This window comes from Galbibacter kalidii (assembly GCF_026241135.1).
Lineage (GTDB): Bacteria > Bacteroidota > Bacteroidia > Flavobacteriales > Flavobacteriaceae > Galbibacter.
This window is the reverse complement of record NZ_JAPFGA010000024.1, coordinates 1-52,148: the sequence shown is the minus strand read 5'-3', so window position 1 is coordinate 52,148 and position 52,148 is coordinate 1. Positions and strand designations below refer to the sequence as shown.

46 protein-coding genes and 3 pseudogenes are annotated in these 52,148 nt (G+C 39.8%); 33 read left to right on the top strand and 16 right to left on the bottom strand.

Translation table 11 applies throughout. The annotated features are described in order from the left end of the window. Both OOZ15_RS18320 and OOZ15_RS18315 read left to right on the top strand, forming a co-directional pair. Positions 1-94: pseudogene (locus OOZ15_RS18320) on the top strand (IS1595 family transposase); the annotation flags it as partial. A 77-nt stretch (positions 95-171) separates the two neighbouring features. After that, on the top strand, positions 172-993 hold the full coding sequence (locus OOZ15_RS18315; RefSeq protein ID WP_265957900.1) for an IS982 family transposase: 822 nt from the start codon (positions 172-174) through the stop codon (positions 991-993). A 228-nt stretch (positions 994-1,221) separates the two neighbouring features. Here the strand turns inward: OOZ15_RS18315 and OOZ15_RS18310 are convergent, their stop codons facing one another. Further along, positions 1,222-2,205, bottom strand: coding sequence for a PDDEXK nuclease domain-containing protein (locus OOZ15_RS18310; protein ID WP_265957899.1), 984 nt, complete (start codon positions 2,203-2,205; stop codon positions 1,222-1,224). A gap of 922 nt (positions 2,206-3,127) precedes the next feature. On the opposite strand from OOZ15_RS18310, the gene OOZ15_RS20530 reads away from it, so the two are divergent. From OOZ15_RS20530 to OOZ15_RS18295, 3 genes are all read left to right on the top strand, one after another. Further along, positions 3,128-3,496 carry a hypothetical protein gene (locus tag OOZ15_RS20530; protein WP_489666415.1) on the top strand — a complete coding sequence of 123 codons (369 nt, stop codon included), beginning with the start codon at positions 3,128-3,130 and terminating at the stop codon, positions 3,494-3,496. Between the two features lie 451 nt (positions 3,497-3,947). Beyond that, the gene (locus OOZ15_RS18300) at positions 3,948-5,552 is read left to right on the top strand and encodes a hypothetical protein (RefSeq protein ID WP_265957897.1); all 1,605 of its coding nucleotides are present in this window, start codon (positions 3,948-3,950) and stop codon (positions 5,550-5,552) included. A 19-nt stretch (positions 5,553-5,571) separates the two neighbouring features. Continuing rightward, positions 5,572-6,153 carry a hypothetical protein gene (locus OOZ15_RS18295; RefSeq protein WP_265957896.1) on the top strand — a complete coding sequence of 194 codons (582 nt, stop codon included), beginning with the start codon at positions 5,572-5,574 and terminating at the stop codon, positions 6,151-6,153. A 164-nt stretch (positions 6,154-6,317) separates the two neighbouring features. Here OOZ15_RS18295 and OOZ15_RS18290 read toward each other — a convergent pair whose 3' ends face one another. The 7 genes from OOZ15_RS18290 to OOZ15_RS18260 form a co-directional block, all read right to left on the bottom strand. Next, a complete protein-coding gene (locus OOZ15_RS18290; protein ID WP_265957895.1) occupies positions 6,318-6,542 on the bottom strand; it encodes a hypothetical protein in 225 nt (74 codons plus the stop codon). Positions 6,543-6,658: 116 nt separating this feature from the next. Further along, positions 6,659-6,931 carry a type II toxin-antitoxin system RelE/ParE family toxin gene (locus OOZ15_RS18285; RefSeq protein WP_265957894.1) on the bottom strand — a complete coding sequence of 91 codons (273 nt, stop codon included), beginning with the start codon at positions 6,929-6,931 and terminating at the stop codon, positions 6,659-6,661. After that, entirely contained in the window at positions 6,932-7,174 is a 243-nt protein-coding gene (locus tag OOZ15_RS18280) for a ribbon-helix-helix domain-containing protein (RefSeq protein WP_265957893.1), read from the bottom strand. Between the two features lie 477 nt (positions 7,175-7,651). After that, positions 7,652-8,653 carry an AlbA family DNA-binding domain-containing protein gene (locus OOZ15_RS18275; protein ID WP_265957892.1) on the bottom strand — a complete coding sequence of 334 codons (1,002 nt, stop codon included), beginning with the start codon at positions 8,651-8,653 and terminating at the stop codon, positions 7,652-7,654. Between the two features lie 2 nt (positions 8,654-8,655). Further along, positions 8,656-9,168, bottom strand: coding sequence for an ORF6N domain-containing protein (locus OOZ15_RS18270; RefSeq protein ID WP_265957891.1), 513 nt, complete (start codon positions 9,166-9,168; stop codon positions 8,656-8,658). 173 nt (positions 9,169-9,341) lie between these two features. After that, on the bottom strand, positions 9,342-9,740 hold the full coding sequence (locus OOZ15_RS18265) for a helix-turn-helix domain-containing protein (protein WP_265957890.1): 399 nt from the start codon (positions 9,738-9,740) through the stop codon (positions 9,342-9,344). 22 nt (positions 9,741-9,762) lie between these two features. Continuing rightward, a complete protein-coding gene (locus OOZ15_RS18260) occupies positions 9,763-10,158 on the bottom strand; it encodes a helix-turn-helix domain-containing protein (protein ID WP_265957889.1) in 396 nt (131 codons plus the stop codon). Positions 10,159-11,136: 978 nt separating this feature from the next. On the opposite strand from OOZ15_RS18260, the gene OOZ15_RS18255 reads away from it, so the two are divergent. Genes OOZ15_RS18255 through OOZ15_RS18245 form a run of 3 tightly spaced genes read left to right on the top strand, consistent with a single transcriptional unit; the run spans position 11,137 to position 16,992 of the window. After that, the gene (locus OOZ15_RS18255) at positions 11,137-14,175 is read left to right on the top strand and encodes a SusC/RagA family TonB-linked outer membrane protein (RefSeq protein WP_265957888.1); all 3,039 of its coding nucleotides are present in this window, start codon (positions 11,137-11,139) and stop codon (positions 14,173-14,175) included. Positions 14,176-14,193: 18 nt separating this feature from the next. Further along, a complete protein-coding gene (locus tag OOZ15_RS18250) occupies positions 14,194-15,627 on the top strand; it encodes a RagB/SusD family nutrient uptake outer membrane protein (protein ID WP_265957887.1) in 1,434 nt (477 codons plus the stop codon). 33 nt (positions 15,628-15,660) lie between these two features. Next, positions 15,661-16,992 (top strand): TlpA family protein disulfide reductase, encoded by a 1,332-nt coding sequence (locus tag OOZ15_RS18245; protein ID WP_265957886.1) that lies wholly within the window; start codon positions 15,661-15,663, stop codon positions 16,990-16,992. A gap of 69 nt (positions 16,993-17,061) precedes the next feature. Here OOZ15_RS18245 and OOZ15_RS18240 read toward each other — a convergent pair whose 3' ends face one another. From OOZ15_RS18240 to OOZ15_RS18220, 5 genes are all read right to left on the bottom strand, one after another. Next, positions 17,062-17,301: a DUF6520 family protein gene (locus OOZ15_RS18240; RefSeq protein ID WP_265957885.1), complete on the bottom strand. Its 240-nt coding sequence runs from the start codon at positions 17,299-17,301 to the stop codon at positions 17,062-17,064. Positions 17,302-17,363: 62 nt separating this feature from the next. Next, positions 17,364-17,816 (bottom strand): MauE/DoxX family redox-associated membrane protein, encoded by a 453-nt coding sequence (locus tag OOZ15_RS20355; RefSeq protein WP_265957884.1) that lies wholly within the window; start codon positions 17,814-17,816, stop codon positions 17,364-17,366. A gap of 193 nt (positions 17,817-18,009) precedes the next feature. Further along, the gene (locus tag OOZ15_RS18230; protein ID WP_265957883.1) at positions 18,010-18,678 is read right to left on the bottom strand and encodes a response regulator; all 669 of its coding nucleotides are present in this window, start codon (positions 18,676-18,678) and stop codon (positions 18,010-18,012) included. 9 nt (positions 18,679-18,687) lie between these two features. After that, positions 18,688-20,730, bottom strand: coding sequence for a tetratricopeptide repeat-containing sensor histidine kinase (locus OOZ15_RS18225; protein WP_265957882.1), 2,043 nt, complete (start codon positions 20,728-20,730; stop codon positions 18,688-18,690). A 526-nt stretch (positions 20,731-21,256) separates the two neighbouring features. Continuing rightward, complete coding sequence (locus tag OOZ15_RS18220) at positions 21,257-21,934, bottom strand: LytR/AlgR family response regulator transcription factor (RefSeq protein ID WP_265957881.1); 678 nt, start codon at positions 21,932-21,934, stop codon at positions 21,257-21,259. A gap of 401 nt (positions 21,935-22,335) precedes the next feature. On the opposite strand from OOZ15_RS18220, the gene OOZ15_RS18215 reads away from it, so the two are divergent. The 6 genes from OOZ15_RS18215 (at position 22,336) to OOZ15_RS18190 (ending at position 29,527) form a co-directional block, all read left to right on the top strand. After that, entirely contained in the window at positions 22,336-23,181 is an 846-nt protein-coding gene (locus OOZ15_RS18215) for an RteC domain-containing protein (protein ID WP_265957880.1), read from the top strand. A gap of 528 nt (positions 23,182-23,709) precedes the next feature. After that, positions 23,710-23,988 carry a helix-turn-helix domain-containing protein gene (locus tag OOZ15_RS18210; protein ID WP_265957879.1) on the top strand — a complete coding sequence of 93 codons (279 nt, stop codon included), beginning with the start codon at positions 23,710-23,712 and terminating at the stop codon, positions 23,986-23,988. Positions 23,989-23,991: 3 nt separating this feature from the next. Further along, a complete protein-coding gene (locus tag OOZ15_RS18205) occupies positions 23,992-24,522 on the top strand; it encodes a hypothetical protein (RefSeq protein ID WP_265957878.1) in 531 nt (176 codons plus the stop codon). Further along, positions 24,519-25,181 carry a P-loop NTPase family protein gene (locus tag OOZ15_RS18200; protein WP_265957877.1) on the top strand — a complete coding sequence of 221 codons (663 nt, stop codon included), beginning with the start codon at positions 24,519-24,521 and terminating at the stop codon, positions 25,179-25,181. Before OOZ15_RS18205 ends, OOZ15_RS18200 begins: the two co-directional genes overlap by 4 nt. Before the next feature lie 369 nt (positions 25,182-25,550). After that, complete coding sequence (locus OOZ15_RS18195; RefSeq protein WP_265957876.1) at positions 25,551-26,351, top strand: hypothetical protein; 801 nt, start codon at positions 25,551-25,553, stop codon at positions 26,349-26,351. Further along, positions 26,348-29,527: a DEAD/DEAH box helicase gene (locus OOZ15_RS18190; RefSeq protein WP_265957875.1), complete on the top strand. Its 3,180-nt coding sequence runs from the start codon at positions 26,348-26,350 to the stop codon at positions 29,525-29,527. The genes OOZ15_RS18195 and OOZ15_RS18190 overlap by 4 nt, the downstream gene beginning before the upstream one ends. Before the next feature lie 289 nt (positions 29,528-29,816). On the opposite strand, the gene OOZ15_RS18185 is transcribed toward OOZ15_RS18190, so the two are convergent. The 3 genes from OOZ15_RS18185 to OOZ15_RS18175 are packed head-to-tail and all read right to left on the bottom strand — an operon-like array spanning position 29,817 to position 34,789. Continuing rightward, positions 29,817-30,041 carry an N-acetylmuramoyl-L-alanine amidase family protein gene (locus OOZ15_RS18185; RefSeq protein WP_265957874.1) on the bottom strand — a complete coding sequence of 75 codons (225 nt, stop codon included), beginning with the start codon at positions 30,039-30,041 and terminating at the stop codon, positions 29,817-29,819. Continuing rightward, positions 30,014-30,475: an N-acetylmuramoyl-L-alanine amidase family protein gene (locus OOZ15_RS18180; RefSeq protein ID WP_265957873.1), complete on the bottom strand. Its 462-nt coding sequence runs from the start codon at positions 30,473-30,475 to the stop codon at positions 30,014-30,016. The genes OOZ15_RS18185 and OOZ15_RS18180 overlap by 28 nt, the downstream gene beginning before the upstream one ends. A gap of 54 nt (positions 30,476-30,529) precedes the next feature. Then, positions 30,530-34,789, bottom strand: coding sequence for a hypothetical protein (locus tag OOZ15_RS18175; RefSeq protein WP_265957872.1), 4,260 nt, complete (start codon positions 34,787-34,789; stop codon positions 30,530-30,532). Positions 34,790-35,266: 477 nt separating this feature from the next. On the opposite strand from OOZ15_RS18175, the gene OOZ15_RS18170 reads away from it, so the two are divergent. The 19 genes and pseudogenes from OOZ15_RS18170 to OOZ15_RS18085 all read left to right on the top strand — a co-directional run. Further along, on the top strand, positions 35,267-35,554 hold the full coding sequence (locus OOZ15_RS18170) for a hypothetical protein (RefSeq protein ID WP_265957871.1): 288 nt from the start codon (positions 35,267-35,269) through the stop codon (positions 35,552-35,554). Then, on the top strand, positions 35,554-35,838 hold the full coding sequence (locus OOZ15_RS18165; protein WP_265957870.1) for a VirB3 family type IV secretion system protein: 285 nt from the start codon (positions 35,554-35,556) through the stop codon (positions 35,836-35,838). Before OOZ15_RS18170 ends, OOZ15_RS18165 begins: the two co-directional genes overlap by 1 nt. Beyond that, positions 35,825-38,230 (top strand): TraG family conjugative transposon ATPase, encoded by a 2,406-nt coding sequence (locus tag OOZ15_RS18160; protein WP_265957869.1) that lies wholly within the window; start codon positions 35,825-35,827, stop codon positions 38,228-38,230. Before OOZ15_RS18165 ends, OOZ15_RS18160 begins: the two co-directional genes overlap by 14 nt. A gap of 166 nt (positions 38,231-38,396) precedes the next feature. Continuing rightward, entirely contained in the window at positions 38,397-38,900 is a 504-nt protein-coding gene (locus tag OOZ15_RS18155; RefSeq protein ID WP_265957901.1) for a conjugal transfer protein, read from the top strand. A gap of 6 nt (positions 38,901-38,906) precedes the next feature. Beyond that, positions 38,907-39,740 carry a hypothetical protein gene (locus tag OOZ15_RS18150; protein ID WP_265957868.1) on the top strand — a complete coding sequence of 278 codons (834 nt, stop codon included), beginning with the start codon at positions 38,907-38,909 and terminating at the stop codon, positions 39,738-39,740. 25 nt (positions 39,741-39,765) lie between these two features. Then, a complete protein-coding gene (locus tag OOZ15_RS18145) occupies positions 39,766-40,389 on the top strand; it encodes a conjugal transfer protein TraK (RefSeq protein WP_265957867.1) in 624 nt (207 codons plus the stop codon). After that, positions 40,376-41,344, top strand: coding sequence for a conjugative transposon protein TraM (gene traM, locus OOZ15_RS18140; RefSeq protein ID WP_323053944.1), 969 nt, complete (start codon positions 40,376-40,378; stop codon positions 41,342-41,344). Before OOZ15_RS18145 ends, traM begins: the two co-directional genes overlap by 14 nt. Beyond that, a complete protein-coding gene (locus tag OOZ15_RS18135; RefSeq protein ID WP_265957865.1) occupies positions 41,341-42,135 on the top strand; it encodes a DUF4138 domain-containing protein in 795 nt (264 codons plus the stop codon). The genes traM and OOZ15_RS18135 overlap by 4 nt, the downstream gene beginning before the upstream one ends. A gap of 112 nt (positions 42,136-42,247) precedes the next feature. Further along, the gene (locus OOZ15_RS18130) at positions 42,248-42,601 is read left to right on the top strand and encodes an MBOAT family O-acyltransferase (RefSeq protein WP_265957864.1); all 354 of its coding nucleotides are present in this window, start codon (positions 42,248-42,250) and stop codon (positions 42,599-42,601) included. A 179-nt stretch (positions 42,602-42,780) separates the two neighbouring features. Further along, positions 42,781-43,545 (top strand): type IV toxin-antitoxin system AbiEi family antitoxin, encoded by a 765-nt coding sequence (locus OOZ15_RS18125; protein WP_265957863.1) that lies wholly within the window; start codon positions 42,781-42,783, stop codon positions 43,543-43,545. After that, entirely contained in the window at positions 43,545-43,694 is a 150-nt protein-coding gene (locus OOZ15_RS20465) for a nucleotidyl transferase AbiEii/AbiGii toxin family protein (RefSeq protein ID WP_416337326.1), read from the top strand. Before OOZ15_RS18125 ends, OOZ15_RS20465 begins: the two co-directional genes overlap by 1 nt. 51 nt (positions 43,695-43,745) lie before the next feature. After that, positions 43,746-44,393: a nucleotidyl transferase AbiEii/AbiGii toxin family protein gene (locus tag OOZ15_RS18120; protein WP_265957862.1), complete on the top strand. Its 648-nt coding sequence runs from the start codon at positions 43,746-43,748 to the stop codon at positions 44,391-44,393. Between the two features lie 265 nt (positions 44,394-44,658). Further along, positions 44,659-45,503: pseudogene (gene mobB, locus OOZ15_RS18115) on the top strand (MobB family relaxase); the annotation flags it as partial. Further along, positions 45,500-46,963 (top strand): type IV secretory system conjugative DNA transfer family protein, encoded by a 1,464-nt coding sequence (locus OOZ15_RS18110; protein ID WP_265957861.1) that lies wholly within the window; start codon positions 45,500-45,502, stop codon positions 46,961-46,963. The pseudogene mobB and the gene OOZ15_RS18110, both read left to right, overlap by 4 nt. 650 nt (positions 46,964-47,613) lie before the next feature. Then, a complete protein-coding gene (locus OOZ15_RS18105) occupies positions 47,614-47,838 on the top strand; it encodes a hypothetical protein (RefSeq protein ID WP_265957860.1) in 225 nt (74 codons plus the stop codon). 599 nt (positions 47,839-48,437) lie between these two features. Continuing rightward, a complete protein-coding gene (locus tag OOZ15_RS18100) occupies positions 48,438-49,256 on the top strand; it encodes a hypothetical protein (protein ID WP_265957859.1) in 819 nt (272 codons plus the stop codon). A gap of 151 nt (positions 49,257-49,407) precedes the next feature. Next, positions 49,408-50,661, top strand: a complete 1,254-nt coding sequence (locus OOZ15_RS18095) for a T9SS type A sorting domain-containing protein (RefSeq protein ID WP_265957858.1) — start codon at positions 49,408-49,410, stop codon at positions 50,659-50,661. A gap of 647 nt (positions 50,662-51,308) precedes the next feature. After that, on the top strand, positions 51,309-51,551 hold the full coding sequence (locus tag OOZ15_RS18090) for a hypothetical protein (protein WP_265957857.1): 243 nt from the start codon (positions 51,309-51,311) through the stop codon (positions 51,549-51,551). 97 nt (positions 51,552-51,648) lie between these two features. Further along, positions 51,649-52,148 (top strand): annotated as a pseudogene (locus OOZ15_RS18085) (transposase family protein); the annotation flags it as partial.

The window sequence follows — 52,148 nt, the reverse complement described above, 5'->3', positions numbered from 1 at the left end:
TAGGTCACAAAGCAAGGAAACAATATTTAATAACCTTATTACCAAAATGGTCAATAGTGATGTTGTATATCAATCGAAATTGATAAGTAACTAACTAACCCGAGTTTCCTAAAAAGAGGAGCAAAATGAGTTTAGTATTTTTGAGATGTTCAACTTCAAAAACGACTCAAAATGCTCCAGGACAAAGTTATAGCAATTTATTGTTTAATGGATGACCTTTTAAAAGAAATGGACCATAAAGAACATAACAACCGTAGGTTTACCGACAGCCAAGTGCTTACCACCGCCTTGGTATCAGCCCTTTACTTTAGGGGTAACCAGAGCCTGGCCTTGGACTATATGCGCAGCCATGTCTTTGAAGATGTCCTCCAAAAAAGTGGTTTCACCAAACGGTTGCACCGCCTTGGGGAGACCTTGATGTTTATCCTCTTGCAGATAGGGAGGGCATTCAAATACATCTGCTGTGAGATGGAATATATCATCGATTCCTTTCCGGTGAAGGTCTGCCACAATATAAGGATCAGCCGGTGCAAACTTTTCAGGGGAGAAGAATATAGGGGTTACAATGCCTCCAAGCGGGAGTATTTCTATGGGCTGAAGGTCCAACTGGTGACCACCGCCCAAGGCGTTCCCGTAGAGATGTACCTTGTGGCAGGGAGGGAACATGATTCCCAGGTTTTACAAAAAATGTACCATGACCTGCCCCCCGAGAGTTCCCTCTTTGGGGATAGCGGGTATACCGACTATGAGATTGAGGACCTGTTCAAGCAAACCGAACAGGTAGGGCTACAGGTTAGCAGGAAGTCAAACGCTAAACGAAAAGACCATCCCTCGGTAGCCTTTATCAAAGAGCATATGAGGAAAAGGATAGAGACCAGTATCAGCCAAATCAGTGCATTGATGCCAAGACATATTAATGCGGTAACCCCTCAAGGGTTTATCATTAAATTGATATTGTTTGTTATGGCATTTCAGGTTGATAACTGTATTTAAATAATAGGAAACTCGAGTTAACTACTGACCTCTAATACATTTTATCCCTTAAAGTTTTCGGGACGATAAACTTTTATTGTTATTTTAGGACGGGTCATTCATTTTTTAACCCCATAGATACTCTAGGGATAAGCCTAGGATAAGCCATGGATAGTCCATGAAATGTTAAAAACCAAATCACAAAAACCCACAACCCCATAAAACAAAAAAGCAATCACATTGGATTGGCTATCCTTTATTGGATTCATTGTCAAAAAGCTCGTGTAATTTTTGTTGTAATAGCTTCTTGTCCGGAAGTTGTGTTTTATACTCTGAAACCATTGTCGGGGAAAGGCTCCTGCTTAATGCGTATTCAACAACCTCACTGTCTTTGTCTTTACATAACAATACCCCAATACTTGGGTTTTCATTTGGTCTCTTTACATCACGGTCTAACGATTCTAAATAAAAATTCAATTGCCCTAAATGGCCTGGTTTAAATTTATCTGTCTTGAGTTCAAAAGCTTCCAAACATTGCAGTCCACGATGATAGAATAACAAATCGATATAAAAATCGCTGTTGCCTACTTGAAGTTTGTATTCTTCTCCTATGAACAAAAAATCTTTGCCGAGCTCAAGTATGAAGTTTTTCATTTGTCTTACAAGTCCACGTTGTAATTCACTTTCACTGTGTGAATCTGGTAAATTCAAAAACTCAAACACATAACTATCTTTAAATGTATTGGCGAGGTCTTGATTAGTTTCTCTCAACGCTGTTGAGAGTTTTGTGTTTCCAATCATTGTCCGCTCAAAAAGGCTTGTGGAAATTTGTCGGTCGAGTTCTCTGAAGCTATATTTCTCTTGCCGAACGAGCTTCAAACAGAATTCTCTTTCTTCTGTGGTTTTGCACCTTGAAAATATTGCCATATTGTGCGACCAGCTAATTTCTCTCAACAGTGTTGAGAGTTTTGGAAAATCCTTATAAATCTCGTAAAACTGCTTCATTCTCCAGATGTTCTTATCCGAGAATCCTTTTATCTCAGGTTCGTTCTGTTGAATATATTTAGCTAATTCAACCACCACAGCATCTCCCCACTCCGATTCTTCAAGTTTCTTGCTAACATGCTCCCCAATTTTCCAATAAAGATCAATTAATTCAGCATTTACGGCTCTAATTGCATTTGTCCGGGATTGTTTAATAAGTTGAATGATGTCTGTAAACCGATTGTCCATATTTTTTCGATAAGTGATTCGGATATATTTTATTATGCTTTTGAGTATTAAGTTGCCCAAATATAACTTTTACGCCTTAACCGACCAATTTCTATATAAAGAACTTATGCCGAAGTTAGATGGATAGTATTGCAAGGTAAGTTTTAAAACGGGTGATAAACTGGATAGGTATAGTAATCTGGATTCGCTTATCTAATTCTTTATTAAATAAAAAACGGATCAGTAAAGGCTGACTTAAACATGCCTGTAAATATAATTTTAAGTTTCTTCTTCACATCTGCACATTCTTAGGCGTACTGTTGCCAACTCGTTTATACCCCCATATTTTTAGTGCTTATCCCGAAAATTCGGGGGGCTATGCACAGGTTTTTATTCTTTATATCCCCGCCAATAATTTTAAAAAAATGCTAGGCTCGTGCAAATATACTTTTTTTTCATTTTTATACAACCTATAGCTTATCAATCATTACCATGTAAGCTTCCTTCATTATTTTACCCCATAGATACTACAGGGATAAGCCATGGATAGTCCATGAAATGTTAAAAGCCAAATTACACCAACCCACAACCCCATAAAACAAAAATGCCAATTATTTCCTTGCACTTTCTTTAAAGTACAAACTAACGATGGGTTTCACACTTACCTTATAAAGAAGCCCCTCCTGAAGCTTTCATTTCTATAGATTCTTAATGTACAGATTGCCGATTAGGGTAGGAGATTGTTGTTTTAACGGAGCGTTAAGTAAGATGCTGGGGTAAACATAAAAGTGTGGATAGAAATGCATTGGATAGAAGTTTAACGATGTATAAACACCCTGTGTAGTATCATACTAATACCTTTTGTATGGATAATAGGTTCTACTTTTGTACACGTATATATAAATAGCTTTTCCCTAATGGGATTTAGGATAAATAGGTTTTTATGAAAAATAAATTACTCTTTTTAGTAGTTTTTGCATTTTGCAGTTATGCTGCATATTCACAGGTAGGAATAGGGGCTTCTTCCCCTGATCCTTCGGCGCAACTTGAAGTTGTTGCGTCAAACAGAGGGGTGTTAATCCCTAGGGTTGTACTAACGAGTAGTACAGATGGTACCACCTTGCCGGTTACCGTAGCAACAGCGATGCGTCCCTCAACTATCAGGGTAGCAGCGGTGACTACTGGATCAGTACACCAAACGGTACGGTCGCCGGTCGCCGGTACTTCAGTAGCACGAGCACGAATTCGAAATACAGCCTCTACCGTGCGTACGGCACCTCCGTACGGTGTCTCCAAGACTAGGATCCCTTGATCCCTTTTACTCTGCTGCCTTGGGCAGCAGGGTTTTTAACCTTTTTTGATCCTGGCCGCGCAGCGGCCTCAAAATTAAAGAACCACATTTAAACCAACCAACCCTATACATATGACCATAGCCTAAAAACTACAGCTTATCGAAAGCCACCCCGATCAGGTCTTCTTTTTTAAGGAAGGCTGCTTTTATAAATGTTATAACCAGCACCTGTATTGGTTTTGCAAGGAACTAAAGCCCCTCAGGGTGCAGTCCCGATATGTCAAAAAAGAAAAGCGGGCTATTGTTTACGGGGGTTTTCCCGTAACGGCCATGGCGCCTTTACGGCAAAAACATCCGGTGTTGGAAAAAATTCAAGAGACCTCCTATGGTTCCAGGAAGGCCAGCAAGCAAAAGGAAAGGTTCTGAAGCTGTGAAAATCCAAACCAATTTTTATAATTTTATAAGCGATTAAGTGAAAACATATAAATATCCAGTCATATTGATATTATTAATTTTGGCTTCCTGCCAAGATGAAATGGAGTTTAATAATATAGAAAACAACGAACCTCCAGTAATAGTAGAGAAAACTGTTGAAAACGGACGATTTATCTTTTCATCAAAGGAATCTTTAAAAGTAACAATTGAAGATTTTCAGAATGATAATGTAGAAAAAACAGAAAAAGAATTTGAAAGACTTTATGAAAAAGGTTTTCGTTCCCATAAACCAATAGTAAATCCTGAAAACGAACACTTACAAGCCAAGTTTTCAGAAGAGATTTTGCAAAAAAGACAATTGAGTAAATCTTTAGTAAATGACAAAACTACAGCTGAAGAAGATGAGTTCATAGCTGACCCTTTGCTTGCATCACTAGTGAATGATGATAACGAAATAGTTGTAAATGACACACTTTATAAATTCACAAAGGAAGAAGGACTTTTCTTCACTCATGTTAAGGACTCGACTTATTTATTTAACTTTTTTAAAGAAAAGAACGATCAAGCAAAAAATACCAGTAGAAAATCAAAAACCTTAGCATATAAAATTGAACCTTGTGAAATGAGGGCACAATATGGCGGTGTTACAAAAGTTGATGACAAGATATCAAGGTACATACGTCCTATTGAAGGTGAATGCTATGGTGGGGGCGGAGGTTCTGTTGGTGGGGGAAATCCTCCATCTGCACCTCAGACGACAGAAGAGGAAAGATTGCAACAAATAATTAACAGTTTACCAATCTGTGAAGGTAGAGATAATTGGTTTCAAAATATTTTCGGGAAGAGTTATTACTGCATTAATTACTTTGATGGTAAACATAGAATAAAGACTGAATTTTGGGATCAATCATGGCTGATATACAAATCTGTAGGTATTTTAGCCAAAACGCAAAGAAAGCGGTTTTGGGTTTGGTGGGCTTCCAAGTCTGATGAAATTTATTTAGGAATTAACCGTATTCTCCTAAAATACAATTACAAACAACCAGATATTTCTTCGATAACGCATCCTCGACTGTTTAACAATGCATATAAGGCACCATTATATCTTTACAATGGCTCATTTAAAGTACGTCAAAATAATGGGGATTATTATGTAGATACACAGTTGAATGTTACTCGAAATAAGTTACCTTTCTTTGATTTTGGAAATGAGCAAATCTTAAATATCTATATTCCAAACTTGCCCATTGCTGGAGATTACAACTTGAACTTGACCACACAGGATATAACCAGCCAATCCAATGTTAAAGCGTTGTATAAAATGGGGATTGATTTTTTGAATGACAAATTTAATAGTGGAGCAAAAAAAGAATTTGCTGTTACCTATCAAAAAAACAAGAACGAAATAGAGGTCCTGTATTTTGGTGAAAAACGCAAGGGTACAAATGACAACAAAATTAAGAAAAAGTTTTACAGTGATGTCAGTTTTATAATTGGTGCTGCTTGGGGTGAAAGCAGTGGATGGTCTTTTAGTGTTAAACCTGCTGAGTCTGCATATAGAAATTACACCCATTATGAGCTGGATTTTTATGGAATGGCAAGACGTGGAAGCACTTGGAAAGGCAATAGGATGATAAGATAACTTAAAAAATAATTTTTATATGAAACAATTTATAGTAATGGCTCTTGTTTTGGTCTGCGGGCTGGGATATTCACAAAGTAGATGGGACACGTCCATAGAATTGGACTTTGTTTTTCCTAATAAGAAAGATTACTTCTATATCGATGGTAAAAATAAAATCATCGATACGGAATTACAGGATGAGGGCTTTTTACTGTCTTCATTAGGAATCCAAGGAAGTTACAATTATTACTTGTTTAAAAAATTAAGTATAGGGGTTTTAGGAGGCTTCCAGGTACAATCCAGGCCTGATTTTTCGATGTTGAAGCTTGGAGGGGTTTTACGTTACCATTTTGTTGACAGGGATAACGTTTATATCTATTTACAAGATGCCAATAACTTTACTTTGAATAAAAGTAAGTTTAAGAGTGGAAATAACCTAAGATTTGGCTTAGGGTTTCCTTTTATAAAAAAGGATTATTTTAATATTACAGGCAATCTATTTTTTGAACAAAATTATTTCAAATTGGATAATGCAGAACCTTTATTAGGTATGAGAGAAGAAAAACCTCGTTCACTAACTGTAAAGTCATTTGGAATTAGTCTTGGCGTGAAATTTTAAAAATAAAGGAAACTGTGGCACAAACCGATACAAAAAACCACCAAACCAAATTACGGAAAACCAAACCCATAAAACAAAAAAGCCGGTCGAAAGACCGATCTATTGTATTGAAAGTAAAACTATAGCACTATACAAGTATATGCAATATTACTTTTTTCCCTTCACTAATTACCCCCCACCACCACTGGTCGCTTTCCGTCACCGTAGAAGTAATGAAACAGCTGACTTGGTTCAAGGCTGATGGATTTGGCAAGGCCGTAGACTTCATTGGGGTACAGATGTATAAATTCACTGCTTAATAACCTGCTCAATCTCGTATTCTCAATATTCGCAGCAGAGGCAACGTATTTTGTACACCTTATAGTAGGTCGCCGTCCAAGAGGCTTCATCTGCTTTTCAGCAGTTTCTCCTTCATTTGGCAGAACCCCGTAACCAATTTGATTTCGACAAGAAGAATTTTAATTAGCAGAATTACATTCCCTTATTTTACCTTATATAAAAAAGGTTAGGGAAATTTTTGTTTCCCAATAATCCTAACGATCCCGACATGGTCGTCTACGGTAAAAAAAATGGTGTGTGAAACATGCACGCAATATTGATATCCCTTCCGGATATGGAAAGCCTGTGGAAACATTTCCGGTTCTTTGGCTATCCTCCTAAACTCTTCTTCAAAAGAGTTATGGTATTTTTCAGCCTGTGAGGCCCCGAAACGGCTTAAAGCATAAAGATATATTTGGATCAAGTCTTCTTCTGCCTGGCACGTTAAGAGATACTTCATTTAACCTTTTTTAGCATGCTCTTTGGCGGTTTGCAATATTTCGGCCATAGTTTTGTTTGAAATGCCACTTTCTTCGCCCTTGATCAGTTCATTCCTTAGCCATATGCGTTCCTCTTCCCGTTCCCTTTGTTTACGGATCAAATCATTGATCAACTCGCTTTTGCTTGAGTATTCATTTATTTCAAGCTGGTGTTTCATCCAAAGGTCGTTGGGTTCGTTAATTGTTATTGTTTGCCTTGCCATGATGCTAAATTGTGTATATTTAAAACAAAAATACACCAAAATCGAACCAAAACAAAAACTTAGTCAAATTTCCGCTAAGCGTTGAATTTGCAATGCTTTTTTTAAGGTGCATTACAAACACTTTTTACTTTTATAATATTTAGCTGTTTATGGCGAATCGATTTTTTTAGGGTTTTTATGCTTTCTTTATTATCTTTGTCCTATCTTATTCCAGTCCCTGAAGCAATTCAAACTAGCGGGTTTCGTTTTTTATAGAACCACTTGTTTTTAGGCTTATAAAGTTCGAGAGGATGGACTATTTGTCCGTAGCATAAAGATGGCAAAAATGAAGGGATCTTTCGGTATGCATAATCTGGGTAGTGTATAAGTAGCCGATTTTTAAAACAAATAAAATATGATTAAAATTCTATTGCCGATAACCATCCTGTTGAAAGAAGGAGGTAGAAATCGTTCTTACCCCTTTAAATGCATCGCCAGTTAGATATTATTGCTTTGTATGTCTTCTTTTATGTAGATTACAGGAATATCTTTAATCTGTATTTTACCTTCTACTGGCCTTGCGTTATCTGCATAAACTTTCCAGGAGATATGACTGCTGTGAAAACCATTTATATTTTCTCTAAGTTTTAAAATTTCCGGTCGCGAATGCATTCCCGGTAGAATGGGGTCGAATCGTGAAGGACCGTATTCAGGTGTGGCTCCCATTCCAAACAATTTAGTTCCTACTACATCCCTAATAGTGTTTTCTCCATAATATTCTACCATATCCACCCCTTCTTCCTTAAAGTTCCTAAGGTTTTGAGTTTCTGTACTTTCTAAAAAGTGTTTGTTAAAGTACACGTAGTAGTTTACATAGTTGGCATATACACTCCCTGTGTTCCGGGCATATATTTTTAGAGTATTTGATGTTCTGGTTCGAGAATCTGGTTGGTCGGGTGGAAATTCGTCTGCTGGATATCTTGATTCTATTTTAAACTCCAATTCAATTTTAGGGTACGACATCCGGTTCATGACATCACGGATTTCGTAATCCTGCATAGCTTCCGATTGAAAATTATAACGTTTGTAATATTTATTATCGGAAGCTTGATGAGCCGTAGTACTTTTAGGGATTTGAACAACATACACTACTGTGTTGGCTATTTCATCAATTGTAACAGGTATGATTTCAAGTCCCTCTATCTTGGGTTGAATTCTGGTGGCAATCACCTGTTCCAACCACTCTTTAGAGATTTGGTTTCTTTGGACAGGATCAATTTTTTCAGGAAGATGGTTTTTGTCCGGGTTATCGAATTCTCTTATTCCATAAATAATCATCCCGCCATTGGAATTGGCAAAGGCTGATACATCTTTTGATATCTCTTTTTTCTTCCCATCACTTTTGGCTAATGCCCCGGCTCCTTTATAATCAAGCGAATTACTTTCTTCTATTTGATCCTCTATGAGCTGTTGTAATTTATATAACGTCCATTCTTCCATTTCTAATCTTTTCTGCCTTTTTTAATGGATGACACTTGAGTACTGTTGGTCATCAATTGCCTGATGGCCTCAAAAACTTGTTTAAACTGGTCGTCATATTTGTTTTCGAGTTCATCAATCTTTTTAGCCAGTCCAGCTTGCGAAGTCAGTATTTCCCTGAATTTCACAAATGCTTTGACAATTTGAATACTCACTTCAACCGCTGTTTGGCTCCTGAGAATACTGGCCAGCATTACTGTTCCGTGTTCGGTAAAAGCGTATGGTGGGGTTCTTCTGCCTCCCCAATTTGAGGTCACAATCTGTGACCTCAAGATTTTAAACTCTTCGTCTGAGAGTTGAAACATAAAATCCTCAGGGAAACGAGAACTATTGCGTTTAACAGCTTGGTTTAAAACCTTTGTTTCAACATCATACAATTCTGCCAAGTCACTGTCAATCATTACCCTTTGTCCTCTGAAAATATGAATTTTATTTTCAATAGGCATTGCAGATAATATCTCAGTTTTCTTTACCATCCCTCTTTATTTGCGGTCACTATTTGTGACCTCAAGTTTTATTTATATCATTAACCCTCAATTTTGGCCAGTGGTGATCCAGACATGTTTGATTATTCTTTCCCTTTTAAAGAAGCTTGTAATACGGCTAATTGCTTTTCATTTTCTCTCGAAATTTTAGCAAAAGTATGTCCTTATTTACTTTTTAAAACATCTATAAGTTCTTTACGAACAATTTCCAATTGTCGCTCAAACATCTCGATAGTTTCTTTCAAGGGGTTATTTACAGTTTCAATATTTGCTGCAATGTTAGTAGCTGAAACCCCACTGTTTTCGTAGAAATTATTTGTATTATAAAGAACCTTTTCTTCACTAAAGTCCCTTAATCCTTCAAACGTTACTCCCAAAGCTTTAGCAACTTCCTTAAGCTTGTCATCGCTGATATTTTCAGATTGTTCTAATTTAGAAACGGCTTGTTTTGTGGTACCAAGTCTATCCCCTAGGTTGGACTGCGTCCAACCGCGCAATTTTCTTACTCTCTCTACTTTTCTTCCTCTATGCAAACTTAGAGTATTTGTTGTAGTCTCAGGCATAGGTTATAGTTTTAAAGGTTATTTACTGCTTAGAATTTTTTAGAATTTCGACTTTCTCTTTTTCGCTGGCTAATAAGCGTTCATACAATTCTACAACTTTTTCAATTGGACTAAAAACCTGATGAATACCGTACCCATCTTTATATATTTTAACATTTTCTAATTTGTTATCAATACTATAAAACGCATACGTTTCATCAAAAGTCTTAATTACTTCGGGGGTTAAATTCAAAACCTCAGCTATTTTATATAATAGCTCATCCTCAATGTTTTCTGAATTCTCTATTTCGGAGATTTCAGATTGAGAAATACCTGTTTCTGCAGCTAATGCTTCCTGTTTTATCCCTTTAAGATTCCGAAGTGTTCTAATATTTCGACCTATATGAGGTCTTTCGGGTTTTAGATAAGTTTTTGTCATAGTAAAAATGATTTACTCAAAGATATAAAAGTCAACCTGGAAAACATAAAAATCAACCCTAAATTTTTATTTTATTCTCATTTATTCTTTTCCTTTGTTTTTATTAAGATTATAAAAAGTGAATGCCAAAGCTAATATACAAAACCAATTAGATGATTCTATAAATAGCTTTGCTTACCTATGTTTTTTCAGTAAATATGATAGACTATTTGCTAAGAAGCCAAAAAAACCTGTTTAGGATTTATTTGTTAAGGAGTAACGATAGACTGCATTCCTGCAGGACCAAGCGTTTAGAAACAGTCCGGTGGACTGTTTTAGCGTCGGAGCCAGATGGCGCGATGACTAGCAGGAACCCAAATACCGAATTTTAAAATTCGGTATTCCGGTACACGATAGATTTTTTCTCCTATAACTAGCGACTACACATTTTTCATGGTATCCGGCCATGTGACGAAAAACAGGCTTTTAAATCATTTTGGAGACCTCATTTTTTGATGCCTGCCTAGCCAAAGATTTGTATTAAACCCTTGGCTTAAAAGACAGACTTTATGAAAGTATGAGGATGAGGGAATAAAGCCTAAGCTAATTAACGAAAATAATATTTAAAAACCGGACCGAGCGTAAAAAAAATGTCCGGTGGACATTTTTAGTGAAGGGGCCAGGTGGCGCAAGGGGCATATTTAGCTAGCTGCGTTAGCAAACGGAACGCAGAGTTTGCAAGCCCATTGTAAAAAGACAAAAGAAGCACGATTAACCCCCTCTCCTTTGGAGAGGGCTGGGGTGAGGACAATAAAGATAAATCAAAACCAAATGCCTATGACCAAATAAAAAACCATTTATGAGATTCCTGCCTACCGACGATAAATGTCGGCACAGGTACGCAGGAATAACAAAAAAACCCTCCAATTACCTTGGCCAGTTCTTGGAGGGCAGATTTAATTAAAACGAATGTTTAATCAAACTAACTAATTCAAAAGTATGAAAAACACACAAACAATAAGGTATAGGAGCCTGATATTTTTGCTCCTGTTGCTCTATGGCTTTACAGCTATAGCACAAACTAAAGCAAATACAAAAATACCCAATGATGAAGACCAGCATCGGATAGAGGGTGTGGTCACTGACAGTCAAGGCGTTCCCATTGAGGGCGTACATGTTCTCATTAAAAATTCCCGATCGGGTACATTCACAAACCGAGATGGGACCTACATGATCAGTGCACACCCTACCGATGTTTTAACTTTCTCCTATATAGGCTTTCAGGTTGAGGAAAGAAGGGTAGGAGATTTAAGCTCCATTGATGTCCAACTAAAAGAAGCAGTTACAGATTTGGGAGCTGTCACCGTTAATGCCGGGTATTATACGGTTTCCGAAAAGGAACGGACCGGGAACATTAGTCGTATAACTGCAAAAGATATCGAGTTACAGCCTGTTAATAATCCTTTAGGTGCTATACAAGGCTATATGCCCGGTGTGAATATTGTTCAGTCAACAGGTTTACCGGGTGGAGGGTACAATATACAAATTAGGGGAAAGAATTTTATAAATGGGAGCACAGAGCCATTATATATTATTGATGGGGTTCCTTTTAGTTCTCAATCGTTGGGTTCCTATGATGTATCAGGTCAAATACTTGCCGGAAATATAAGCCCTTTGAATGCCATTAATCCTGGTGATATTAAAAGTATTGAAGTGTTAAAGGATGCTGACGCCACGGCAATTTATGGCTCAAGGGGAGCAAATGGCGTAGTACTAATTACTACTAAAAAAGGAAAAATTGGAAGAACGCGTATCAATGTCAATATAAGTAATACAATTGGGCGGGTCTCCAACTTTTTGGAACTTATGAATACTGAACAATATTTAGAGGTAAGAAGAGAAGGAGTAATTAATGATGGTTTTGGCCCTTTTTTAGATGACTCCGCATACGATTTTTTCTGGCCTGACATAAAGAGTTGGGACAACAACCGTTACACCGACTGGCAAAAAGAATTAATTGGAGGTACGGCATATCGTAACAATGCTCAGCTAGCTGTATCCGGAGGTAGCTCACAGACGCAGTTTTTAATTAGTGGTGCATACCAAAAAGAAACGACGGTATTCCCTGGGGATGCAAATTATAAAAAGGCAACAGTCCATAATAAGTTAAATCACCAATCCGCTGATAATCGCTTTAAAATAAATCTGTCTACAATTTATACTGATGAAAAAAATCAATTACCTAGAACAGATTTTACATTTTCAGCCTATACCTTAGAACCCAATGCGCCGAAGTTATATGATGATGAGGGTAATATTAATTGGGAAAACAATACATGGGATAATCCTATAGCATCTTTAGAGGAGGATTATCAAGTAGAAATAAACTCCCTAATTGTTAACGCAGGAATATCCTATATGTTATTCCCCAATCTGGAATTTAAGACCAGTTTAGGTTATAATACTTATAGTCTGGAATCTTATAAAACATTACCTAGTTCTGCTAGAAATCCCCAGCTTGGGTTTACTCCGAAAAATAATTCTTCTATTACAACCAATAATTCCAAACGTCAATCTTGGATAGCAGAACCTCAATTAAATTGGAATAAAGAGTGGAACAAAACCAAAATTAATATCCTGATGGGAGCGACATTTCAAAGAGAAACAACCCAACAATTTGTTCAAAAAGGAACAGGCTTTCCCAACAACAACCTAATATTTAATTTATCGGCAGCAGAAATTTTAGAAGTTCTACAAGATGCAGACAGCGAGTATAGTTACCAGGCTTTTTTTGGGCGTTTTAACTTCAGTTGGGACAGCAAATATATTCTTAATCTAACAGGACGTAGAGATGGGTCTTCCCGCTTTGGCCCGGGAAAACAGTTTGGGAACTTTGGTGCAGTTGGACTTGCATGGCTTTTTTCAAAAGAAGCCATCTTCAGCGGTAGTTCCATTTTAAGTTTTGGTAAGCTACGTGCTAGCTATGGAACAACAGGCAGTGACAATATTGGTGATTATAAATTCTTAGACACCTATAATATTACCGGTTTTGATTATGATGGGATAACCATATTGGAGCCTACAGGGATTTTTAACCCCTTATTTGGTTGGGAAGAAAATCAAAAATTTGAAGTCGCATTAGAGCTAGGGTTTTTCAATGATAGATTATTTTTAAATACATCTTGGTATAGGAATCGGTCTTCAAACCAGTTAATAGGAATTCCTTTAACGGCTACAACAGGGTTTTCAGAACTAACTGGAAATTTTGATGCGACTGTAGAGAATACTGGGTTTGAGGTCGATTTACAAGTGATAAATTTACAGACTAAGAATTTTAATTGGACAACAACATTTAATATCACGGTTCCAAGGAATAAACTAATAAAGTTTGATGATTTAGAAACGTCCACTTATGCAAACAGATTGATTATAGGAGAACCTATAACTATCGTAAAGTTATATAATGCATTAGGCATCGATCCAGATACTGGAATCTATCAGTTTGAAGATTATAATGCTGATGGTAATATACGTAGTCCAGAAGATAAACAATGGGTAGAGGATTTTACCCCTAAATTTTATGGAGGTCTAAGAAATACACTTAGCTATAAAAATCTCACCCTTGATTTTTTCTTTCAGTTTAAAAAGCAGAAAGCATTCAATAATTTAAGATGGAGAACAACTCCAGGGTTAAGAGGAAATAGGCCTGTGAGTTTGCTTGATCGATGGCAACAACAAGGTGACACAAACCCATATCAACGAGCATCTGGCGGACTTTCTCCCAGTGTGGGCCCCAGTGATTTTAATCAGAGTGAAAGTAATGCAGCTGTGTCCGATGCTTCCTTTATTCGTCTACGTAACATTTCATTAAATTATCAGGTTCCATCCATAAATAATAATTTAGAAGTAAACGTATACCTCCAAGGACAAAACCTTTTGACTTTTACTGATTACGAAGGTCCCGATCCAGAACAACCTTCAAGTATAGTTTTACCGCCTTTAAAGAATATTACGCTTGGGCTTCAAGTGGTATTTTAATTAATAAAAACTTATATCATGAAACAGATACAAAAAAAAATATTTTTAAAAAAATATAGAATCAATGATTTAATATGTAGATGTCAAATACTGAAATTATTAACCTTATTCTCTTTAATCATTGGGTTGACTTCATGTAGCGATTTTGTGGAAGTGGAGCCCCCAAAGAATTTGTTGATATCAGAAACAGTATTTAGCGACCCAGCAACAGTAGAGTCTGCACTAGCCAATATTTTTTATAAAATACGTGAACAAGGTAGTATGGTGTCGGGTAGGTCTGGTATGACAACATTGATGGGTATTTATAGTGATGAACTGGATTACTATGGTTTTGATACCAATAGTAATGAATTGTTTCATCATAATGTGACAGCTTCAAACGCTGTTCTTTTGAGTTGGTGGAACAATGCTTATAATTTGATATATGCTACCAATGATATTATTGGGGGCGTGGAAAATTCAAATGCGTTAAATGCTGAAAACAAAGCACGATATAAAGGTCAAGCCCTATTTGTTAGGGCTTACATACATAGCCTGTTGACTAATCTTTACGGCGATATCCCTTATATAACTTCAACCAATTATTCAGAAAATAATTCAGTAGCTCGTTTACCTGTAGCCGAAGTGTATGAGCATGTTATTTCAGATCTTACAAGTGCCGTTGATTTACTTGAAAATATAAATGTAACTGGTGAAAGAGTGCTACCCAGTCAAGATACTGCTTTAGCTCTGCTTTCGAGAATATATCTATACGTTCAAAATTGGGAAATGGCAGAATCAACGGCAACCCAGCTAATCGGCAAACATAGTCTGGAACCCAATATTAGTAAGGTGTTTTTAAAGGAATCATCAGAAACGCTTTGGCAATTAAAGCCTGGCGATAGCCCTAAAAATACGCATGAAGCCAATCAATTTATTATACAGGCCATTCCCGGGCAGCAATTTGCTTTAACAGACTCCTTATTGGATGCTTTTGAACCAGGTGATTTGCGGCTAAATAATTGGATTGGTACAGCATCAAATATAGACGGTACAGTAACTTTATATTTTCCCTATAAGTACAAAGCCTATATAACGGAATCTCAATCTTTGGAATACTCTATTGTTTTTCGTTTAGCTGAACAGTATTTGATAAGAGCTGAAGCAAGAGCACATCTTGAAAATATCTCTGGAGCACAGAATGATTTAAATAGGATTCGAAATCGAGCAGGTCTATCCAATACTATGGCCAATTCAATGAATGATTTGTTGGAGGCCATTATTCAGGAGCGCCGGGTGGAACTGTTTGCAGAGCATGGACAACGCTGGTTTGATTTAAAGCGAACTGGAAATGCAGGATCGATTTTAAGTTTAGTGAAACCAAATTGGCAGGAAACCGATGTATTGTTCCCAATCCCAGAATCAGAATTAGAAATCAATCCCAATTTATTACCTCAAAATTTAGGGTATTAGACTGTTCGTTTAATAAATATAAATATTATGAAAATGAATTTAAAATTAAATTTAGGAGCTCTGTTAGCTCCAATATTCTTGTTAATTGTTTCATGTACTGAAGAATTAAAATCGAATAGTACTGAGCAAGCGGAAGTTCCTGTTCGGAATATACAAGCTGAAAAGGCTTTTAAAAATATAGATACGTTAAAAGCATATTTTTGTGATTACCCTGAAGAGTGTGAACGTTATAAGAAACTGACATTCATAAAAAAACGAAAATTTGAGGAAAGGGTTACTAAAAATAGGGTACGATTAGCCCAGAATTTTTTGGATTCTTTCCCAAATGATGCTCGCTATTTTGAAGTATTAAGATTCTTTTTTAACCAAAACTTTGAGCCTCGTTTTCTAGTTGAAGAAATACCGGATAGTTTATCAATGTTTTTTTCCAAAGAAATTAAATATGGTACTCCAGAGTATTTTAAAAGACTTAGGTCATTACCTATAGATGTGAAAGCACAGGATGAATGGTTAAATCAAGGTTATGAATTAGCTGAAAAATTTTTGCAAACAAATGCTCCCTTAGAAAAAAAACTAATAATAGAAATGGCTATATTGGGACGAGATTTTCGTCAAGCATTAAGAATATATAAAGGTCTTAACATACAGAAAAAGGGTTTGGAAGCTCGATACTGGAAGGAGTTTGATAAGTTTTATTGGGAGTTCCTACGATTAAGAATAATTAGTATAGCAGAAAAATATTCAGAATTAGAAGTAATAGCTAATAATATAGAACAATTTATGTCTGTTACCTCTCAGTTAACACCACACTTGAAAGAAGAGTACTGGGAAGGGTTTCTGTCTTTAACTGAAGGACATCCTTTATCAAAGAATGCTGGTTTTAAGGCTATTCATGAAATGGCAAAGAAAAACTTAGAAGCATTGGAACATGTGGATTATAACAAACCTTTGGATATCTCATTTACAGCAGTTGATGGAACTAAGATTAATTTAGCTGATTTGCGTGGTAAGGTTGTGCTAATTGATTTTTGGACAATTAGGTGTCCACCTTGTATAAAGGAAATGCCCCATATTCAAGCTATGTATGAAAAATACCGCGATCAGGGTTTCGAAGTGATTGGTTTAGCAGGTAATGGTGACGAGTCAAAAGATCGTGTTCTTGAAATTATAAAAAAGCAGGGAGCAACCTGGCCACAGCGTTTGGATAAAGGAAAAGATGTGATTGTTAGTTACCATTCGTTATTTAATATTAATTCATATCCAACTGTATGGTTGCTTAATAAAGAAGGTATCATTGTTGATAAAAATGCGAGAGGAATTCGCTTAGAGCCTTTAATTAGGCTACATTTAGGTTTAGAAAATTAATTTTTTTCCTGAATTAGTTAAGAAAAGGTGCCCTTTTAAAGGCACCTTTTAAAATAATATAATTACCTACTATGGCTGTGATTTAGTCATAGGTGTAGTATATTCTGGATCTTCAAAAACTTGTTGATCAAGATAGAGACAAGCATCTGGAATTTCTGATTCACAGTCTACTTGAACCTCTATTGGACCTGAGGGACCTTGAATGTAACCAGTGTTAAGGAATGCATCAGCCTCAGTTGCAAAGGCAAAACCAACAACTAATAAAATAGCGAATACTGGTAAAATTGATTTTAAAACTTTTGTTTTCATGATATTTATTTTTTAAAGATTATTGCCTACTCTGTTTACAGGTTTTCGGCATTTCCCTGATTCTACGTAGTATTTTTAATTGTTCTATAATTCTTATTTCTATTTATTAATATAATTCCCCAAAGGGCTAATCCAATAAATGCACAATTGAAAACAATATGTTCTTTCCACCCCAAAGAGGAAATTACGCCACCACAAGAACAAGGAATCGAATTACTTACCCTAAGAACTAATATTATGTATGCAGTGAAAATCGACATCAATGTAAAGCTCGCATATAACGCTGACAATCTATATTTTGGAAGAAAAAAGAGAACGGTAATTATAATTTCCAGAACAGGAACACCCCAAGCAACCCAAAAGGCATATGATGAAATAAACGGGAAATTTGCTAATCGCATGTAGAAAGTCTTAATATTCAAAAGTTTGTTTATGGAAGTATATATAAATAATAGAATAAACAGTATACTGATGATTTCAACAATAGTGTTTTTATGTTTTTGTAGCCATTTCATATCAATTGCATTTATTTGATATTGAATGGTATAAAGTTAAAAAACCAGGACCAGGCACTGGTTGACGCCATGGATAAAAAAATGGTCAGGGGTGTATAAAAAAAGTAGACAAAGTGTCTACCTAAGGCAGTGTTTTTCTGTGGTATTTCTTACAAATAAATCGATTGAAACCCAAAAAATGCCCCAACAAGCCTTAGATAAAGCCCTTTTCCCGTGCTTTGATGGCTAGGTCCCTATCGTTGCCGTCTTCGACCCCGAAGATGAGCTTCAGGTTTCGCTTTCTTTTGGCCACGGCAGCCCTGGAGAGGGAAAGCACCTTTGCGATCTTGTCCATGGTAAGGCCTTTGTCGAGCTCATATAGCAATTGACGGTCGCGTTTGTCAAGGATAAAATCGTTACTGATATAATTCCGCAGGGACTTCAGTACGGTCGGGCTGTAATAAGGCGGATCAAAAAGCAATGCTTTGATGGCCGGACCGAGGTTGCGGTCGTCCATATCCCCTTTGATAAAAAAACCGTCGGGATCGATGCTTTTCAAAATACTTTGGATACGGATATGTTCATTATAGGCCGTGGAGACCACAATGGCAGTGGCCGGGAACCGGTTCCGTATCTCCATGCCGAGATCCTCGCCGGAGAGCATCCCGATATCGGGCTGTGGTGGTAATTGTATGTCCAGGAATACTAGGTCGAACGCAGGGCCCTTGTCGAGGATGGAAAGTGCCTGGGCACAAGTAGTGGCCCTTTGCAGATCAAAGGTGGCGCCCGTAGCGCCTGTAACCTCGTTTAATGCCACTTCAAGGCCCATGGCAATAAGCGTATGGTCTTCTATGATCAGGGTGCGGTACGGTTTTTTCATCATGGTGTGTATTTAGGTTTTATAGGGTATGGCCACGGTCAAGGCAGTGCCTTTTCCGGGGGAGGAATCGATGGTGAACGATCCCTTCATTTTACGGGTTCGGGAACGGATGTTTTTAAGCCCAATGCCCTTGGTGCGTTTACGGGACATCCCTACACCGTCATCCTGTATGCTGACCATTAAGGATTGTCCCTGTATGCTGAATTTTAAGGTGACCACCCTGGCCCTTGCATGTTTGATGCAATTTTGCAGGGCTTCATCAATGCTATAATACAGGTTTACCTTGGCAGGGTTGTCCAAGAGTGCCCAATCGATCCCGGGATCGATATCCATGGCCACTTTAAAGTTTCCGGTCCTGGCCCTTTTTTTGGCAAGGTGGGAAATGATTTCCATAAAATTTACCGGAAGGGAGGCCAGGTTGTCCTTTAAAGAATGTGAGGCATCCCGGACCTGGTTTTCGATACGTTTGAGCTCGGTAAGGTATTCCCGGTGTTTTTTTAGGGTAGCGGCATCGCCATGCAGCTTTAAATAGCCCCAATGGACACGGATACCGTACAGGTCGGCCACCGAACTATCGTGGAGCAGCTCGGAGATACGGATACGCTCTTCGATCTTGCCCTGTTGGAACCTTGCTTGTTGTTTGATGGCCAACAGGTATATTTTTTCATTTGCTTTTTGCTGGAGGGTCTCCAATTGTAAGAGTTTGTTCTTGGCCCGTTGGCGGTAGTAAATATAAAAAAGGACCAGGGTAAAAACCAGCATGGTCGCTATAAACAGGATCCATGCCTTTTGTAGGGAAAGCTCCTGATTACGCTCCATATACTTGTCCGTTTCGTATTGGATACGGGTAAACTTGTTACGGGTCTGCCGTTCGCGCCGGATCAGCCCATCGTTTAAGGAGATATATTCCCGAAGGTACCGGGGCTTTTCAGGAAGGTCCAGGTCGGCCAGCAGTAACAGGGCCTTAAGTACATCGCGGTTGTTTTGGATGTTTTGGGCCGATCGGTAGGCTTCACTGGCCATGTGGATGCCGGCTATGGTGTCCCCCATGTAGGCATGATAAGAAGCCAGGTGAAGTTTGCTGACCACCACCCCTGCACTGTTGCCAGTACTGTCCCTAAGGTACAGGGCACGTTTTAATTCCGGTTGGAGCCCTACGGTGTCCCCCGCCATAAGCCGGCTGTAGGCCCTGTTGTCCAACAGCCGGGCGTAAAGGGCGATATCCCTCTTTTTTAAAAGCGGGGCGTCCAGGGCTTTGTTAAAGAAAGTGATGGCCTTTTGTTGGTCCCCTATTTTTTGGTAGATCAGCCCGATATTGTTCTGGCTGTCGAGCAGGTAAAGCCCAGGGTCTTCCAACTGCTCTAAATATCCCAGGGCCCTGGTATGATAGGTGATGGCCTTGTCGTATTCGGAAAGTTCTTCATAGATCACCCCTAAAAGGTTGTAACAAAGATAGAGCTGCTTGTATTTTTCCTGGGGCTCCAACAGGGTTATGGCCTTAAAAGCCAGTACTTCCGCCCCCGTATAGTCCTTGAGGCGGCTTAGGATAATGGCCATATTGTAGAGGATCTGCCCGGAATAGGAAGAGGGCCGGGACGGGTTTTCAAAAAGGTGTAAGGCCTTCCCGTAATGATAATAAGCACTGTCATAGCGGACACGGGCCAGGTACCAGGCGCCGTAATTCCAATGCGAATGTCCCAGGGCAAAGGAATCCTTTTTTTTAAGGGCAAGTGCCATACTTTTTTTGTTGACCTTTTTAAAGAGGATGGAGTCCTTTTGGCGCAGGGCCTGATAGGCAATCCTCCAAAGGTATTTCCCGGTTGTGGAATCCTGTTTTGAGCTGGAGAGGAGTTTGTAGGCCTGCTTTAAATATATGGAAGCGGAATCGGATTGTCCGGTCTTTGCTTTTGAAATCCATCCAGCAACACGGGCTTCTGTATCGGTATAGGCCTGTCCGGATTTTTGGGAAGCCTTTTGACATCGGGTGGGCAAGACCATCAGCGCTATACCGAAAAGAAGTACAGCAATGCGATATTTGACCGTATCTTTCTTCAAAATAAAATATGAAAAAGTAGGTTTGAGGGATGTTTATAGTAAAGGGATGCCTAAATATAGGAAAAAGGCTTTAACAATATTGTTAAAGCCTTGTGTTAAAAGATGTTAAAGTCTACAAAACCGATCAAAAAGAGGTTTTAATCCCTGTCGTTGTCGGGCCGTATACTGGAATCGTCGCCCGTGGCCAGTACTTCCGGGTTTTCTTGCAGGGTTTCTGCCTCCGATCCTGGCGGTGTACAGGCACCAAGGGCTAGGACAAGGCCCCATAAGGGGAGCCATTTCCATAGAATTTTCATAATACATATTTTTTTAAGTGAAACAAATTCAGTAAGGCCTTATAAAGAGGCCCGCTTATCCTGTCCAATGGTGCACTGTGGAAGCATTAACGGCTATTGGGTGTTAATGCAATAGCAGCTGTTACAGGGACTAAAGTAAAAGGCTTTGTTTTTATAATGGCCTGGAAAACGATGCTTTCAGGCAACGATAGGGCCGTGGCAGTGAAACCCCTGTTTTTGGCAGGGAAATGCTAAAGTGCAAATTTCAGGAGCCTGGCCTGGATCGTATCGATGTTTTTAATAAAGGTGCGGGTAAAAGGGATGGGGAGGGGATGGTCTTTGAGGTAGCAGCGGGTTTTCCCATAGTGGATCCGTTCCACATAATGCGAATTGATGATATAGCTTTTGTGGATCCTTAGAAAATGAGCCGGGAGTAAATCCCCAAAGGTTTTAAGGGTATCAAAACCACCAATCACGGAGCCACCTGCCATATGGAAATCCGTATTGGTGTTATCCCCTTTAAGAAAGAGGATCTCACCGGTATCCAGGTAACGGTAGTCCCTATAGGAATGAATACAGAGCAGTGGGTGTCGCATATGATTATGGGCTCCTTTCCGGAATTTTAAAGCGGCTTTGAGGATGTCAGGTGCGGAGGGTGGGCATAACAGGTAATCAAAGCATTGGTGCTTGATGGCCGGATAGGCCTTTTCCCTCGTCCGGGAGAGGGCAATAACCCTCGGCAGGGGAATGTTATATAGGCGCAGTTCTGTGATCCAGTTAAAAGGGTTTTTAAAGATGCTGTCCACGTTCATAAAAATAAGGTCCGGTTGTTTGGTCAGCAGCAGTGCTATGGCCGTATCCGGATCGTGGGTGCATCCCAAGCACTCAAACCGGCCGGTAGGGCCCAACACATTTTTAATGGATCCCACGGTGCTTTTTTCTTTTTCTATGATCAGATAATGTGTCAAGATGGTGCGTACAACGAAGAAAGGGTGAAAGGTAACAAGCCTTGGGCAAAGACAGGTTGACACCCGGAATAAAAAAAATATTCATCATGGATAAAAAAAGTATACGCTCTGCACTAAAAAAAGTATTTACAGGGTCAACCCGGGATTGGTCCTTGATGGATATCTTATAAGGCCACGGACTTAAGGGATCTGTTTTTCTTGGCTTGTGTTTGGGATTGTTTTATCAATTATCTCCGGGCAAGCCTGTCCACGGACTATCGCTAAAAGCTATGGCCGCCGGGGACCGGCAAAGGCAGGCCTGCCTGCCGACAAAGGCAGGGCAGTCAGGTTAAACCCATCTGGTGGGATTAAAAAATAGGACCATGGAGGCGTATGAAAACATCGTACAGGAATTGAACCGGTTTTTGCAGGAGCTGGAAGCGGACGAGGGGGATATCCTTAGCCGAGCAGAAAAAGGGATCCGCCTGGCTGGTCGTACGATGATGCAGCTCAAACAAAGGGTGATCGATAAAGGTTTTGTAAGCCAAGGGGACGAGCGGCATTTTTTCAAAACTATCAAACCCCAGGTGGCCAGCCGGCTGATCTACTATTCCCGGCTTTTTGCCATTGAAAGCAAACGCCCCCGTAGCAGTAAGAAAGCACAGAAAAAATATTTTGAAGGGCATATCGATAAACTACAGGGGTACTTTAACGACCATCTGGAATTCTACCATTATTACCGCCGGGGGGCTACGGTGTTCGACGATCAGTTTTTTCTGCGGGGCAAGGCCGATATCCGCCTGCATCCCGATACCTATCATTTTTTTACCGACCGGGAATTTTCCACCAGCCACGACAGTTCGGTGGCCATGATCATTGCCTATGATATGCTGATTGTATACCTGAGGAAGGAGATCGAAGCCCTTGACCAGAACCGGAACAGCGGGGGTATGACCCACCTAAGACGTTCCATTCCCAAACTGTTCTGGACAGCCAACAAGGTGGACCTGATCGAACTGATCTATGCCCTACAGGCCTCAGGGGCTATCAACAGTGGGACCATGGAGATCAAGGAGCTGGCCCTGACCTTTGAGGCCCTTTTTGATACCGACCTGGGGGATTACTACCGGACCTACCTTGAGCTGCGCTCACGAAAGATCCACCGTACCCGGTTCCTGGACCGGATAAAGGCCGGTTTGATCCAACGGATGGAGGATGCCGACCTCTAAAGGGTAAAAACGACTGCTTCCTTTTACTTTTCATCCATAGAAAAATTTACAGGCCATTGATTTTTCATGATTTATGCCAAATGGCCATGGCTTTTATTGATTCATTGCCCATGATGGGCTTTCCTATTATTTTTTCTAATGGAACTTGGGTATACCTTGGGTATTTTTTACCGGGGGTACACCGCGGTAAGATTCGCGTATCCCACAGTGGCTAGGGGTTATGGAGGGGCTTGTTGTGATTTTAAAAAAATGTGATATAAAAACCCAAGGTGTGATTTTTTAAAAGGATGGCATGTCATAGGATTTGGAGCGGTTTAAAAGGGTGTCCTGTAGGGGCATAGTCATAAAATAGCCCAAAACAGACCAAAAAAAAATGTACGGAAAAAAACACCCAACTTGGGTGCAGCTTGTGGATAAAACCCATTAAGCCTTTTCATATTTGCCTAACGAAAGTCAAATCAGTGCGCAAAGCCGTCATTTTAAAAAAGCGTAACTCTATGGCGGCTTTGTTTTTAAAATTATTTACAAATGGGAGCAACTATTATTACCACCGAAGACCTTATGGAGTTCAAGCTGGAACTCCTGGACGAGATCAAACAGGTATTGCAACAGCAAAGCGGTCATCCTACCAAAAAATGGCTGAAATCCAATCAGGTCAGGGAACTCTTGGGGATTTCCCCAGGAACTTTACAGAACCTGCGGATCAACGGCACCATCCCCTATACCAAGGTGGGTGGGATACTGTATTACGATTACAGCGAGATCATGGATGTATTGGAGAAAAACCGGGTGCGTAACCGATTTTAGGCTTTGGAAGCTATCAATTATATCAAGCACCTTAATGGGGCCTTGGAACAGTTTTCCAAGGACAGTCGGTTAAACCCGACCCATATCAGCCTGTACATTGCTTTGTTCCAACTTTGGAACAACAATTTTTTCCGGGAGGGATTTTATATCAACCGGGAAGAAGTGATGCATTATGCCAAGATAGGCTCTACGGCCACCTACCATAAATGCATCAAAGAGCTCAGCCATTGGAAATACATCCACTACATGCCCTCCCACAACCCGTTCAAGGGAAGCCGGGTGAAGATGTTCAATTTCGGAACAAGTACTGAACAAGCAATGAACGACAGCCGTACCAAAAATCAAACAAGTGCTGAACAAGCACTGGTACGTATAAACAAACATAAACAAACTATAGAAAACCATAACAAACGGCAAAATTTTCAAAAATCAAATCCGCAATTTTTGAAAAATAAGAACAAACCTACCCCACTTGTTCAAAACCGGGACAACCTCAAAACAAGTTCGGACAAAGACTATAACGAACCGTTATGAAGCGAGAGCATCCACATATCATCATTGAGGGCGGTGTGCAATACCAGTTGGGAAAGCTCAAAGGCAATTGCATCCGGTATGATTTTGAGAAGATGCTCATTTACCTGGATGCCAAGGGGAAATTGATGTTCGGTAAGAAATTCAAAATCCACAAGGAAGACCGGGAGATCCTCTATAAGCTTTGCTCGTATTTTATCAGGGATAAAGCGACTTGTGATCAATTCGGGATAGATATTGAAAAAGGCATTTTACTGACCGGCCCTGTGGGCTGTGGAAAAACATCGCTGATGCGGCTGCTGAAACACATGGTGCCCCACCGAAAACCATACGAGGTCATCCCCGCCCGGAACATTGTTTTTGGGTTTAACAACATTGGATATACGGTTATCGAGCAATACGGGGACCACCGGTTTTATTGTTTTGATGACCTTGGCGTGGAACCCACCGGAAGGCACTTTGGCAAGGACTGCAACGTGATGGGTGAAATATTGCTTTCACGTTACGACCTGTTTCTCAAACACAGGGTAAAGACTCATGCCACGACCAACCTCAATGCCCGAGAATTAGAGGAACGCTATGGCAACCGGGTTCGTTCCCGGATGAGGGAGTTGTTTAATTTAGTGGCTTTTGATAAAAATGTGAAGGATAAACGGGTGTGACTAATTTTGGGAAGATACTATATTCAAAAGTGAGAAATGATGCAGCCCAAAACAGCTATTTGAGGATAGGGATTTACAGTTGTTGATGTTTGATAAACGGATTAACTACGACCACAGAAATAGAGTTCCTTATAGCAGTAGCTACTTTTGTTGGGATTTTTTGCCGAATCAGATTGTTATGAAGGAGTTGGAAAGGCAAAAAACATAACAGGTTAAAGTCCTAGCGGATATTATGGAAACTTCATTGACAACATTTGGAAAAACAAGGCAAAAAGTTGCCGTTACCCCACCAATTTACAGTATAAAGATTTATATTCGTGATTGAATAAAAAATAAAAAGTTGTGTGCTATGCTAAAAAAAATTAAATATTGAAAACAGCATATCATTATAAAGATACTATTGATAGAAATTATCAAGGCATTGTTTGCGATGAACAAGAATACCTTGATCAATTGAAAGGACCGGTAAAAGACAATCTTATTGATCGGGAACAACGAGATGAACTGCTTGATAGTTTAAAGACGTTAAAATCGGATACAGGTTTTGGCACAAACGATCAGCTATTGGCGGACATTCAAGCATTAGAGAACAATGAAGTAAATACTCAGAATTTTCGTGTTGGTGAGGCTTATGCTGAAATTGTACTGGAAGAAAATTTTCAATGTAGGTTCCATTGGAATGAGTTAAGAGATGCCCGAAATCCAAAAGGAAATAAAACCGGAGCGGATCTGGTGGGTTTTATTGAAATTGATGGCCAGATACTCTTTTTGTTTGGCGAGGTAAAAACTTCATCTGAAAATGCGCATCCCCCACAGGTAATGACCTACCAGGATGGAATGGAAAACCAACTTTGTGATTTGTGTGATCATCCTGAAAAGCGCAGAATTCTGATAAGTTACCTTCAGAACAAAGCAAGACTATTTGAAGATGGACATCAGTTCAAAGACGACTTTAGTGCAAGTATTAAGTCCTACTATGCAGAAAATGGCAGGTTCCAATTGGTGGGTGTGCTGGTCAGAGATACAGATCCGGTCGAAGAAGACGTTTCAGAAAGCTATCATCGAATTAAGGACCAAATTCTGGTGCCAACAGGACTAAAACTATTAGCACTGTATGTCCCGGTTAAAAAATTAGAATGGCTTAAAATAATGAATGGGACCGAAGAATGAGCATTGAGCTGAAATATAACCATCTTGAACAATCATACCCTGATATGCTTGAAGGGATAGGCACGCTCATTCAAAAAGGGAAATTGTCAAGTCGATTTGAATCGGTTGAACTTACAGAAGAGGATATCCAACAACTAGAAAAAGCCAAGGAGCTTTGTGAGTTGAAGGTTATTGAGTTGTGGGATAATAGAGATTCGCAGCAATTCAAAGCGCTTTGTGCTACCTATTTTGATATTGCTAGTCAGTTACCGGAAGACGCAGCAAGCGAATATTATATTTACAAGCAGATCAAGCTAATTGTCTTCGGGTATTTAGGGGAGCATTGGCATTTTGTCCGGCAATATCTGAAATCGAATGCTGAACAAATAGAAAATCTGGAGGCAGCTAACGACTGGAATAAACGCTTACTTACCCTGTGTTTTAAAGCGTTGGTTGGTCTTGTAATCAAGGAAAACTGGAAGGGTATTAGTCAATCTGTTCGATTGATTAATCAGTTACGAGAGGAACAAAATGACTTTGAAAGTAACTTTCTCGACCAGGTTAACGAAGAAAGTCGTCCATACGGTGCTGCTGAACTGGTAGCCTTGTATCACTTTGCCAAAAGCATAGATGTTCTTGGGAACTACTTAATTGAAGGCCGCCCTGTTGAACCGGAAACGCAACTTCACTATCACCTAAACCTTTCTCGGGAGTTTGCACAAAAATCCGGGAATATCAGTCTTGGATTGATATTTCAGTTTTTTGAAGCTCTAGCGGTAAAAATGGTACGTAATACCATTTGGTATACCACCAGTGGCGTTAATCATTGGGTTACGGAATTCAATAAGTTCATTACTCGCAAGGAAGCGAAAGGTGTATTTGAACTACTCTATCCACAACGTGAATCCATAAGAACGGGACAATTATTAAACCCTGCACATAAAGCAATTGTAGTAAACTTGCCTACTTCCAGCGGTAAAACTATGATTGCCGAATACCGCATTTTGCAAGCGCTTAACGAATTCAAAGAAAGAGGTGGCTGGGTAGCTTATGTTGCTCCTACCAAATCATTGGTAAATCAGGTATTCATTCAACTAAAGAGGGACTTTAGTGAATTGGGGTTGGTTGTTGAAAAAGCAAGTGGCGCAATTGAATTAGATGGGTTTGAACAGCATTTGACAGAAGACAATGGCAATCAAACTGAGTTTGATGTATTGGTTACAACCTATGAAAAGTTGAATCTACTTGTCAGACAGGGTTTGGGAACAAGTGATGACCGACCAATGGTACTGACTATAGTTGATGAAGCACACAATATAGAAGATCAAACAAGAGGGCTAAATCTTGAGTTTCTGCTAACCACTATAAAAAATGATTGCCGGGAAGCCAACTTCCTGTTGATGACACCTGATATTTCAAATTCTCCCGATGTTGTGGACTGGTTAGCAGGAGACCGGGGGAATGTAATCAATTTAGAACTGGATTGGTGGCAGCCGAATGAACGGGTGGTAGGTGCTATTGAAGTTGAAGGCAAAGGAAGAAACTATGATCTGAATTTAAAAACGCTTCACACCAATAAGGGTAGTTATGAAATAGGTGAATCTATTCCATTGCATCGCTTTACGGACGCTGATGAACCAAAGTCTAAGTTTTATGGAGGGAACGGCTCCAAAAAGAAAGTGGCTGAAAAAATGGCTTCACAGATGCTGGACATCCGATCCCCAATTATTGTTTTAGCCCGACATCCCAATGAGACTTATGAAATTGCGGAAACGCTTTATAAAAATGCAAAGACAGATTTTGAAACAGATACGGATGTCGATTTATTGAAGCGCCTCGTATCATCGGAACTTGGTAATGATTTCCCATTGGTTAAATTATTAGATCGTAGAATTGCCGTCCATAGTTCTGCATTACCCGATGAGATTAGGTTTTTGATTGAAGACCTGATGACACAGGAAAATAAACTCCAGGCTTTGGTCGCTACAACTACTATTGCCCAGGGTATTAATTTTCCTGTTTCTGCCGTCATTATGGGTTCTTATAATTATCCTTTCATAGGAAACATGCCTGTTCGCGATTTTTGGAATTTGGCTGGACGCGTTGGCCGTGCGGGGCAAGAACAAATGGGTTGGGTTGGTATTGCTCTTAAAAATGATCAGGATTTACATCCTGTTACAGAATATGTAAAAAAAGCTTCTGATGATCTCTTATCCCAATTGGTTGGAGCGATTGACAATGCACTTCGTCATGCAGATGAAAATTTTGAGAGATGGCTTTTTGTGGATGAAAGATGGTCTGCCATTTTGCAATACATATCCCATTTAAGAATGCAAGTACAGCGGCAAGATGAATTCCTCGCTCAACTGGAACAAAAGCTACAGGGAACTTTTGGATACAGACAACTACCGCAAGAAAAGAAAGTATTTTTAAGAAGCAAAATCAGAGGTTATGCAAGCAGTTTAACGAAGGCTGAAGCTAAAATATCTGATCAGACCGGGTTTTCTACCATTTCTGTGCGACAAATGATTGGAAGACTGGCAAATTCGGGAATTACTCCACAAGACTGGAATAAGAATCAATTATTTTCTGAACAGAATCAGAGTATGCAAAAACTCATAGGTATTATGATGAATACTTATGAGATTCGGAAGTCCATTGAAGAACTTAGTCCTGGTAATTTGGTACTAGATCGTACCAGTATTGCACGTTTGGTTATTGACTGGGTCAATGGTCGGGATATTGCGAGTATAGCTTCAAGAATTTATCCAAGTGAAGAATCACAGAAAGCCATTCAAAAAACTACGAAAGCTCTCTATAAAGTTGTAGCGAATGCAGCCACCTGGGGACTTTCAGCATTGCAACAAATGCCCACCAGTGGTTCAGATTGGGAAAACCTTTCAGATATTGAGAAAAAGCGCATGGCCAACCTTCCTGCCTATTTGCATTATGGAGTAAATACAGACGAAGGAGTATTGATGCGAAAGAATAATGTGCCAAGAAGCGTAGCTAATCGTCTCGGGGAATTATATAATGCTTCTGTTGATGGGGAAATATTTAGTCAACCTACATCATCTGTTTCTAATTGGATTGGTCAACAAAACGTGGATACCTGGAATCGGGTTCGCCCAGCTAATTCTCAATTATCAGGTGAAGACTACAAAAAGATTTGGATGAAATTGAATGGTTTAGCTTAAACACACTACATGGTATAGTCATAATGTGGGCTGAGTGGTTAAAATTAAGCTTTTTACTCCAAAACAAACTTTGTACAAGGCGTAATGCGCTACACATACTTGGGTTGACAATAATCAAAAAGATTGAAACAAATAGAATTATAATATTCACTTTTTGATCAGTTCGGAAATAACCACCTCTTCTTGTTCTACGATAATTTTATCCTCAAAATCCGTTTAAAAATTTCAACCAAAATATCCCTGAGGTTCTTTATAATCTCCACAAAAAACGCTTTCATAATACTGCAGTTTAAAATTCAACAATTCCTGATATAATAGCTAGGGCCAAAGTTCTGGCATTCCCGTAATCCAGTAAATACCCGGACTCATCACCGTTGGACAGAAACCCCATTTCCAGAAGGACAGCTGGACAAACCCCAGCAGTTTCCCGAAGCACCTGAAAATCGGCAAACTTCACCCCCCGGCTTTTATAGCCAAGTTCCTCCTTCAGCCCCTTCTGTAACTGATACCCCAACCAAACCGACTTTTCTGAAAAAGTGTTTTTTTTTCATAGGCATACATTTCAATGCCTTTTGCCTTAGTGTTATCAGAATGGTTGCAATGCAAGGATATAAATACATCTGCATTTAAAGCTTTGACCAGTTTGGTTCTGTCCGATAAGGAAACCAAGGTATCCTTGTAGCGGGTCATATAAATATCCAGTTGTCCATCAAAGAGCGTTTTATTCAAGCGAAGAATTTCTTTGGCAACATTTAAAGTGACTTCACTTTCTTTTACATCATCTATGCCCATGGCACCGGAATCCATCCCACCGTGTCCGGGATCGATGACTATGACCTTTTTATCAGTTGAATTTTGCCCATAAGCGATATACATTTTCAGCAGTAAAAACAGGAAAATGATATTTTTGAACGTTTTGGCTTTCCAAGGTTTTGAGGTTATCGACATGGGATTTCCGTTTTTCCATACAATTAGGAGTCATTCATAATCAATAAAACAACATTAACCTCTTTCAATTCTGTACCATAATTTCCAAGACACCATATCTTCAGGATTGATGACTTCATTTGACTTTGGACCGTATTCTCCATAAATGTCAGTAACTTTTTTACAGAATATACGGGAATACTTTCCTAGGGTGTCATTGGGATCAAAAAGATCTTTTTCTGACCCAATGATTTCTACTTTTAAATCATCGGTAACATATCCTTGAAAGATTATCTGATTTAAGTGAACCATGTTCTTATTTTGCTTATCCGATATTTTTATGACTCCTTTTTCAGGGAAGCGATGTTTTTCTTCTTGCCCACCGTTATTTGAGGAATGAACATGTGATTGGAAAACTAATTCCCCCCGGCCTTTAATAAAGGTGTCCAAGTCATCAAGAATTTGTATTTTTTCAAGGACTACACGTAATTTCTGGCCTTGATAGGGTTCCATCCCTCCTGGATAATCGGGATTAGGAAATGAAGTCGGATCTTTCCATTGCTCACCGGCAGATTCTGCAAGCGCCTTGGCCCGTAAACGCAATGTGTTTACCCGATGCTGTAAAACCGGATGCCAATGGTTGCTAGGAGGCAATAAGCTCCATTGGTCAAAGACATGTTTTAATAATCGTGTTTCGTGTTGATAAATTTCTTTGGCTACTTTTACTTGAATATCTATTTGGAACCCACCAACTATTTGTTGGTTTCCCCCGCGGATGTGTACCACATCAACTTTCCAGTTCTGTCCTTTTTTTATCCCTTCGGGAAGTTCAATAGTTATCACTCCTGCTATTTTACTTCTTTTGATTGGTGGTATTGGTAAATAAGTAACATCATCTGTAATAAGTTCCAATGTATGGCTATCAATAATTTTGACATCTTTTGGGGCATGTCTTATATTCCTGATATTAAGGATGCTTTCACAATTAATATTAGGCAAATAAACCCTTGCCGTTGAACCATTTGGAATATCACCCCATAAAATCATAAGTTCATCTGCCCATTGTGTTGTCCCTGTCCATCGGGCATTATCAAAAACCAATGTGTTTCCGGTACGCTCCCTTGCTTGGGCTTCAGGAATGAATTTTTCCCATTCCTTCATGGACACATTCGGTGTGTTCATAGCAAGTTCAACAGCTTCACCTTTAACACGGTTTTCGAAATCCCCTTTTGTAAGGAACCTTAACCCGCTCAAAGTGTCATTATTCAACGTTGGCTTTTCGTTGCGGATATGGGTCAATGATATTTCTGGTTTTTTATCGGGATTTACAATGACTTCCTTAATCCTTTTCCCTAAACCCATTTCAAAACTATGTTCTACAGAATGTGTAATAGGTGCGCCTGGGTTATCTGTGGTAAGGATCATTAAATTTCGCTGTGCCAAATTATCGGAAACGGCCGGTGTATCCCCGATATCGGTAGGATCACTATCATAGTTGACTTCAACGACCATACATTGATGATGGTCTAACATTAATGTGGATATAGGTTGTAAGGGATCAGACCCTGTGAAGCCGCCATCAGGATGAGCGGGAATAAAAGTAGCCGGAAACCTTACGTTCGAATCGTTAATATCCAGGAATACCCCAAAATATAAAATCTGTTCGTTAGGGGTTCCAGAGGGGAATGATTGTACATTCGGATCATCAGTTTGGGTGGTCATTGAAGTTCCGGTAGGTATTCTGGGAGATGCAAAAAACGGAATAGAAATCAAATCGTCACCCGCATTGATTCCACTATAACCCAAAAGAGGGATTTTCACACCACCCCCGGCATCGTGAGTACTGTAGCCATGATGTTGGGCATCATCAAATATTAAGTTGGATGCCGAGTATCGGAACAATCTAAAAAATGCACGCACATTTGCTGCACCGGCGTTACCTTGCAGGCGTACTTTGGCCAATGCAAAATTGTATACTTTTTTAGTGGTTCCACTTGTTTGGTCTGTTATTGTATCGAAGGGCAGTAAGGTCGATTGCGATTGGTTAGTGGGTAATCCGTCAAATGTATCACCTCCTAGACCTGTACCGGAATTGAGTTTTGTAATAAATGTTTGTACAAGTGTATTAGGGTTTGTAGTGTCGGTAACTGTTTCTCCGAATATGGTATCACCATCCAGTACGTGAAATACACGTGTGTCGATACTCAACCAAGAGGTTGCCCCATCTCTCATATACGGATTGGCCGCTTTGAAGAGTTTAATTTGTGCTGTTTCATTTGATGCATTGCCCGAACGATCGTATGCACTTACGCGTAGTTCTACATATCGTTCTGCTCCTTCGGACAAGCCAGTGAACGCCCCATTGGGCGATTCAAAAATAATGTCATATGAATACGTATATCGCTGAGGCAAGTTATCAGCTTGGGTAGCATCTTCAAGTAAGGGACCATTGTTTAATTCTATTCTTACTCCGGTCACAGGGGCATTGGTAACGGTATCCCAAAGAACGACTTCAGGTCTATGTGCACTATCACCAAAAATTCCAGAGGCAGGGACAAACCCTTCTAAAAGCCCCCTGACTTCAGGAGCAACTTCAGGATATGAAGCCCAATCAATTGGATTGGCATTGGTTGTTTTATCTTGTAGGATAACATAAAAGGCATTTTCGAAACGGGCTTCTGAACTTGGGGATAACGATTGTGATGAAGTAACTTGATCTTCCCCAAAACTACTCAGATCCAGATATAAATCAATTTCAGGTCCTTCTTTTTCCTTGATCAAATCAATATCAATAAAATCAGTTTCAACAAAATTGGGGTCTGAGCCATCTGTCACCGTTAAAGACCCACTTATGCGGATCCGGTTCGCTACAAAACCTACCGCAGGATTAGCTCTTGCAGGGTCATCAGATTGAAATGCCGATGTAAAGTCAAAATCAATGGTAAAATCGGTGTTAAGATCAAAATCGTCTCCGGTGCCTGTATCTCCAACAGTATAGGTATGTGTTGCTTCAGGGATGGTTTCAATAATAGTGTTGGTACTATCATCAAACACTTCAGCTTTAAGCCGCATAGTCAATGGTCTATCATAAGGGTCTTCAATACTATATTTTATACGAAGACTGCCTGCCCCTGATGTAAGGTCCAAACCATTTATTGCATTTGCAGGGGAAATGCCATCACTGGACAACAATGGGTCCCTTATTATTGTGATAGCTTTCATTCCGGGCCAGTCTGTCCCTGATGAAAAATCTACGGGATCGAATACTTTAACGCGTAGCTTTTCGGTATTGTCATAGTACCCAAATCGTGGTTTCCGCCAATACCACTGGCTGTCAATCCATCCATGCCAGGCATGAAACCTGGGAACAAAATTATTGTGGTTTAAATCTGTTATATCGGAATTTGTAGTATGTCCTGGACCATGAATTCCAAACATAGTATTACCAATACTATCTACATCTGTTAAAGCCAGTAACTCATCATCTGTATCCCCATTACTGGTGTTTATCCAAGGATTCTCTAGGTTTTCTGACCAAGTACTTGGATTCCCTGCTCCGGGAGCAGGCCATCCATTACCGCCATTATACAGGTTTATCGGCTTTACCGGTAGTTGCCCCGTCCTGGATAACCACCTAGAGAATAGTTCGGTATGGTCATGGTGAAACTTTATAAATTCTTCCCCGCCACTCATGCCTATTCCTCCACCTGAGGTGGTTTGCCCTGCCGATGATTCTAACCCAGGCGTTGGCTGGGTGTTTTGTCCAGTGGGCGCATTACTACCATGCCAGTTGGCATGTAGTGAATTAAAGGTTTTGCAAAATGGAGTTGAAGATAAAATAGTGCCATCACGATCGTACATAATGGTAGAAGGAATAACAACTTCACCTCGATATTGTCTCCTTATATTGTCGGCAAATTTCAGGTAACTCCAAAAACGATAACTAAAAGGATCTTTAGGTAAAACACGTAATTCGATACGACCAGAACCCGAACTCGGAGTAATCATATCATACCTGTCACGAAAAGCTTCTCCCAAAGCATTTAACGATGGTATGGACATGGGATTATCCAAAGGATCTCCAGTCAATGGATATTCCTCTCCTACAGTCCACGGCTCTGTGTCAGCACCATTCCATATAGTAATAGGTGGTAAATTGTTGGTTGATAACCAGTTTTCATAAGCGGGCAATAAACGATCCAAGTAATGTTCTATCCATTCAATTCCCGAAGGGCTCGGATTAGCAGTTAGCCAGTCTCTGTGATTTGGATTAACAACAGATTCTGACCCTGTAGCATATATTAGCCTTGAGATAAAATCAACAAAAGATTCCATGATGTTTTGGTTTAGAAGGTTAGATAATAAAGGTAGTCTATTGGTAGCGTACGATTCCAAGGGTATTCCACCTTTTTGGTAGGGGGTAATTCCCTTTTGTTTTTAGGGTTAAGATACCTGGTAAACAACATTGCGTGTTCTTAATGGTGATGAAATAGATCCTTAGAAAAGTATACCTATTAAAAGGCCGATACGGTAGCTATTTTTGTCAAATATATCTTACCTGAAAAAACACATATTTTCAGTAGCAAAAACAGAAAAATGACGTTTTTGAACGTTTTGGATTTCCGAGTATTTCGAGTTATCAACATACCGTTCCTGTTTTTACATACAATTTGAATCCATTTGGCATTAAAAAGACACAATCTAATCCAAACAATATTTTATTCACAAATATTTGATTATCAGTATTTTGAATTGCAATATACAGTAATTTTCACATATCAAAACCAAGCCAATTTTTAAATCCTTTTTGATATGAAAAAAGCACTGTACTTCACACTGTTTTCACTACTGATTGCAAATTCCGTTTCTGCCCAGATCGGCGGCATCGAGGATTCGGTGGGCGATATTTCCGATACCATCCGTACCATTTTCCCAATTATCCTCGGGGTTATCTTTTTGGTGGGTTTCCTCTTTAATGCAGGACATTTCTTTGGCGAGAACGCCGACCTGAAAAAAGGGATTACACGCGTGCTCATCTTTGTACTGATTGCGGGTGCCGTGGTGGGTATCTTCACTTACCTAATCGGAATCGTAGTCTGATGAAAAAGTTCGAACCCTATAAAAACATCCGCAAGCGCGCCATGATCATGGGACTGCCCTTGTCGCTGTTCGCCTTACAGATGATTTCGGTGATAGGCTCGCTACTTATCATCATCTTTTCCTTTAGCCTCGGGGTCATCGTGTCGGTATTGGCACTCAATGCAAAGCTGTTTATTGCCCTGACCCATATCACCAAGCACCCGGGGTTGTTGCACTTTAAAAAAGTGTTCCCAAAAACATTGAGCAATAAAAAGCAAACCAACTTATCTTATGAAGAAGATTAATTTTTCTGCATATCACCCAATTTTGGACATACAAGGCCATACGGTGTTTGCTTCCAATGGCAATGTCGTGTTGTGTTACGGTGTTTCCCTCCCGGAAATCTATTCCCTGTCGGAAGGTGATTTCGAAGAACTGCACGGAGCGTGGTTCCAAGCCTTTAAATCATTGCCCACCGGAACGGTTATCCACAAACAGGACATATACCGGAAAAAACGTTATACGGCGGAAGAACTTCCCAATACCACTTTCCTGCAAAGAGCCACCCACGATTATTTTAAGGGACGGGAATATATGGGACACGACAGCTATCTGTTTTTTGTCCTGCCAATGGACAAGGCTTTAAAAGCCTCTAAATATGTAAACCCCTTTAGAAAAAACGAAAAAGGTATCCATAAGAAATTCGACCATCAGGTCAATGAATTTATCGGTGCGGTAAACGATGCGGTGTCCTTTATCAATAACAGCAGGAAAGTGTCAATGACACCAATGGGCCAGGACACGATTATGAAACTGACCCATTCATATTTCAATGGGTTTAACGAAGGTTTTGATACGGACATCCAGCTCGCCAAAAAAGGGATTTCCATAGGTGACCACCATTTTGACGTATTAGCGGTGAACAGTGAACTTTGTTTTGGGGAGGTGATACAAAGTAGTAAGGTCAATGACAAGTTCACCTCGGACGACTTTACTTTCCATCAAGGCTTTATCGACGGATTGGGATTGAACCTCAATGAAAACCATATTGTTAACCATATCATCTATCTGGACGACAAATACAAATGGCGAAAACTCCTTGACAAGAAAATCGAGGAACTGAGCAAAAGCTCCAACTTCGGTACTCAGAACAAGGTGGTGCTGAAGAAAATCAAAGACATCGTGGACAAAATCAACGAGGATGACAGTTCCCGTATCATACGTGGTCATTTGAACGTTATCTTTTGGGATGATGAAGCCGAACAGCTTGGCAGGATTGCTTCCAAAATCAAGACCGAGTTTAAGGAACTGGACATCGTACCCTATTACCCTAAGGGGGAGGAGCGAAAAGCTTATTTCCTGAATTCCTATCCCTGCTTTGCTTCCAACTTTTCCAATGAAGATTTATATGTAACAGATTTAAAACACGCTCTCTGCCTGTACATCAACAATACCAATTACCGCTCCGATGCCACCGGGGTCATCTTTAACGACAGGCAGCACAACATCCCCGTACTGAAAGATGTATGGGACGAAAAGAAAAAGAGAATCAAGGCGCGGAACTTTGCCATTTTCGCCCCTACGGGTGAGGGCAAGTCCTTTTTGGCCAATAATATGCTCCGGCAGTATTTTGAAACCGGTGTCCGATTGGTCATTATCGATCTGGGTGGTTCTTACTCCAAGTTTGCCAAACTCTATCCCGATGACCATATCATTTTACGGTACGAACAAGGAAAAAACCTCGGTATAAATCCTTTTTATATTTCCAGTCAGGCTGATCTGACTCCGGAACGATTGGAAGACCTGACGATATTCTTGTTGGAACTGTTAGCGGAAGGCAATCAGGTTTCCAAGGGCAAGGAAGTGGCCATGAAAAAAGTGCTGTTACACTATTATGCCCAAATACGGGACTCCCATTCGTTGGCATCCCTGTATGAATTTGTGGACGAAAACAAAGACACCTTGATTCAGGATTTGGGCGTTCGGGAGGAACATTTCAGCACCTATGGTTTCCTACATATCCTTTCGGAATATGTGGGTGATGGCCTGTACAGTTTTCTATTCAATGTCGGTGAAGACCAAACCTATAAGATCGAGGATAAACGCATGATCGTCTTTGAACTTGATGAAGTCAAGGACAACAAGGAAATCCTTTCGGTGATGCTCAAGCTTATCAAGTCGGCCATCCAACGTACCATTTGGCGGAACCGTTCCGAAAAGGGCATTATCCTCTTTGACGAGTTTGCCAAGCAACTCAAATTTGGCAACGTCCTCGAAAGCGTGGAGTTTTACTATCAGGCTATCCGGAAACAGAACGGGGCCATTGGCATCATCCTTCAATCCATAAACCAACTGCCGCAGAACAGTACCTCGGCCAGTATTTTGGAAAACACTCAGGTTATCTACAGCCTGCGGAACGAAAAGGGCTACGACGAACTCCAAAAACGGTTGAACCTGTCCAGTCATGACTTAAATCAGTTGCGCTCCATAAGGAACAACCTGACAGGTGATAGGAAATACACCGAGATGTTCATCAAGATCGGGAAAGAAAGCAACATCTTCCGTCTCGAAGTGCCCCGAGAAGTCTTTGCCGCCTACCTGACCGACGGCTCCGAAAGCGACCGCATAATGTGGATTTATGAAAAGACCAACGATATGGAGAAAGCCATTAAAGAATTTATCAAGCAGCAGCCTTAGGCTGAATAACCATTAAAATCGAATTATTATGAATTTTTCAAAGAAAAATCACGAACACCATAGAACAATTAAATGGTTAGTGAGTAAACAACTTGTTAAAACAACCACCTTAGTATTAGTAGTGACCCTTGTCTTATTCCTGCCCGGCCGTGCTACGGCCCAGGGGATGCCGGTGTATGACAACACCAACTTTATCAGTTTGGCCAAGCAATTGATAGAATCTGGCAAGCAGACTTCGAACCTGTTGAAAACCGTAGAGTTTTTAAAAAAGCAGAAAAAGCGTATCGAGCAGGTAAGTGACGTTATCCAACAACTGAATGCGGTACAGGAGCTCATACAGAACAACCAACAACTCTTCAATATGGTGCAGGGCGATTTACAGGACATCCTGAACTCTCCCTATATCAAGCCCGACGAAATCAACAGGGTCATTGAATCCTTTGAGGACATCATTGAGCGCTCCATGGAAAGTGTGGAGTATGTCAATAAGATACTGACCAGTGATTACCTGAAGATGACCGATGCCGAGCGGGCTTCGGTATTGAAGGACTATGAAACCCAGTCCGATGAGATGGTGGCCGAGGTAAGCTCCAAAACCAGACGGTACAAGGAAATCATTTCCTTTAGGAAAATGCAGGACAGGATCAACAACCGCGAAACACAATACTAAGAGCCTATGTTTCTCGGGATAGGATTGGAATATGTAGATACGGTCTTTCAGACCATCAAAAACAGTGATTTCTCCCAGTACACCATTATCGGGATGAAGGCGCTGGCCGTGCTCTTCTTTCTGGTCAATATCCTAAAGAAATACAACGAGGGCATTGCTTCCACGGATGGGCATACTTGGGGCTTGACCCCAACGGAACTGGTCAAGAACTTTGCCATTGTCATTTTGGTCATTTTCTCTACACAGGTGTTGGGTGTCTTTGACGGCATTTTGGTGGCCATCGAAAACCAATACAGGGACACGGCCCCGGCGCTCCTCCCGTTACAGTTGCAGGATGTGGAACTGGAACAAGATGTGGGCGCCATGGAGGCCGCCAAAAAGGCGATGGCCATGTTGTACGAGGCCTTGGTCACCCCGTTGTACGGACTGAAGATGCTGGCATTTATTGTAGGTGTCATTTTATGGATGATGGACTTGTTCATTTATCCATTGTTTTTGGCGGAACGGTTTTTCCTGCTCGGTATTATGCAGGCATTCTTCCCCTTGGTCATCAGCTTGGCCGTGTTTGAAAAGTTCCGTTCGTTGGCCTACAATTTTTTTAAGCTCTATGCCGGGGTATATATGCTGGTGCCGGCCTTTTTTCTGGTGAACGTGTTCATCAACAACCTCTATACGGAGATCAACACCAACTTTTGGGAAAACCTGTTCGGCACGGACTGGGGCAATGAGTTCTTTGCCCCACTGATAGAATGTGCCTCCATTGGGTTTATCGTGTTCCTAAAGTTCAAGCTCTACCGCAAGGCCACCTCTTTTGTATTTAGACTATTTGTGGGCGGTTAACGCATTAATTAAAAAGAAAAGAAACATGAAAATACCCTATAAAAACATTTACGATATGCTCAGGACAAACCGTTTTATTGTCCTCTCTACGGTCATTGGTTCAGCACTGACCTGTATGGTTTCGGTGCTGATGGTCATCAAACTACACAGGGAAACAGTGAACAGTGCCTTTGTGGTCAACGGGAACGGAAGTGTCATCCCCCTAAAGATGGTATCCCAACGGGAAAACCTCGAAGTGGAGGCCAAGGCGCACTTGGAACTGTTCCACCGCTACTTCTATAACATCAACGCCAACAATTACAAGAGAAGTTTGGGAAAGGCCCTATGGCTCGGGGACAATTCCGTGGCCGACCTGTACAAGCAGAAACAGGCTGAAGGGGTGTACAACCGCCTGTTGCAGTATTCCTTGGTACAGGAAGTGATAAAGATAGAACCACAGGTGGACGTAAGGCAAGAACCTTATCGGTTCAGGGTTACCACTTTTTTTAAAATCAACCGGGGGTCGATAATCGACACTTATGAATTAACAACTTCGGGGAGCTTAATGCATGTGGACAGGAACTTTCCGCACAACACCCACGGGCTATTGGTAACGGATTTTTTTGAAAACACCTTAAAAAAGATTGACTATGAAAATGGAAAAAAATAAAATCGTATTTGCCTTGGTCATCGTTTGTATAGTCCTGTTTATCGGGGCGTATGCGGTCGTGTTCTTGGGCGGGGATGAAGAACGGACCGTTGAAGGTAACCAAGTGCCCGTACCCAAACTGGAAGAAGGTAGTCAAAAAGAATACGACTCCAAAATGGAAGCCCTGGAAGATTTGAAAGAAGAACGACAGGTGAATGCCCCAAGTATTTATGACGAACACCTGTTGGATTCTATGGGGTACTATCGCCCAGAGCTCGATAGCATCCATAAAAGACGGATGATCGATAGCGTATATGCCCTTGGGGAACAACGCTATCAAAGGCTAACGGCTTTAAAACATCTAGAGGCTAATGATTTTCAGGAGCCTGATCGAATACCAAGGGTTGATCCCGTTCAAACACCAAACAGGGTAAAAAAGGACACTACTGCAATAACTGAAAAAGAAAAAGAGGTCGCCGCCAAGGAACTTGGCTTGGAACACCAACTGTTCTTTGCTTCCGACCCCAAGGAGAATCCCATAACAAACAGCCACAATACCGATTCCCGGATTTATGTCCGTGTGGATGGCACCCAGACCATCAAACAACATTATCGGCTTCGGATGCGGCTTTTGAAACCTGCCCTGATCAATGGACGGCAGGTTCCGAAAAACACGCTTGTCTATGGCTTTGTCAGTTTTAAGCCCAACCGCACGATGCTGAATATTGAGCACATTGCTTCTCAAGCTATGACTTTTGAGGCTTATGACTTGGCCGATGGTAGTGAGGGCATCTATATCGAGAACAGTTTTCATGCAGATGCCCGGCAACAGCTCGTCGGGGATGTGGTAGACGACATTAATGTGGCCGGCGTACCGCAGGTCAGTAGCATCAAACAGCTTTTCAGGAGGAACAACCGCAATGTCAAAGTGACGGTGATGGACGGTTATCAATTAATCTTAAAACCAAAACAATGAGAACTACAATCATACTTTTAACAATACTTTCTTCGAGCTCGCTATGCGCCCAACAGGCATTGGACACCCTATATGCCAACGAGAAAAAGAACGTGGCCTTGTTTTTTGCCAATCCCATACGGCAGGGGATTACGGGAACGACTAATTTCGTGTTTACCTATAACCGTGAAAAAGAACAATATTTTGGGCTGTTACAGGCACAGCCCGGAGTGGAAAGTAACCTTTTGGTGGTAACAGACGATGGGAGCGTTTATTCCTATATCCTGAAATACGCCAAGACCCTTCCCAAATTGAATCACTTTGTCCCTAAATCGGCAAGCATCGGAAAGGAAATGCCAGTAAAAGCCATTCCTAAAACTTCTCAAAAAAAATTAGATAGTGTGGCCAGGCGTTTGGAATACTTTAAACGCTTTGGGGATTATTTGATAAAGTCAAAACCGAAACGCATAAAGACCAAACGAAAAAAGGGCATCAAGCTTCAGTTGCAAAAAATAGCCTACAACAGTTCGGAAACCTACCTCGTTATGGAAATTGCCAATAATTCAGGCATCGCTTTTGAAGTCGATTTTCTGAATGTGTACGGGGTCAGTGGAAACAAAAAACGGAAAGCTTCTTATCAAAAGCTTTTAATGAAATCTATTTATACCTATAAAATGCCTTCAAAAGTATGGAACAGTCAGTCCTTTCGGTTTGTATATGTCCTGCCAAAATTTGTACTCGGAGATAAGGAAAAATTGCAGTTAGAATTGCAGGAGTTGAATGGGAGCCGGAAAGTTACTTTGAAACACTAATGGCTTTTTGCTTGAATACATCCCAATATTCTGTAGGGATAAAGTTATATTTGTAACGAGTACAACACGTTGTAGTCAATAAATTAAATACAGTCCATAAATAAATATGTTTTTGACTGACTATATCAAAAAAAGAAACGGTGTATCGATTGGAAGTCCACGATCATTAAGAAACAATCTTTATCGTTCACTTGGTTCCAAAAACTTTTCCACATTTTGGAAGTATTGGAACCCTATTTTCGGATATTACCTGGGGAAGTTTATATTCAAGCCTTTAAAGAACATTTTTCCGGTTGCCATTGCTTTGTTGTTGACCTTTATTTTCTGTGGACTGATTCACGATTCTGTTACAACAGCCTTTCGTGGAAAAGTATCATTGTTCTTTTCAATTTGGTTTTTATTTATGGGGCTGGCAGTCTTGATAACCAAATCCCTTAAACACAATTTTCAGAACGAATTTGGATAATACGTGCATTTATTAATTTGGGTATCATAAGTGTCTGTTTGGTATTGACTATCTGTATTACTAAATTTTTGACGGCAGGGGTTTAAAAAAATGTATAAATAGGTACCATAAGTACAAAAATTGAGGTGTTTTCAAACCACTATTTTGTTTTGGTTTAAAAAAACCTATAAATTTGTATCATGAGTACTAAAAAAGGACTTAAAATAAACCAATTACTGCAATCCCAACCATCGGGTACGGTGTTTCTGTCCTCATGGCTTGTTGAACATGGTTATAGTCACGACCTTTTAAGAAAGTACAGGGAAAGTAACTGGTTGACCTCTATAGGCTCAGGGGCTATGATAAGAACCGGTGAAGAAGTAGGATATGAAGGTGCTCTATACACATTACAAGAACAATCAGGGCTAAGCGTGCATCTTGGAGGGAAAACAGCTTTGTCTTTACTTGGAAGAGCACATTATTTGGATTTTAATGTCAAAAAAATATTCCTGTTCTGCAAAAGTGGCAGCAAACTTCCAACATGGTTTTTAAATTATGATTGGGGATATAAAATAGAGCAAATAAACACCTCTTTCCTTCCCTCTGATATAGATCTGTCCTCTATAGAGCAGAAAACATTTTCCATAAAAATAGCAAACCCGGAAAGGGCTATTTTGGAATGTCTTTTCCTAACCCCAAAAATCCATTCGTTTTTAGAATGCTACGAACTTATAGAGGGGCTGAACAACCTAAGGCCAAACCATGTACAAACCTTGCTTGAACAGTGTACTTCCGTCAAAGTAAAACGATTGTTTTTATATATGGCCGAAAAGGCAAATCACAATTGGTTCAATTACATAAAAACTGAAAAAATAGATTTGGGCAGCGGAAAACGGGCTCTTCTGAATGATGGAATCTATATACCGAAATACAATATAACCGTACCCAAAGAATTGGAAACTTAATGGAGATCAGAAATGTGTATAAAACCCAAGTATCACTTTTGTTAAAGGTGTTACCGGAGGTAGCCAAAGAAAAATGCTTCGCCCTACATGGCGGTACGGCTATAAATTTATTCGTCAGGGAAATGCCAAGATTGTCTTATCCAAAGTAAATCGTTATCCAAAGCTCCTTTTTCACTCCTTATTATTGGTATTGATAATCAGTGATTTACCCTATTTACTTTTCAAAACTGCTTATTTCAACCCCCAAAGCACAAATAAAACTAGAAGTCAACCAAGCCAATAGAGGCGTAATTAATGGTACTAAGGAAATGACGCTTTGTGAAAAAGCACAAGATGAATTTGCAGCATTCAGTGCTATTGATGTAGTCTCATTAAGCCAACTTTATGGAGGTAAAATATGTGCTGCTTTGGACAGGCAACATCCCAGGGATTTGTTCGACATCAAATATTTAATGGAGAATGAAGGGTTTACAAATGAAATAAAAAAAGGCTTTTTACTTTGTTTATTGGGCGGCAACCGTCCTTTGCACGAAATGCTCAATCCCAACCTCACTGACCAAAGACACGCTATGGAAAATCATTTTGATGGAATGAGTTATGTCCCATTTTCTTATGAAGATTTTGAAGAGGCCAGAACTCAACTTATAACAGCCGTCAAAGAGTGTCTAACAAAAAAAGACAAAGATTTTCTATTGGGCTTCAAGAGCCTTACACCAGATTGGGACATCTACGATTTTGAAAAATTCCCTGCTGTTCAATGGAAGCTACAAAATCTTATTAAACTTAAAAATAGTAACCCGTCAAAATACAATGAATTAGTTGGAGCCTTGAAAAATGTATTGTACTAACGGAAGCTTTCCTGTCCCGAATTCATTCTATTTTTGGGACAGTGTGAATATGAAATTAAGGTAAATATTATTTATGATAAACCCCTATAATATTCTCAAACCTCAAAAAACATCAATTACCATCAAACCATATTTCATGATCAAAAAAGGAAAAATGTTGTACCTATGTTGTACCTGCGTCAAAATTCAGGCTAAATTTTAACAAAAAAAGCCGAAGATTTCTCTTCGGCTTTTCGTGCGGGTGAAGGGACTCGAACCCCCACACCTTGCGGCATCAGATCCTAAGTTCTACTCGATTACCCTGAACCCCAGCCAAAGGGAGCTGAAGGCCATCGGGGATTCCCCGGAAGCCCTGAAACGCTATACCCGTGAAGCGATGAAGGAGTATGCCAAGGCTTTTAACCGTGAAATTGATGGAAAACCCGTAAGAGTGGATGATATTAAGTATTACGCCAAGGTAGAACGACAACGTATCTTTAAGGGAACCGACAAACAGATACGGGAAAATCAACCCTATGCCACCAAGATTTTGGAACTGAAACAGGAAATCCGAAACATTGAAAGCGGTGAACATACAGGGAGCACCAAAAAGCTTGAAAAAGAAATACAACGTTTAGAAAAAGAAGCACCGCATCAGTTGAACGGCAAACGAATTATCCGGGGCATGTCCAAATCGGGACCGCAGAGCCATATCCATATCATTGTCAGCCGAAAGGATGCTTCCAACCGCTACAACCTATCCCTGGGGAGCAAGTATAAAGCTTCAGAAGTGAAGATGAACGGCAAAACCGTAAAACGTGGCTTTGACCGGGACACCTTTGTCAAAAATGCGGAAAAGACCTTTGACAAAATATTTGACTATAAACGGAACTATGTAGAGACCTATCGGGCAAAAAAAACTTTTTAAAAGACCCCGAGCTGTATTTTTCCACGATAACAAAACTTCCGACCAATGAAAAAGCAGTTGCCTTTAAATTATTGCAACAATCCGGGGTCAACACCGCTTTGTTGAGCATACCGACCAACAAGATCCAGCTGACCATCAAGGCTATCAACAAACTGAAAAAAGGCATTGGAAATGCCATTGATTCAGGCTCGATTGGAATATGAATTGGCAGCCGGAACATATCATCCTTTATGTTGTCGTTCCTATTTTGTTTATGGGAACAATGCTGTATGGATTACTATTTGGGGAAAAGAAAGAGCAAACGGATAAAAAATATAAGGTACGTTTCAAACTAAGGAACGGTAGGTTCAAGGCAGACAATATCCGCAGGGGAGCTTCGGTCATCGGTTCTGCAGGGAGTGGCAAGACGGAAAGCGTGGTCTATAATTTTTTGCAACATTTTAGCAAGTACGGTTTCTGTGGGGTGATCCATGACTACAAGGATTTTGAACTGACCGAAATCGCCTGTCCGTTTTTCAGGGAAAGGAACATTCCATTTTATACCATTGCCTTTGACGACACCCATTACCGGGTAAACCCCATTGCCCCGAAATACCTGCCCAATGAGGAAAGCGTCAACGAAGTGTCACGGGTACTGATGGAAAACTTGTTGGAACAGGACCTCTCCCAAAACACAGGAAGCAACAAATTCTTTTCCGATGCCGTGGAAGGGCTGTTGAGCGGAATGATCTGGAAAATGAAGACCGCTTACCCCGATTACTGTACCTTGCCTCATATTATTGCCCTGTTTCAGTCAATAAGCACAAAAAAACTGGTGGCGTTCCTGAAATCGGATTTGATTTCCCGGAGTATGGCCAGTGCCTTTATCAATGGCATTGAATCGGAAAAGCAAACGGCAGGGGTCAAAAGTACCCTGGCCAATGCTTTTAAAAAAATCGGTTCCCAAAAACTGTTCTATGTGCTGTCCAAGGATGAAGTGCCCTTGGATATCAATAATCCCAAGCACCCGGCCGTGGTTTCCCTGGTCAATAATCCGAAATATGATTTGGCATACTCCCCTGTCATTGCTATGGTGATGCATACCATTATCAAACAGATGAGTGTACGCGGCAGAAAATCCTCATTTTTGTTGATGGAAGAGGCACCGACCCTGAGACTGCCCAATATGCACCGAATTCCTGCTACATTGAGAAGTTATGGTATTTGTACCGTGTATGTAATGCAGGATAAGGTACAGAACGATTTGCTGTACGGGGACAAGGCCAGTAAGGCCATTTTAAGTAACTTGTCCTACCAATTCTTCGGAAAGATGAACGACCCAGACACCGCCAAATACTACGAACGCTTTTTTGAAATCATCAAAACGCCGACCAAAAGCATCAGTAAAAGTAGCGGTATGAGTTTTGAAAGCCGTGTTACAAGAGGGGAGAGGGAGGTTTCGAAACGAAGGGCGGATTTGTTTTTTCGGTTAAAACAGGGAGAGTTTATCGCTTTTGCGGATGGAAAGGATAAAAAGGTTCGGTTTAAACTCCAAGCTATCGGTAAAGAAAGGCCAAGGCAGAAAGTACGATATGCCCTAACTGACTTAGCCAATAATCACGAACGAATCTATAGAGAAGCCATATCTATATTTAGTCGTTTTTCTCCAAATTCAAAAAGTTAATACAAAACCGAGGACGTTTCCCTAAAGCAGCTCAATCATCGGTTCATGATTGATTACGAGCAATATTATTTATCTCAGTTTATGAAACGCTTTAAAAAACTGTGCAAGCCCGTCTTAAAAATGAAATGGATTGAAATATGGTATAACCGTAAAAGATTACATTCTTCATTGGGCTACAAAACCCCTTTTGAAGTCGAGCAAGAATTTTATCAAATTAAATATGTGGCATAGTCCTTAAAAAAATGTCCGACTTTTTGTTGCAAGTCCAAAAATACCCGTTCATATGATTTAATACACCGATTGTTTAATAATTGATGCCACTTATTTGTATTTTATTTTTTTCGGAATTTTTAAACGACATTTATTATTAAGGAAGAGACAAGCAATGCATATGAGAAAATATGATACGCCAAAAATAATGTCTTTCTGGAGATTTCTTAAAAAAGTGATAAAAACAAGCATTTTAACAATATAAAAAATATTTACTTATCGCATCAGTAATTACCTCTTGCAATAACGATGACAATTATATGTTGCAAGATAGCACTATTGCCGTAGAAAGCGTATTCAATAGTAAGCCACTGGCCTAATCCGGCACTTTTATGGAGCCTGGGCACCACCCATGATTTTCCCCGGTCAATCCGTATTATGTGGCAAAAAATCAAACCTTGACATTTGCCATCGTGTACGGTTGGAGTAATAACCTGTTTTTTGTTCCCGAAAACTTGGGTATTGGGTTGTACAGCGAAGACGGTACGCCCATTGAAGGTGATGTGTCTTCCAAAAAAATTATGGGACAATGGTACAAGGGCAAACCAAGCGCCCGGAACGGCCGAAAACCCAATCAAGGATATCAAAGAAGTAGGGATTACTGATGACTATGGCAATGCCTACTTGGCAGCAAATCAATTGATGAACGTGTCACTTGAATACCAACGGTAACCCCATTCAGTCCGTACCCAACCCGAATGAATTCAATGCAAAAGCTCTCTCCCGATGTTTCGGGACTGCCCATCCTTAAAATAAAGTGAATGAGAATTTTTCCGGCACTCCCGCCTTTGGCGGGTTAGAGGCAAATGGTGGGAAAATTGAAAATAGAATAATGCACAACAGGTGAAGTAATTTTAAATGGTCACCCCCTGTAATAACCTTTGAGTCTTGTTTTACTGAATCTGCAAGTAAGCTGAGTTCTACGCTCCTTTGGGAAGGATTGTGGTTTATCACTTATTGCTGTAGGGTGCAATAATGGCGAAAAAGGTTCAATGAACGATAAAGCAGAGCATTTAACGAATAATTTCGCTTAGTATGATGGGGTATCAACTTTAATTAATCACAAACCACCTTTCTTTGCAAAAAGTCAAGGTCTGAAGAACCTTCAGCATAACCCCAATCTTAATCTCTGAAGATAATAGTACGATACTGAACTTAGCTTGTTTTGTTTTTTTATAGAACTTTTACAAGAATATTTATTGGAATGTTATTAAAGGAAGTGACAAGCGGATCGTGTAAGAAAATACAGTCATATATTGAAGATGTCCAGTACATAAAAGGATTGGCAAAAGATAAAGCCCCCTGCAAAGACTATAAAAAGCTTTTGTGTAGTAGTAGGTTTGTCAATATAATTGGAGAGATTGGATTAAATATTTTGGAGTGGAAATTCGAAGGCAGTAATAGCAACTTTACGCTATTAAGTTCTAATTACGGTTACGGCACGCCAAATTTAATGTCTTTCAAGAGATTCCTTGAATCTGTTAAAAAGTGCTTTGTTGAATATTTTACAGATGTATTGTTGGCCTTTATGCAAAGCACAAATACTTTAGGGGTAAATAATAGGGCTGGGCAATGCCTTCAATTTTTTATGCCTTTGGCTCTAGATTATGGGCAAGCCCATTATTATGTGGCATTATATATCTGCCCTATAAATAATGGTTTGTTATACGAAGATTTTTATTATGTGGCGATACCGCTTAAAAAGTACGAGAGCGAATCTGTTTTGTTCTCTGTGTTGGTTGATATGAAAAGAAATTCAGAAATCACAAAACTTGTCAGGGATAAATGTGCTGGAACACCATATATCAATAATATACTTACCCGAAAACAAATAACGGTTTTTAATCTTATTATGGAGAATTATAGTTCTAGAGATATAGCCAAAATGTTGGGTAAGTCACATAGTAGCATATTAAAATATAACATCAGGATTTCCAGTTTGATCAGCGATTTTTTTGAAAAGCCGTTTAACACGGTGTACGATGCTGTGGCCTATTATAAAAAATGTTTTTGTGTATCATAAAAAAGGAGGAAGAAGAAAACCCTGGTTGTATTTAGGATAAAAATCAGGGTTGTTCAAAACTGTGCAAAAGGGTTTAATGTAAAGGTCTTTTGAACTATCAAAAAGTATTAAGATAAGTATGAATTTATGTTTAATATTTAAAAAATGTATCATGAAAAAAAAATATTTTATTTTATTAATAGGTTTGGCTGGACTGGGCTGTTTTAACCTTAATGCCCAGCAAGAGGTGACTTGTGGTGAGTGGGAAAAACTTAATGTGGGCTTTGATTACATTTTTAGGGGAATTGAATTTCCGGAAGATCAAAACGATATCGCCTATGCTGCAGGCGAATCTTTAACTTACAATGGGGACGGAATTGTCATAAAAACTATCGATGGAGGAGATACTTGGTCACAAATTTGGTTTGGTGAAGATCAGGGTCTGAAGGGAATAAGTTTTCCGACCCTCAATACAGGCTATGTTGCAGGATGGGGAGACTATTTTGCAAAAACTACCGATGGTGGTGCTACATGGCAGCAACAAACCCCAATATCTGATGTCTTTTTTTACAGGAATATGGTTTTTAAAGATGAGAACAATGGTGTAATTACTGCACAAACCACTACAGGTTCTGCTGTGTATTGGACAAACGATGGGGGTCAAACTTGGGCTGAAGGTACCGGCTTGGCTTCTGTGCCCTATCAAATCACTTATGTTTCTGGAGATACTTATTTTATAGTTACAAATGGTGGCCAAATTCAAAAATCTATTGATAATGGCGCCTCTTGGACAACGGTGTTTACAGGAACGCCAGAGTCTCTTATAGGGATTGAATTTTATGATGACATGGTGGGTGTTGCTACCGGCGATGATGGGGTTATTTACAAAACTGCTGATGGTGGTACTACGTGGGAATCACAAACGGTTGGGGAAGGTTCTGAGCTATGGCGTGATATTGCTTGGGAGGATGATGCCAATAAGTTGACCTTGGTTGGAACTCCGGAACAAATTTATGAATCTGAGGATGGCGGCCAGACATGGCCCATAGACAATACTGATGTGTCTGATTATTATTCTGCGCTTTATGAAGTACTTTATACAAGTAACGGCACGGGGTATATAATTGGTTCCCAAGGGGTGTTCTTTCGAAAAAAATGCGAAACCACCTTAAACATAGATAGCAACTTGTTTGGTCAAGATCTTTCTATCTACCCAAACCCTATGCGTGATATATTGAACTTAAGGTCATCTACTTTTGATATCGAAAAGGTTATTGTCCATGATGTTTTGGGTAAACAGGTAGCAACAATTTTAATTGATGATAGATTTGCATCTATCGACTTGTCAAGCCTTAAGCCTGGGATTTATCTTTTAAAAATTTCAGCTATCAACACGACAGTTATAAGAAAAGTGATAAAAAAATAGTTAAATATCCGTATCAATGGAAATAGAAGGCATCAATTTTTAAAACATAATTATGAAACATAGCCCGTTGTGCATTATGAATCTACTGCCTCGGGGCAAGTCCCCTGAAATTCCTTTGGGAATATTTCACAGGGACAAGCCTGTCATGATTGACTTTAATGCAAATTACAAAAAATAGTACTGAGGAAAATATCAACTGAAAGTTTACTCCCATACCAAGGGTATAACCCGCGGGCAGCTTGGAAAAAGTTTAAATGAATTCTGTTATTAAGATCATTACAGATTAAAAATCTCAATACGTAGGACAGGTCAATAACATATTTATAGTGTATTTATAGCGTATATATAACGTATTTAACATATAAAAAACATATTATAACCCCATGATGATTTCAATCCTGTTGTTTACAAGTATTTTACATCAAAAAACACAATGGGTTTATATATTTTGCCATAATGATAATCACAATGAACAAAGCTATTGTGACCCAATAATCTTCAACAACAATAAAAGACATAAAAAAAACAAGAAAATACATACTTTACCAATAGCTTCTGATAAAAAAGCCTTAAACCACCTTTATAAAAATGTCTTGTCATACAATATATGTGGCTTCTTTTTTAGAGGTTTTTGTAAAAATTTTATCATGAAAAAAATACATTTTTTAATAAAGAAAATTTTTATTTTTCCATTAGTACTCATTGGTAAAGCCATGAGTTTGTCAGTGATTAGCTTATGCCTATTAACGATGGTTCTATTCTTTTATGATTTTTTGGAAGAGTTCACTATTGATATCTTTATAATTTTATTCATTGTCAGCAGCTTTATTTTTACTTTCGCCATCTATGCTGAAAACAAGGATGCTAAAACACAATCCCATTTGAAATAATAGGGACATAAACCCGTTGTGCATTATGATTGAAAAAAGAAAAAGTTGTTCATTTGACTGATAGTCAGCAAATTGTTTTTGCGATAAAACATTTACAATGAACAACTTAAATGCAAATTACGAAAGAATATTGGAAGTGCTAAGAAAAATATCAAAAGAAAAACTGCTCCCATACCAAAGGCGAAGCCCTCGGATGAGTGATTTGGAAGTAGTAGGATTGTGTTTAACCGCTGAATATAAGGGGATTGACAGTGAAAACCACCTTTTCCGGATGCTCTCTGGCCATCTTGCCAATAAGATTGAACGCAGCGTGTACAACCGTCGCTGGAGGCGCTTAATGCCCTACTTGGACAAGATACGGGGGGCTTGGCCAGGCATTTCAACGAGTTTGAAGATTATTTTGTTGTGGACAGTATGCCGTTGGAAGTGTGCAAGCTCTCCCGTTCATCCCGTAGCAGGGTCTGCAAGGAAGAGGGTTATGCTTTCCCGGACAAAGGGTGCTGTGCCTCACAGGGCCTTTATTTTTATGGGTATAAGCTACATGCGGTCTGCTCTGTGGGTGGGGTGTTCCAAAGCTTTGACCTGAGCCCGGCATCT

What these genes read in the sequence shown, in the direction of transcription:
- OOZ15_RS18260 (WP_265957889.1), bottom strand. Translation starts at nt 10,158, where the DNA reads ATGACAAAAACTTATCTAAAACCCGAAAGACCTCATATAGGTCGAAAT.
- OOZ15_RS18110 (WP_265957861.1), top strand. Translation starts at nt 45,500, where the DNA reads ATGAATTGGCAGCCGGAACATATCATCCTTTATGTTGTCGTTCCTATT.
- OOZ15_RS18100 (WP_265957859.1), top strand. Translation starts at nt 48,438, where the DNA reads ATGTTATTAAAGGAAGTGACAAGCGGATCGTGTAAGAAAATACAGTCA.
- OOZ15_RS20465 (WP_416337326.1), top strand. Translation starts at nt 43,545, where the DNA reads ATGGAGATCAGAAATGTGTATAAAACCCAAGTATCACTTTTGTTAAAG.
- OOZ15_RS18245 (WP_265957886.1), top strand. Translation starts at nt 15,661, where the DNA reads ATGAATTTAAAATTAAATTTAGGAGCTCTGTTAGCTCCAATATTCTTG.
- OOZ15_RS18290 (WP_265957895.1), bottom strand. Translation starts at nt 6,542, where the DNA reads ATGAAGCCTCTTGGACGGCGACCTACTATAAGGTGTACAAAATACGTT.
- OOZ15_RS18145 (WP_265957867.1), top strand. Translation starts at nt 39,766, where the DNA reads ATGAAAATACCCTATAAAAACATTTACGATATGCTCAGGACAAACCGT.
- OOZ15_RS18240 (WP_265957885.1), bottom strand. Translation starts at nt 17,301, where the DNA reads ATGAAAACAAAAGTTTTAAAATCAATTTTACCAGTATTCGCTATTTTA.
- OOZ15_RS18270 (WP_265957891.1), bottom strand. Translation starts at nt 9,168, where the DNA reads ATGGTAAAGAAAACTGAGATATTATCTGCAATGCCTATTGAAAATAAA.
- OOZ15_RS18165 (WP_265957870.1), top strand. Translation starts at nt 35,554, where the DNA reads ATGAAAAAGTTCGAACCCTATAAAAACATCCGCAAGCGCGCCATGATC.
- OOZ15_RS18250 (WP_265957887.1), top strand. Translation starts at nt 14,194, where the DNA reads ATGAAACAGATACAAAAAAAAATATTTTTAAAAAAATATAGAATCAAT.
- OOZ15_RS18310 (WP_265957899.1), bottom strand. Translation starts at nt 2,205, where the DNA reads ATGGACAATCGGTTTACAGACATCATTCAACTTATTAAACAATCCCGG.
- OOZ15_RS18180 (WP_265957873.1), bottom strand. Translation starts at nt 30,475, where the DNA reads ATGTCGATAACCTCAAAACCTTGGAAAGCCAAAACGTTCAAAAATATC.
- OOZ15_RS18275 (WP_265957892.1), bottom strand. Translation starts at nt 8,653, where the DNA reads ATGGAAGAATGGACGTTATATAAATTACAACAGCTCATAGAGGATCAA.
- OOZ15_RS18090 (WP_265957857.1), top strand. Translation starts at nt 51,309, where the DNA reads ATGAAAAAAATACATTTTTTAATAAAGAAAATTTTTATTTTTCCATTA.
- OOZ15_RS18285 (WP_265957894.1), bottom strand. Translation starts at nt 6,931, where the DNA reads ATGAAGTATCTCTTAACGTGCCAGGCAGAAGAAGACTTGATCCAAATA.
- OOZ15_RS18150 (WP_265957868.1), top strand. Translation starts at nt 38,907, where the DNA reads ATGTTTCTCGGGATAGGATTGGAATATGTAGATACGGTCTTTCAGACC.
- OOZ15_RS20530 (WP_489666415.1), top strand. Translation starts at nt 3,128, where the DNA reads ATGAAAAATAAATTACTCTTTTTAGTAGTTTTTGCATTTTGCAGTTAT.
- OOZ15_RS18280 (WP_265957893.1), bottom strand. Translation starts at nt 7,174, where the DNA reads ATGGCAAGGCAAACAATAACAATTAACGAACCCAACGACCTTTGGATG.
- OOZ15_RS18200 (WP_265957877.1), top strand. Translation starts at nt 24,519, where the DNA reads ATGAAGCGAGAGCATCCACATATCATCATTGAGGGCGGTGTGCAATAC.
- traM (WP_323053944.1), top strand. Translation starts at nt 40,376, where the DNA reads ATGGAAAAAAATAAAATCGTATTTGCCTTGGTCATCGTTTGTATAGTC.
- OOZ15_RS18155 (WP_265957901.1), top strand. Translation starts at nt 38,397, where the DNA reads ATGCCGGTGTATGACAACACCAACTTTATCAGTTTGGCCAAGCAATTG.
- OOZ15_RS18160 (WP_265957869.1), top strand. Translation starts at nt 35,825, where the DNA reads ATGAAGAAGATTAATTTTTCTGCATATCACCCAATTTTGGACATACAA.
- OOZ15_RS18175 (WP_265957872.1), bottom strand. Translation starts at nt 34,789, where the DNA reads ATGGAATCTTTTGTTGATTTTATCTCAAGGCTAATATATGCTACAGGG.
- OOZ15_RS18210 (WP_265957879.1), top strand. Translation starts at nt 23,710, where the DNA reads ATGGGAGCAACTATTATTACCACCGAAGACCTTATGGAGTTCAAGCTG.
- OOZ15_RS18190 (WP_265957875.1), top strand. Translation starts at nt 26,348, where the DNA reads ATGAGCATTGAGCTGAAATATAACCATCTTGAACAATCATACCCTGAT.
- OOZ15_RS18265 (WP_265957890.1), bottom strand. Translation starts at nt 9,740, where the DNA reads ATGCCTGAGACTACAACAAATACTCTAAGTTTGCATAGAGGAAGAAAA.
- OOZ15_RS18170 (WP_265957871.1), top strand. Translation starts at nt 35,267, where the DNA reads ATGAAAAAAGCACTGTACTTCACACTGTTTTCACTACTGATTGCAAAT.
- OOZ15_RS18215 (WP_265957880.1), top strand. Translation starts at nt 22,336, where the DNA reads ATGGAGGCGTATGAAAACATCGTACAGGAATTGAACCGGTTTTTGCAG.
- OOZ15_RS20355 (WP_265957884.1), bottom strand. Translation starts at nt 17,816, where the DNA reads ATGAAATGGCTACAAAAACATAAAAACACTATTGTTGAAATCATCAGT.
- OOZ15_RS18230 (WP_265957883.1), bottom strand. Translation starts at nt 18,678, where the DNA reads ATGATGAAAAAACCGTACCGCACCCTGATCATAGAAGACCATACGCTT.
- OOZ15_RS18255 (WP_265957888.1), top strand. Translation starts at nt 11,137, where the DNA reads ATGAAAAACACACAAACAATAAGGTATAGGAGCCTGATATTTTTGCTC.
- OOZ15_RS18315 (WP_265957900.1), top strand. Translation starts at nt 172, where the DNA reads ATGCTCCAGGACAAAGTTATAGCAATTTATTGTTTAATGGATGACCTT.
- OOZ15_RS18095 (WP_265957858.1), top strand. Translation starts at nt 49,408, where the DNA reads ATGAAAAAAAAATATTTTATTTTATTAATAGGTTTGGCTGGACTGGGC.
- OOZ15_RS18135 (WP_265957865.1), top strand. Translation starts at nt 41,341, where the DNA reads ATGAGAACTACAATCATACTTTTAACAATACTTTCTTCGAGCTCGCTA.
- OOZ15_RS18295 (WP_265957896.1), top strand. Translation starts at nt 5,572, where the DNA reads ATGAAACAATTTATAGTAATGGCTCTTGTTTTGGTCTGCGGGCTGGGA.
- OOZ15_RS18125 (WP_265957863.1), top strand. Translation starts at nt 42,781, where the DNA reads ATGAGTACTAAAAAAGGACTTAAAATAAACCAATTACTGCAATCCCAA.